The organism is Desulfitobacterium elongatum, from assembly GCF_055378975.1.
Window position 1 is genome coordinate 2,306,293 of the sequence record NZ_AP038772.1, and the last position, 57,671, is coordinate 2,363,963.

The 57,671-nt window shown below is 42.4% G+C and carries 52 protein-coding genes, 1 tRNA gene and 1 riboswitch (2 of these 54 only partly in view); of the genes, 13 read left to right on the forward strand and 40 right to left on the reverse strand.

Features of this window, described 5'->3' with window-relative positions:
* The 3 genes from ACZ42W_RS10870 to trxB all read right to left on the reverse strand — a co-directional run.
* A protein-coding gene (locus tag ACZ42W_RS10870) for an FAD-binding protein (RefSeq protein WP_464170713.1) crosses the window boundary here: on the reverse strand, positions 1-1,106 show its 5' portion. The gene continues 214 nt to the left of window position 1, outside the view; only the first 1,106 of its 1,320 coding nucleotides appear in the window; it begins with the start codon at positions 1,104-1,106; its stop codon lies off the left edge, out of view.
* Positions 1,106-1,939 (reverse strand): electron transfer flavoprotein subunit beta/FixA family protein, encoded by an 834-nt coding sequence (locus ACZ42W_RS10875; protein ID WP_464170715.1) that lies wholly within the window; start codon positions 1,937-1,939, stop codon positions 1,106-1,108. The genes ACZ42W_RS10870 and ACZ42W_RS10875 overlap by 1 nt, the downstream gene beginning before the upstream one ends.
* Before the next feature lie 408 nt (positions 1,940-2,347).
* On the reverse strand, positions 2,348-3,265 hold the full coding sequence (gene trxB, locus ACZ42W_RS10880; RefSeq protein WP_464170717.1) for a thioredoxin-disulfide reductase: 918 nt from the start codon (positions 3,263-3,265) through the stop codon (positions 2,348-2,350).
* Positions 3,266-3,434: 169 nt separating this feature from the next.
* Here trxB and ACZ42W_RS10885 point away from each other — a divergent pair, with 169 nt between their 5' ends.
* Positions 3,435-6,239 (forward strand): UPF0182 family membrane protein, encoded by a 2,805-nt coding sequence (locus tag ACZ42W_RS10885; RefSeq protein ID WP_464170719.1) that lies wholly within the window; start codon positions 3,435-3,437, stop codon positions 6,237-6,239.
* A 109-nt stretch (positions 6,240-6,348) separates the two neighbouring features.
* Here the strand turns inward: ACZ42W_RS10885 and ACZ42W_RS10890 are convergent, their stop codons facing one another.
* The 3 genes from ACZ42W_RS10890 to ACZ42W_RS10900 form a co-directional block, all read right to left on the reverse strand.
* Complete coding sequence (locus tag ACZ42W_RS10890; RefSeq protein ID WP_464170721.1) at positions 6,349-7,773, reverse strand: hypothetical protein; 1,425 nt, start codon at positions 7,771-7,773, stop codon at positions 6,349-6,351.
* Between the two features lie 31 nt (positions 7,774-7,804).
* On the reverse strand, positions 7,805-8,770 hold the full coding sequence (locus ACZ42W_RS10895; protein ID WP_464170723.1) for a phosphodiester glycosidase family protein: 966 nt from the start codon (positions 8,768-8,770) through the stop codon (positions 7,805-7,807).
* Between the two features lie 196 nt (positions 8,771-8,966).
* Positions 8,967-9,383 (reverse strand): OsmC family protein, encoded by a 417-nt coding sequence (locus ACZ42W_RS10900; RefSeq protein ID WP_464170725.1) that lies wholly within the window; start codon positions 9,381-9,383, stop codon positions 8,967-8,969.
* A gap of 262 nt (positions 9,384-9,645) precedes the next feature.
* Between ACZ42W_RS10900 and gap the strand changes: the two genes are divergently transcribed.
* The gene (gene gap / locus ACZ42W_RS10905) at positions 9,646-10,650 is read left to right on the forward strand and encodes a type I glyceraldehyde-3-phosphate dehydrogenase (RefSeq protein WP_464170727.1); all 1,005 of its coding nucleotides are present in this window, start codon (positions 9,646-9,648) and stop codon (positions 10,648-10,650) included.
* 48 nt (positions 10,651-10,698) lie between these two features.
* Here the strand turns inward: gap and ACZ42W_RS10910 are convergent, their stop codons facing one another.
* From ACZ42W_RS10910 to ACZ42W_RS10935, 6 genes are all read right to left on the reverse strand, one after another.
* On the reverse strand, positions 10,699-11,274 hold the full coding sequence (locus tag ACZ42W_RS10910) for an ANTAR domain-containing response regulator (protein WP_464170729.1): 576 nt from the start codon (positions 11,272-11,274) through the stop codon (positions 10,699-10,701).
* Between the two features lie 42 nt (positions 11,275-11,316).
* Positions 11,317-11,931, reverse strand: coding sequence for a hypothetical protein (locus ACZ42W_RS10915; RefSeq protein WP_464170731.1), 615 nt, complete (start codon positions 11,929-11,931; stop codon positions 11,317-11,319).
* A gap of 81 nt (positions 11,932-12,012) precedes the next feature.
* A complete protein-coding gene (locus ACZ42W_RS10920) occupies positions 12,013-12,714 on the reverse strand; it encodes a hypothetical protein (RefSeq protein ID WP_464170733.1) in 702 nt (233 codons plus the stop codon).
* Positions 12,715-12,903: 189 nt separating this feature from the next.
* Positions 12,904-13,473 (reverse strand): hypothetical protein, encoded by a 570-nt coding sequence (locus tag ACZ42W_RS10925; protein ID WP_464170735.1) that lies wholly within the window; start codon positions 13,471-13,473, stop codon positions 12,904-12,906.
* Positions 13,474-13,563: 90 nt separating this feature from the next.
* Positions 13,564-14,385 (reverse strand): ATP-binding protein, encoded by an 822-nt coding sequence (locus ACZ42W_RS10930; protein ID WP_464170737.1) that lies wholly within the window; start codon positions 14,383-14,385, stop codon positions 13,564-13,566.
* Positions 14,386-14,417: 32 nt separating this feature from the next.
* Complete coding sequence (locus ACZ42W_RS10935; protein ID WP_464170739.1) at positions 14,418-15,194, reverse strand: DnaD domain-containing protein; 777 nt, start codon at positions 15,192-15,194, stop codon at positions 14,418-14,420.
* 196 nt (positions 15,195-15,390) lie between these two features.
* Between ACZ42W_RS10935 and ACZ42W_RS10940 the strand changes: the two genes are divergently transcribed.
* Positions 15,391-15,981, forward strand: coding sequence for an HD domain-containing protein (locus ACZ42W_RS10940; protein ID WP_464170741.1), 591 nt, complete (start codon positions 15,391-15,393; stop codon positions 15,979-15,981).
* 21 nt (positions 15,982-16,002) lie between these two features.
* Here the strand turns inward: ACZ42W_RS10940 and ACZ42W_RS10945 are convergent, their stop codons facing one another.
* The 15 genes from ACZ42W_RS10945 to ACZ42W_RS11015 all read right to left on the reverse strand — a co-directional run bounded on the left by ACZ42W_RS10945 (position 16,003) and on the right by ACZ42W_RS11015 (position 34,349).
* Positions 16,003-17,697 carry an MBL fold metallo-hydrolase gene (locus ACZ42W_RS10945; RefSeq protein ID WP_464170743.1) on the reverse strand — a complete coding sequence of 565 codons (1,695 nt, stop codon included), beginning with the start codon at positions 17,695-17,697 and terminating at the stop codon, positions 16,003-16,005.
* Between the two features lie 59 nt (positions 17,698-17,756).
* Complete coding sequence (locus tag ACZ42W_RS10950) at positions 17,757-18,395, reverse strand: response regulator (RefSeq protein WP_464170745.1); 639 nt, start codon at positions 18,393-18,395, stop codon at positions 17,757-17,759.
* The gene (locus ACZ42W_RS10955) at positions 18,392-19,531 is read right to left on the reverse strand and encodes a sensor histidine kinase (RefSeq protein ID WP_464170747.1); all 1,140 of its coding nucleotides are present in this window, start codon (positions 19,529-19,531) and stop codon (positions 18,392-18,394) included. The genes ACZ42W_RS10950 and ACZ42W_RS10955 overlap by 4 nt, the downstream gene beginning before the upstream one ends.
* A gap of 111 nt (positions 19,532-19,642) precedes the next feature.
* The gene (locus ACZ42W_RS10960) at positions 19,643-21,010 is read right to left on the reverse strand and encodes a hypothetical protein (protein WP_464170749.1); all 1,368 of its coding nucleotides are present in this window, start codon (positions 21,008-21,010) and stop codon (positions 19,643-19,645) included.
* 170 nt (positions 21,011-21,180) lie between these two features.
* The gene (locus ACZ42W_RS10965; protein WP_464170750.1) at positions 21,181-21,975 is read right to left on the reverse strand and encodes a methyltetrahydrofolate cobalamin methyltransferase; all 795 of its coding nucleotides are present in this window, start codon (positions 21,973-21,975) and stop codon (positions 21,181-21,183) included.
* A 76-nt stretch (positions 21,976-22,051) separates the two neighbouring features.
* Positions 22,052-23,020 (reverse strand): acetyl-CoA decarbonylase/synthase complex subunit delta, encoded by a 969-nt coding sequence (locus ACZ42W_RS10970; protein WP_464170752.1) that lies wholly within the window; start codon positions 23,018-23,020, stop codon positions 22,052-22,054.
* Positions 23,021-23,054: 34 nt separating this feature from the next.
* On the reverse strand, positions 23,055-23,807 hold the full coding sequence (locus ACZ42W_RS10975; RefSeq protein ID WP_464170753.1) for an ATP-binding protein: 753 nt from the start codon (positions 23,805-23,807) through the stop codon (positions 23,055-23,057).
* A 63-nt stretch (positions 23,808-23,870) separates the two neighbouring features.
* Complete coding sequence (locus ACZ42W_RS10980; RefSeq protein WP_464170755.1) at positions 23,871-25,781, reverse strand: ASKHA domain-containing protein; 1,911 nt, start codon at positions 25,779-25,781, stop codon at positions 23,871-23,873.
* A gap of 88 nt (positions 25,782-25,869) precedes the next feature.
* A complete protein-coding gene (gene acsC, locus ACZ42W_RS10985; protein ID WP_464170757.1) occupies positions 25,870-27,192 on the reverse strand; it encodes an acetyl-CoA decarbonylase/synthase complex subunit gamma in 1,323 nt (440 codons plus the stop codon).
* A gap of 83 nt (positions 27,193-27,275) precedes the next feature.
* Positions 27,276-29,456, reverse strand: coding sequence for an acetyl-CoA decarbonylase/synthase complex subunit alpha/beta (gene acsB, locus ACZ42W_RS10990; protein ID WP_464170759.1), 2,181 nt, complete (start codon positions 29,454-29,456; stop codon positions 27,276-27,278).
* 18 nt (positions 29,457-29,474) lie between these two features.
* Positions 29,475-31,493, reverse strand: coding sequence for an anaerobic carbon-monoxide dehydrogenase catalytic subunit (gene cooS, locus ACZ42W_RS10995; protein ID WP_464170761.1), 2,019 nt, complete (start codon positions 31,491-31,493; stop codon positions 29,475-29,477).
* Between the two features lie 80 nt (positions 31,494-31,573).
* Positions 31,574-32,338: an ATP-binding protein gene (locus tag ACZ42W_RS11000; RefSeq protein WP_464170763.1), complete on the reverse strand. Its 765-nt coding sequence runs from the start codon at positions 32,336-32,338 to the stop codon at positions 31,574-31,576.
* Between the two features lie 401 nt (positions 32,339-32,739).
* Complete coding sequence (locus ACZ42W_RS11005) at positions 32,740-32,940, reverse strand: hypothetical protein (protein WP_464170765.1); 201 nt, start codon at positions 32,938-32,940, stop codon at positions 32,740-32,742.
* A gap of 101 nt (positions 32,941-33,041) precedes the next feature.
* Entirely contained in the window at positions 33,042-33,467 is a 426-nt protein-coding gene (locus tag ACZ42W_RS11010; RefSeq protein WP_464170766.1) for a (deoxy)nucleoside triphosphate pyrophosphohydrolase, read from the reverse strand.
* Between the two features lie 24 nt (positions 33,468-33,491).
* On the reverse strand, positions 33,492-34,349 hold the full coding sequence (locus ACZ42W_RS11015) for a DegV family protein (RefSeq protein ID WP_464170767.1): 858 nt from the start codon (positions 34,347-34,349) through the stop codon (positions 33,492-33,494).
* 220 nt (positions 34,350-34,569) lie between these two features.
* On the opposite strand from ACZ42W_RS11015, the gene ACZ42W_RS11020 reads away from it, so the two are divergent.
* From ACZ42W_RS11020 to ACZ42W_RS11050, 7 genes are all read left to right on the forward strand, one after another.
* Positions 34,570-34,646 (forward strand) — tRNA-Pro (locus ACZ42W_RS11020).
* A gap of 93 nt (positions 34,647-34,739) precedes the next feature.
* Positions 34,740-35,273 (forward strand): GNAT family N-acetyltransferase, encoded by a 534-nt coding sequence (locus tag ACZ42W_RS11025; protein ID WP_464170768.1) that lies wholly within the window; start codon positions 34,740-34,742, stop codon positions 35,271-35,273.
* A gap of 120 nt (positions 35,274-35,393) precedes the next feature.
* Positions 35,394-35,507, forward strand: a riboswitch (FMN riboswitch).
* 182 nt (positions 35,508-35,689) lie between these two features.
* Positions 35,690-36,790, forward strand: a complete 1,101-nt coding sequence (gene ribD, locus ACZ42W_RS11030) for a bifunctional diaminohydroxyphosphoribosylaminopyrimidine deaminase/5-amino-6-(5-phosphoribosylamino)uracil reductase RibD (RefSeq protein WP_464170965.1) — start codon at positions 35,690-35,692, stop codon at positions 36,788-36,790.
* Positions 36,791-37,438: a riboflavin synthase gene (locus ACZ42W_RS11035; RefSeq protein WP_464170770.1), complete on the forward strand. Its 648-nt coding sequence runs from the start codon at positions 36,791-36,793 to the stop codon at positions 37,436-37,438. It abuts the gene before it with no gap.
* A gap of 28 nt (positions 37,439-37,466) precedes the next feature.
* Entirely contained in the window at positions 37,467-38,669 is a 1,203-nt protein-coding gene (locus ACZ42W_RS11040) for a bifunctional 3,4-dihydroxy-2-butanone-4-phosphate synthase/GTP cyclohydrolase II (protein ID WP_464170772.1), read from the forward strand.
* A gap of 95 nt (positions 38,670-38,764) precedes the next feature.
* Positions 38,765-39,226 carry a 6,7-dimethyl-8-ribityllumazine synthase gene (gene ribH, locus ACZ42W_RS11045; RefSeq protein ID WP_464170967.1) on the forward strand — a complete coding sequence of 154 codons (462 nt, stop codon included), beginning with the start codon at positions 38,765-38,767 and terminating at the stop codon, positions 39,224-39,226.
* Positions 39,227-39,357: 131 nt separating this feature from the next.
* Positions 39,358-39,978 carry a sigma-70 family RNA polymerase sigma factor gene (locus ACZ42W_RS11050; RefSeq protein WP_464170773.1) on the forward strand — a complete coding sequence of 207 codons (621 nt, stop codon included), beginning with the start codon at positions 39,358-39,360 and terminating at the stop codon, positions 39,976-39,978.
* A 113-nt stretch (positions 39,979-40,091) separates the two neighbouring features.
* Here ACZ42W_RS11050 and ACZ42W_RS11055 read toward each other — a convergent pair whose 3' ends face one another.
* Positions 40,092-40,289 carry a spore coat protein gene (locus ACZ42W_RS11055; protein ID WP_464170774.1) on the reverse strand — a complete coding sequence of 66 codons (198 nt, stop codon included), beginning with the start codon at positions 40,287-40,289 and terminating at the stop codon, positions 40,092-40,094.
* A 13-nt stretch (positions 40,290-40,302) separates the two neighbouring features.
* Positions 40,303-40,512 carry a hypothetical protein gene (locus ACZ42W_RS11060; RefSeq protein ID WP_464170775.1) on the reverse strand — a complete coding sequence of 70 codons (210 nt, stop codon included), beginning with the start codon at positions 40,510-40,512 and terminating at the stop codon, positions 40,303-40,305.
* Positions 40,513-40,751: 239 nt separating this feature from the next.
* Here ACZ42W_RS11060 and ACZ42W_RS11065 point away from each other — a divergent pair, with 239 nt between their 5' ends.
* Positions 40,752-41,252 carry a DivIVA domain-containing protein gene (locus ACZ42W_RS11065; protein ID WP_464170776.1) on the forward strand — a complete coding sequence of 167 codons (501 nt, stop codon included), beginning with the start codon at positions 40,752-40,754 and terminating at the stop codon, positions 41,250-41,252.
* Positions 41,253-41,326: 74 nt separating this feature from the next.
* On the opposite strand, the gene ACZ42W_RS11070 is transcribed toward ACZ42W_RS11065, so the two are convergent.
* The 3 genes from ACZ42W_RS11070 to lpdD all read right to left on the reverse strand — a co-directional run bounded on the left by ACZ42W_RS11070 (position 41,327) and on the right by lpdD (position 43,893).
* Complete coding sequence (locus tag ACZ42W_RS11070; RefSeq protein WP_464170777.1) at positions 41,327-41,572, reverse strand: putative signal transducing protein; 246 nt, start codon at positions 41,570-41,572, stop codon at positions 41,327-41,329.
* An 87-nt stretch (positions 41,573-41,659) separates the two neighbouring features.
* Positions 41,660-43,435, reverse strand: coding sequence for a UbiD family decarboxylase (locus ACZ42W_RS11075; RefSeq protein WP_464170778.1), 1,776 nt, complete (start codon positions 43,433-43,435; stop codon positions 41,660-41,662).
* 35 nt (positions 43,436-43,470) lie between these two features.
* Complete coding sequence (gene lpdD, locus ACZ42W_RS11080; protein WP_464170779.1) at positions 43,471-43,893, reverse strand: prenylated flavin chaperone LpdD; 423 nt, start codon at positions 43,891-43,893, stop codon at positions 43,471-43,473.
* 456 nt (positions 43,894-44,349) lie between these two features.
* Between lpdD and ACZ42W_RS11085 the strand changes: the two genes are divergently transcribed.
* Positions 44,350-45,792, forward strand: coding sequence for an IS4 family transposase (locus ACZ42W_RS11085; protein WP_464167791.1), 1,443 nt, complete (start codon positions 44,350-44,352; stop codon positions 45,790-45,792).
* A gap of 180 nt (positions 45,793-45,972) precedes the next feature.
* On the opposite strand, the gene clpB is transcribed toward ACZ42W_RS11085, so the two are convergent.
* The 8 genes from clpB to ACZ42W_RS11125 all read right to left on the reverse strand — a co-directional run bounded on the left by clpB (position 45,973) and on the right by ACZ42W_RS11125 (position 56,999).
* The gene (gene clpB, locus ACZ42W_RS11090) at positions 45,973-48,567 is read right to left on the reverse strand and encodes an ATP-dependent chaperone ClpB (protein ID WP_464170780.1); all 2,595 of its coding nucleotides are present in this window, start codon (positions 48,565-48,567) and stop codon (positions 45,973-45,975) included.
* A 201-nt stretch (positions 48,568-48,768) separates the two neighbouring features.
* The gene (locus ACZ42W_RS11095) at positions 48,769-49,692 is read right to left on the reverse strand and encodes a diacylglycerol/lipid kinase family protein (protein ID WP_464170781.1); all 924 of its coding nucleotides are present in this window, start codon (positions 49,690-49,692) and stop codon (positions 48,769-48,771) included.
* Between the two features lie 102 nt (positions 49,693-49,794).
* Positions 49,795-51,021, reverse strand: a complete 1,227-nt coding sequence (ilvA, locus tag ACZ42W_RS11100) for a threonine ammonia-lyase (RefSeq protein ID WP_464170782.1) — start codon at positions 51,019-51,021, stop codon at positions 49,795-49,797.
* Positions 51,022-51,155: 134 nt separating this feature from the next.
* Positions 51,156-52,907, reverse strand: a complete 1,752-nt coding sequence (locus tag ACZ42W_RS11105; RefSeq protein ID WP_464170783.1) for a phospho-sugar mutase — start codon at positions 52,905-52,907, stop codon at positions 51,156-51,158.
* A 207-nt stretch (positions 52,908-53,114) separates the two neighbouring features.
* Positions 53,115-53,990 (reverse strand): DegV family protein, encoded by an 876-nt coding sequence (locus tag ACZ42W_RS11110; RefSeq protein WP_464170784.1) that lies wholly within the window; start codon positions 53,988-53,990, stop codon positions 53,115-53,117.
* Between the two features lie 147 nt (positions 53,991-54,137).
* A complete protein-coding gene (locus ACZ42W_RS11115; RefSeq protein WP_464170785.1) occupies positions 54,138-54,722 on the reverse strand; it encodes a flavodoxin family protein in 585 nt (194 codons plus the stop codon).
* A 496-nt stretch (positions 54,723-55,218) separates the two neighbouring features.
* Positions 55,219-56,160, reverse strand: a complete 942-nt coding sequence (locus ACZ42W_RS11120) for a nucleoside recognition domain-containing protein (protein WP_464170786.1) — start codon at positions 56,158-56,160, stop codon at positions 55,219-55,221.
* Between the two features lie 23 nt (positions 56,161-56,183).
* Positions 56,184-56,999 carry a GNAT family N-acetyltransferase gene (locus ACZ42W_RS11125; RefSeq protein ID WP_464170787.1) on the reverse strand — a complete coding sequence of 272 codons (816 nt, stop codon included), beginning with the start codon at positions 56,997-56,999 and terminating at the stop codon, positions 56,184-56,186.
* Positions 57,000-57,200: 201 nt separating this feature from the next.
* On the opposite strand from ACZ42W_RS11125, the gene ACZ42W_RS11130 reads away from it, so the two are divergent.
* Positions 57,201-57,671: the 5' end (the start) of a M18 family aminopeptidase gene (locus tag ACZ42W_RS11130; protein ID WP_464170788.1), read on the forward strand. Its footprint extends 849 nt past the window's final position; only the first 471 of its 1,320 coding nucleotides appear in the window; its start codon is at positions 57,201-57,203; its stop codon lies off the right edge, out of view.

Genomic DNA, 57,671 nt, shown 5'->3' on the forward strand with positions numbered 1-57,671 from the left:
ACGGTAACCCCGGTTTGACCGACTTGGCGGTCATGCGAGATCCAGCCAGCTTCAACAGCACCGCGAGTTCCGGCAATTGTTGCTCCTAGAACGTCAGCAAGTTCCTCAGCTAAAGCCATATTCTTTTTTGAACCAAGTCCTAAACCCACAGAAACGAGAATTTCAGCTTTATCGAGGAAAATACTTTTAGCATCCCCTTTAATAAAGTCAACAACTTTTGTACGAATTTCCTCTTCCGTGATAGTAAGGCTTTCTCGTAAGATTTCTCCTGTCCGACCTTCGACACGGGGTGGCATGGCCATTACACGTGGACGAACAGTGGACATTTGAGGACGACGTGTCTTACAAAGAATGGTTGCCATGATATTGCCGCCAAAGGCTGGGCGGGTTTGTAAAAGAAGTTTGGCATCTGGATCAATTCCGAGAACTGTACAGTCCGCAGTAAGGCCAGTCTTCATCTTGGTTGCAATTACTGGGAAGACATCACGTCCCATAGCGGTTGCACCCATCAGGATGATTTCCGGCTGATATTTACGAACGAGGTGAGTTACAGCTTCAGAATAGGGTTCAGTGCGGTAATCTTTTAAAATGGGATCATCAATGACATAAATCTTCTCTGCACCGTATGCAAATGCTTCTGGAATCACCTTTTCGACATCATGACCGACGAGGACTCCTGCAAGTTCACAGCCGAGATCATCGGCAAGCTTACGTCCTTCTCCTAAAAGTTCCCATGAAACTGGAGCAATTTCACCACGGCTGTATTCAATGACAACCCAAACTCCACTCCAAACATCTCCAGGATTACTAGGAGCTGCAGCCGCCTTTTTCTCAGTTTTCACATAGTCTTTAACTACATCGGGTAAGGGTGGATTGATTTCATTTTTTGAACCAGGATTCTCTTTTGGACTCTCACTTGGCTTAACTACCCCTTCTGGCAAAGACAAAGCGTTTGCAGGGCAAACTTTTACACAACTGCCCGTATCTTTACATTTTGCAGGGTCGACCACGGCAACACCGTCTATAAGATCCAATGCTTCAACTGGGCATTCAACGATACAAGCCCCGCACCCGATACAACGGGCGGAATCGACGATAACAGCCATTAACGATTGCCTCCCTTCGTTGCGGGATTTACCATGATAATATTTTGTTGGAACAGTCGTTGGACAACGACTTCTGCTGCGCCGTTAGGATCCTTGGTCGCGTCAATCTGATCTCCACCTGAACGTGCAGGGGGAGCGAAAATTCGATTAACACTTGTGGGTGAACCTTTTAGGCCCATCTGCGTTGCATCAAAATCTAAAGACTTTGCATCCCAAAATTCTGGATCGTACGCTGCAGCCTTCATCATATTAGGCAATGAAGCATAACTCAAATCATTTAAATCTTTCTCTACTGTGAGTAATGCTGGTAATTGGGCTTTCACAACTTCACGACCAGACTCGAGCTTTCTATGAACCGTGATGGAATCTTGGTTTATATCCGTAACTTTGATAACGTAAGTGAGTTGTGGGAAATTCAGACGGCAAGCGATACCAGGTCCAGTTTGTGCTGTATCTCCGTCAATCGCTTCCTTCCCTGTTAATACCAAATCCACAGGCTCGGTCTCATGGACTTTTTCAATTGCACGGGAAAGAATATACGCTGTTGCTAAGGAATCCGAACCTGCGAAAGCTCGATCACTTAATAAAATAGCCCGGTCAGCACCAAAAGAAATAGCCTTTTTTAGCGCTTCTTTGGCTTGTGGTGGTCCCATAGTGACGATTGTCACTTTGCCACCGACCTTTTCCTTGAGTCGGATGGCCTCTTCCAGGGCATGGGCATCGTACGGGTTAATAATCGATGGAACCCCTTCACGCATTAAAGTATTTGTCTTGGGGTCAATCCGTACTTCAGACGAATCTGGAACTTGTTTAAGACAGACTACGAAATGCAAATATACTCCCTCCTCTATCCCTAACCTAAAATTCAATTATTTTTTGACAGAAAAATGCACATGTACAGCATAGTACAAAGAAGCAAAAAATACAAGTAGTTTCAACAAAAAGTGCTAATTTAGAGAAAATTCCAAAAGAGCATTATATTAAAAAAGAGGCTGTTAGACTAATTTTCGGAGTCAATATGACCGAAAAATGAAGGGAATTGCATCTGTGCAATTCCGAAAAGGGAGATTATTCCCTCTTTCCGAACGACGCAGGGTGCCGTTCCCTATAATTAAGCTATTTAAAAGTACAAATATAACCAGTTTTAGGAAATGAAAGGTAATGCTACTGTTTTAGGGAAAGGATTGTAGGTTTGCAATCGTTCAGTGTTTTTAAGTGGTAATCTTTCTTGAATTTCTACATTAGTTTTCGTGCACGGAGATAAACTTCTCAACTTCAACAGCTGCTAACGCTCCATCTCCGACTGCTGTAGCAACCTGGCGTAATGTGGTATTTCGAATGTCTCCTGCTGCAAATACGCCAGGAATATTTGTCCCTAATTGGTTATCAGTAATAATATAGCCTCTTTCTCCAACGTTTAGTTCTCCTCTGAGAAACTTGTCATTGGGTTGAGTCCCTACGAAGACAAATACACCATCAACCATCATATTTTTCGTCTGACCAGTCTTAATATTTCGAACTCTCACACCTTCTACATGATCTTTACCTAGAACCTCTTCAACAACGGTGTCTAGTTCAAAACGGACTTTGGGATTATTTTTAGCTCGGTCTTTAGTAATCTGAGATGCACGAAATCCAGTCCGACGGTGAACAATGGTCACCTCATCCGCAAATTTTGTAAGGTATGCCCCTTCTTCTAATGCTGCTTCTCCCCCGCCGACAACAACGACTTTTTTTCCTTTAAAAAAGGCTCCATCACAAGTGGCACAGTAAGATACACCACGGCCATGAAAAACGTCTTCACCGGGTACACCGAGTGGGCGGGGTTGAGAACCTGCTGCAATAATAACCGCGCGAGCTTCATAGGTCTTAGAATCTGTAGTTATCTTCTTAACAGTGCCCATTAATTCTAATTGCAGGACCTGCTCAAAAATGAATTCAGCTCCGTACACTTGGGCTTGTTGATGAAATTTATTCATCAACTCATACCCTCCAATTCCTTCGGGAAAACCGGGATAGTTTTCTATTTTTTCTGTAGCAGCTGCCTGGCCGCCGGGCATTCCCATTTCTATAATTCCGGTTCTTAATCCACCTCGAGCGGCATAGATACCAGCTGTTAGTCCTGCTGGCCCGGCCCCAATGATAATGACATCATACATATTGAACACACCCCACTTGACATCTGTATACCCCTTATGGGTATTGTGTTTTCAGTATAGCATATTTATAAAGAAAAGAAAGAGGTTCTTGTATTAGCAAAAAGGCGTGAAGTAAAAAAGAAGGAAGGTATTTTGTGATAATGGGCAGAATATATAGGTCAAAGGGGGTATGGACTTGAGTCGCGTTACAAAGATTATCTTTATACTTGCACTTATAATAATAGTATTAACTGCTTCAAGTGGTTTATATGAAGATTGGCTATGGTTCTCTGATTTAGGATATGGCCAGTTATTTTGGACTCCGCTCATTAGCAAGTGGCTGATTCAGGCAGTTAATGGGACTATATTATTTCTATTTATCGCTGGGACTCTTTTCTCAATTCGTCATTCGATTCTGACCTTTGTAAATGAACGGTTGAGAATCCGTCTTAGACTCGTGCATGAAATGGATCGCCCCGTATATCATTTAAGTCAGAAAAAAGTGACAGTTTGGTTAGTAGTAATTTCAGCTCTGATAAGTTTAGGGGTAAGCTTTATAACGGGTTTTACGGGGTGGCTCGAAGTTTTATCTTTCGTAAAATATACCCCTTTTGGACAGGGAGATCCTGTATTTGGTAAAGATTTAGGATTTTATGTCTTCCAACTTCCTTTCTTTAACACGGTGTATAATGCATTTTTTGGTCCACTCTTTTTCTTAACTCTCTTTACAGCACTATTCTATCTTCTAACAGGGGTAATCCGTTTCCACTCCCTACGTGTTTGGAAGGCAAATTCTGTGGAAATCAGTTCATCAGCACGTCGTCACCTTTCACTTTTGATTGCTGTTCTTTTTGTCATTAAGGGATTTGGGTATTATCTCGATATGTATCAATTACTCTATTCCAAGCATGGACATGTATTTGGTGCAGGATTCGCGGATTTAACCGCCACTCTGCCTGCTCTGAAACTTCTAATTGGACTAAGTCTTGTCGGATTTGTGGGCGCTCTGATAAGTATGTTCATACGAGAAGAACGCCTCCTGATTCTTCCGATCCTTCTTGTCATTCTAGGAAGCACACTTCTATCTGGTCTTTGGCCAGCTTTGATTCAGTCCTTCGTCGTGGTTCCGAATGAGTTAGAAAAAGAAGCCCCGTATATTCAAAATGAAATAGCAATGACGCGCCTAGGTTATGGTCTTGATCAAATTAAAGAACAGGATTACCCTGTAAAAAGTCCATTGACTGTAGAAGGTTTGAAAATGGAACAACAGACATTGAACAATGTTCGTTTAAATGATCCCAGACCAATGATTCAAACGTACACTCAGAAGCAGGGAATCCGCCTTTATTATAAGTTTCATGACATTGATATTGATCGGTACATCATTAATGGTGAGTACCGTCAGGTTATGCTGTCACCACGTGAACTTTCCTCGAATGATTTGGACAACAAGGCTAAAACGTTTGTTAACCTACGTTTCAAATACACGCATGGGTTCGGGGTTGCTGCCTCCTTTGCAAATGCCGTTACTTTAGAAGGGCTTCCATCCTTCGCAATCAAGGATGTACCAGCTGTAACTGACTTCCAAGAGTTACGACTGGTACAACCTCGGATTTACTTTGGAGAACTAACAAATGATTGGGTTGTAGTCGATACTGATTTAAAAGAATTTGATTATCCAGAAGGAGATGTGAATGCCGAGACGCGGTATGAAGGGAAAACTGGAATTCCGCTTACCCCATTGAACCGGCTTATGTTATCTTTGAAACATGGGACACTTCGTTTCTACTTAGCTAATGAAGTAAATTCACAAAGCCGTATTCTACTTCATCGTAACATTATGGAACGCGTGGAAAAACTTGCACCTTTCCTTCAGTACGATGAGGACCCTTACTTAGTTATCGATAACGGGCGTTTAAGGTGGATTATCGATGGATACACGGTTTCTAATACCTTGCCCTACTCTACGACATTCACTGATCGAGACATAAATTATATTCGGAATTCCGTAAAAGTTGTTGTAGATGCTTATGACGGAACAGTGGATTTCTATGCAGTAGATGCAAAAGATCCTATTCTTCAAACGTATCGTAAGGTTTTCCCAGGGGTATTTAAGGATTTTACTGAGATGCCACTCGGTCTACGATCACATATCCGTTATCCCGAAACCTTGTTTACTATTCAAAGTAACATGTTGAAAAATTTTCATATGACTGATTCAACAGTATTTTATAATAAAGAAGATGCTTGGGATATTGCTAAGGAACTTTTTGGCTCCAAGCCTCAGAATGTCGATCCTTACTACACTGTGATGCAAGTTCCGGGGAGTCTTAAACCAGAATTCGTCTTGATGCTTCCCTTCACTCCGGCTTCAAGTACTACGAACACGAGGAATAACATGGTCGCTTGGATGGCAGCTCGAATGGATGGGGACCATTACGGCGAACTCAATCTGTACAAAATGCCTAAAAATTTAGAAGTTGACGGTCCACTCCAAATTGAGTCCCGTATAGATCAAGATCCAGAGATTTCGAAGCAATTAGCTTTATGGGATCAAAAGGGTTCGAGTGTTATCCGAGGAAATCTTTTGGCTTTGCCTGTTGCGGGAAACTTCTTATATGTTGAACCAATCTACCTTCAGTCTGAAAAGGGCGGAAGTATCCCCGAAATGAAACGTGTAATTTTGGCCTATCAGGATAAGTTAATCATGACGGAAACCTTGGAAGATGCGCTCGTTGCTCTCTTTGGTTCTGAGGTTCCTAAACCTACGACACCAGGTCAAGGCAAAGCCCCTCTAAACGGGCCTATGAAACAACCCAATCCCACGAGTCAATCACCGCTAAATTCGGACAATTCGAGGGCTTTGCTTGAACAGATAGATCAGCTGCGTTTGATGCTTGATCAACTTGAAGCTCAGTTAAAGAATATACAGGGAGAAGCATTAGAAACCTCGTCAGAGACGTTAAAAAGTGACGCTTCCTCAGGCACAAGATGATAGTTCCATAGGAGATTTAGGAGTAACCTACAAAAAGAAGCAGGTAGTGCATGTATTTTCTTAGCACTTACCTGCTTCTTATTAGATTTCGGGTCCCAATTGGGCTAGTTCACTGTAAGGGTTGTAGTTTTACTTTGGTTGACATTCCGATCCGTGTGAGTTGAACGAGCTCAACTCCATCAGAAGAGATATAGTTCTCTTCTCCACTTAGACTTATTGGCTTTTCCTTACCCTCTTCAACAATATAAGCGTTCTTTTCATCATAGATAATTACTTCGTTTTTTGCTCCAATAATAACTCCCTTTGGATTTTTATAGGGAATAGAGCCCTCCCAAATCGTTTTAATGTCCAAATTCTTTTCATCTTTAGTATCAGAAGCAATCCGAATATTGACTAAACGATTCTCTTGAACCTTACCGAGATAAAGTGTTCCCGCACGGTCTCCCAAGATTACATCATTGGCGTCATTAGAGATGATCTCCCGTTCGAAACCCTGTAAGGCAAGAATTTGTTCGGTTTTACCAGACTTACTCTTGACATATAAGGTTCCAAATTTATCCGAGGCCGCCATCTGAGAGATAACCTCACCCGATCGGTTGAGGGTCCGTACATTTTTCATGATGTCAATTTCCATGAGTTGAAGATTAGTTCCGTTTTTTATGGTGAGGTACATTAAATTAGTAAAGGTCGACACAACCATTTGAGTGATTTCTCCACCGGCAGGAAAGCTGTCGATGCTACGATTCAAGCGATCATCGGGTGAAGTTCCTTCTTCATCACTTGGCGGAAGTTCTAAGGTGAAAAGCTCTGTAATTTGTGGATTGTTATAGCGTTTTTCAATCCTGGTTTGTGGTTTCGTCGTCTCTGGTTTTTGAGCGTTTGGGGTCTGATTGGGATCTTCGACTTTTTCGGGTTCTTGGTTTTTTGTCGTAGGAGTCGAAGCAGGTACATTAGTCGAAGCAGTCAGAACTTTTAGGGTTGTTGTTTCAGACTGGGTCTTCACCCCAGCAGAGGCAGGAGTAGTTTGCTTCGAGTTCGTTGAATTTGTCGAAGAATTAGCTGATTTTTGGGTGTTAGTGTTAGAAGCACTTTGAGTCGGCGTTCCTTGAGTGTTTTTTTGAGTCTCAGCTGGGGTCACAGGAACCACAACCTCCGTCACAGGATTAGGATTTTTGCGTCCAAAAAAGTACACAAGCGTATCCCTGTCTGGAAGCCACTGATAATAGAGAACTCCCATGTTTTTATCACTACCTGCTTGAGGTTTTTTCTCAAAGACCACTTTTCCTTGTTTGAGGTTGAATACTTTGAGTACCCCATTCTCTTTGTAAGCCAAGTAATCTTTGGCATACGAGAGTTGAATGTCCTCGAGGCTTGTTCCAGGAATTTCTGCTTCGAGATTTTGGACAACGATCGGTTTATCCTCGGTGGGTGCCATAACTTTTTCTACTTGATTGTTAAGAAAATAATAAAAAGTGAATTGCAACATTAGGGAAACTAATAACCAACTAATTAACGTTCGGAGTTTTCTTTTCACGAGTATTACCCCTTCTACTTCCTTTTATAGATTAAGGCATAACTACAAATCCGGTCGGGATATACCGTTCGCCAAATACATTCCATAGTTTGTTCATAACTTTTCCATTATAAATCAACTCCGAGGAGGATCCTCCATCTAAGTTGACAGCTTCGACCGCATCATACTCTAAGAATATATTCATCATATCTCGAAGGGTCGCTCCTATGCTCCACGTCGGCTGGCGACCATCAATTACTACAAAGATGATCGTTCCATCAGCACGTTGTCCTATGCCTGTCCGGGGGGCTATCCCCCATCCCCCATCCCCTGACACTGCTGGATTACCGTTCTTTACTAATGGTGGGTAAAAGGTGACTCCTTCTTGAATATTATTTTTCTCTATATCTTTTGCATTCATCTGATCGATGATAAGTTTCCCATCCTTGTCTAGACCAATAAAATCGACAGCTTTATCTCCTACATTGTTATGAACAATTTTGCCCTTTTGAACGGTAATTCCATCAGGGAAAGCTCCATTTCCTTCTCCATCGGGATCATAAAAGCCTCCTGCATTGATTCCTGCAATCGCCTCAGAGTTTTTCACCATGTCACTTAGTCGTTCACCAGCAACCCCAATTTCTTTGGTCACAGCAACTTTGACCCGCTTTGGATCTTTAATGAGCATCACTTTTCCTTTGAAGTTCTTCCCTTTAATATCCTCAATTACAATTCCTGAGGAGGAATCCCTTACAATGGTCTGTTGATCAAGTTTCAATCCTACTAATGAGCCTTGATCATCATAGGTGTGCATAATTTCACTGATTTTTTCTCCCGAGAGGAAAAAACGGACGACTTGGGGATGTCTTGAAGTTTCCACAGCACCTACGGCCATAACTTTTAGAGCTTGGAAAGGCCCCCAAAACAAGATAAAAGGAGTTAGGATACCAGCGAAAATGATATTAAATGCTATGAAGGCAACAATCATCTTCCAACGAACCTTATGATTTTTTTTCATGAATTTAACCTCTATTCACTCCTGATTTGTGAAGATTTTCATACTTTGATTATAACATAATCAAAAAAACAAGCCGCATTTTTATATTCTGTGCGGCTTTTTCAGTAATTCTGACGAAAAAAGTGTTTGCGAGCAGATTTAGTATAACAAATGTAGTCGGTCGGTTCAACACTAAAAAAGAAGTGGAAAATATAAATTACTCTGGATTTATATCCAATTTATATGTGAGATTGGCAAATTTATCTAACATATTGGCGACACTACAATACTTTTCCATGGAAAGCTGTATCGCTCTTAGTAGTTTTTCTTCCGGTAATTCTTTTCCCCAGAATTTATAAACGACTTCAATATCAGTGAAAACTCTAGGATGTTCAGCGGCCCTATCCCCTTGCACCGAGATTTCTAATCGATCATACGAGATACGCATCTTTTCTAGAATCGAGACTATGTCCATTCCGCTGCAACCAGCAATTGCCATGAGAACAAGTTCCATAGGACTGGAACCGTATCCTGTTCCTCCTGCAGTGACGCTTGAGTCGATCTGTGTACGTATTTTTGAATGACCTTCTCCCTCAAAATGCATTCCTTTAATATGTTTGACAATAACTTGCATACTTTGCTCCTCCTTAATTTAGCTTTCATAATCGTATCTTATATCATTCCAAAATTCTACAGTATTTATAGAATTATCAAAAATGAATAAACATATGAACATTTCCATTACTATAGGAATCAAGTATGTCACAATAGACCTCCTAAATGAATTAATAATGCTATTTAACTACTAAAAAGTAATTGTGTCATACTGTAAAAGATGCTAAACTATTTTTTGTTAGATTAGAACTTGATGTTTAAATAGAAGGAGTGCGGTAAGGTTGGCAATTCGTATCGGGATTAACGGATTTGGCCGAATTGGTCGAAATGTTTTCCGGGCTGCTTACGGAAGACATGATTTAGAAATTATTGCGGTTAACAATCGATCCTCAGGTGAGATTTTACCCCATCTATTAAAGTATGACTCCGTTCATGGCGTCTTCCCCGCTAAGGTGCAACATACTGAGGGAGGCTTCTATGTTGATGGCAAGTTTATTAAAGTATTCTCCTTTAGCGATCCTGGGGAAATTCCGTGGGGCGAAATGGGAGTCGATGTAGTTATCGAAGCTAGTGGTAAGTTTAATAATGGGACGGCATGTTCAAAGCACTTGCAGAATGGTGCTAAGAAAGTCATTATCACAGCTCCTGCTAAAGAAGAAGATATTACTATTGTCATGGGTGTTAATGAGAAAAAGTATAACTCAGAAAAGCATCATATTATATCGAATGCATCGTGTACAACGAACTGTTTAGCTCCAGTGGCCAAAGTGTTGCATGAAAATTTCAAGATAAAACGAGGATTGATGACTACAGTTCACTCCTATACAAATGACCAGCAAGTCCTAGACCAGTCTCATAAGGATTTAAGGAGAGCACGGGCTGCTGGACTTTCGATTATACCCACAACTACTGGAGCTGCGAAAGCCGTTGCTTTAGTTCTTCCTGAACTGAAAGGAAAACTCAATGGCTTTTCGATGAGGGTTCCAACCCCCAATGTTTCCGTTGTAGATTTAGTCGTAGAAGTAGAGAGAAATACTTCACGTGAAGAAGTTAATGCTGTTCTCCGAGAGGCAAGTCAAGGGGTTCTAGAAGGGATATTAGATTACACTGAGCTCCCTTTGGTTTCTAGCGATTTTAACGGGAGTTCTTCATCGTCCATCATTGATGGATTGTCTACGATGGTCATGGATGAGAGTTTAGTTAAGGTCATCGCATGGTACGATAATGAGTGGGGCTATTCCTGCCGTGTATTGGATCTGGCTGAGTATGTCGGTCGACAACTTTAAACTTATCTCGAAAACAGAAAAGAGCCTTTTAGGCTCTTTTTTGTTGGTCTATTCAGGAAAATCATTCTCATTAATGATGTCAAATGCGATGGCTTGCAGAGATTTTCTTCGAGCCATTGCTTGCTGCCGAATTTTCAAATAGGCTGTTTCTTCATCCCATCCGCACTTTTGAATTAGAATCAGAAGTGCTTGATAGATAGTTTTACGTACCTTGAGATCGTGTCGAAGCTGTTCAAGCTTCTTCTTTTGTTCTTGTTGAATTGCGAATCGTCTTTCGGTGCAGAATATTGCAGTTATTAAATCAAAGGCTCGAAAGGGATGAACAAGAATATCATCCGGAGTATATTGTATAATATCTGGAAGCAAACTCATATCCTCTTGATTGATTCCTACGATCACAGGCGTAAGATTTTGTGATACTAGTGTCTGTAGAAGGTCACAGGCCATCATACCTTGGATATCCCAAGACATGAGAACCAAATCGGGTTCAAAACGATGGACAAGCCGCAAGGCATCTAATCCGTTTTCCGTGGAACCTATAGATTGATAACCAGCAAGTGGCAAAGCTGACTTAAGATCAAGAAGAAATTGTCGGTGATTTCCGATCAGGAGCGCTCGTTTCATCTCTCCTCTTCTCCTTCTGACCCATAAATAGAAAAGCACCCTCTACTTGGCGACTGCGCTGTATTGTTCTTCGCTAGTATTCTCTTGCTCAAGGTGAGAATACGGAGATTTGCTTAGTTTAACTTCACTTTTGAAGTGAAGTGGGAAAATCAATATCGTTAGAGCAATTCCCCCAAGTGATAAGACTGCATATTGCATTGATAAAAAGAAGAAAAGAAAGGGGATTTGTTTTGAAGGTGTTCCGATAGAATAGGAGTAGGGCTTGACAGTTTCCCAGTCTGTATTTTCCCGTTCCCATGTCGGAAGCCCATAATAATCTACAGAATTCATCAATTCACGACCAACCTGAGCAAATGAATCCGCTGAGGATAAGTATATAAAGCCTTTATTGGTATAAATCTTATCTAATTCTAATGGAGCCCCAGTTAAGGGAGCTTTAGTGTAGGTTCTTTCGATTCGGAGGATATCATCAGGATAAATATTTACGTTCCCTTTTTCAGTGACAATGGTATATAGCCCGCGATCAACGAGTTCCATATTGACGACTTTTACATCGAGTAAGTTTACAGCGAATAAGGTGAATATTACAAGGATAAGGCTCAGAATAATGGTTATACCTGAAAGCCGTTCTCGCCCGAGTGATTTAATCTGCTGCATGAACCTTTACACGTCCTTTATAATCTTTACTCTAGTTTAACATCAAGGTCCATTCTACTATAAATCCTCTATACAAACAAATTATTGAGAGCTAAAATACTTCCCAAATCGATTGAGAATCCCGAACAACTCATCCGGGTGAAGGCTAAAGGACGAATTTGGCTGTTCTGAGGGTTTTGGGAAGGGTTTTGAACCTGTGGTCTCTGGAGGAACGACGCAACGAACGAAAATCGTAGCTAGCAATGTAAGGATAAGAATGGGTAATGAGCCTGTAAGCCCAGGAAAACTTAAAATAGGGACAAAGTACCATACTGTCGGTGTAAAAAGTTGGTTGCTAAAATCTGCTGCAATATATACTGCAATATAAAGAGGAGCCTCTGGTGGTAGAACCGTCGGAAATCCTATGGATGACCCTGTAGGGAAAGCGGTAGAAGAAGTGAGAGGTGAGAAGGTTGAACCCCCTTGTAAGGTTGCTTCGTTTCTTTGTCGTGATCCTAAATATTGAAGCAGACTTTGGAGCTCCCCAATTGGCATTTGGATGAATTGGTTCTTAGGAACATCGATTACAGGGATATTATCAATTTTAAAAATGTGCTTGGCAAGGAGTAATATGAATTGGGCACCAATCAATACACCCGAAGCTGAAAAAAGTCTACCACTTATTAAAGGCTGCAGGATACCGATTGATGGGCTACCATGAAGTGTACTAACTCTTGAAGTTATGCTGAGTCCTATGTTTATCGATTCTTCAGATTCTTGCATAATAGATTCAAAGGTGTTCAATTCTATCACCCTCCCTTTCGCTACAATATATGGTAATTGCAATTATTGTGTTCACTCTATTAATATCCGTCTTACCCAATAGAAAAAATGAAGCGCCACAAAGTACGCTTCATTTTTTCTATTGGTCTTACTTGATCAATTTGACTTTTATCGAATGATGTTATTTATGAAGAATTTAAGTGTCTGATTTTACTTGGCAGCCGCTGGTGCCTTTACAGTCGAATCTACATTGAAGAAGAAAGTTGCTTCAGTGGCTTGAGTAATTCCGCCTGCAGCATTGGGTTTAACGCGTAGAGTAATCTTATGTTGACCCGCTGTAGCACTTTTACCAGTCGCATCTCCAAGGGCTTTCACTTGGCGGAAGGCAACTCTTGCAGTAGCACCAGGATCTAGTGATGGAAGATTACCAATCTTGTTAACTTTTTTAGTATCATCACCAACTAATGTAACTTCTAGTTCTACTGGGATATTCATCATTTTTTCTCCTGTTGTGTTCTGTACTGTAGCGATGAGGTCAAAACTCTTTGAATTGATAACCTGACTGGATTTTAAGGTTACCGTGCCATAGGTTAAGTCTTTTGTGAATGAACCGGGTTCGACTGCAAGTCCTAGCATTTTCACTTCGGGGACGACGTTGGCTTTTGTACTGGCATGAGTTGTCTTCCAGAGTGTTACCCCTGCAATCCCTATGAGACAGACTAACAGAACACTTAGCGTTAATGTGAAATATTTGCGATTGATCGCAATAATCTTGGCCATTTCAGCCACCTCCATTATGGATTGTTCTCTTAGAAAAAAGTATGCATGTCTCTTAAAGGACATGCATACTTTTTTGGAAAATAAGAAAATTTATTTTTTCTTTTCCCTGTCTTGATATTGTCGAAGACGGATATCTTGTTCAACGTTCATCCTGAATATTCGGCAGGACTGAATCAATCGCGAAGTCGTTCTTGCCCCTAAGTATTCTTCCATCTCATCTAAGGTGAGATTTGATGTGATAACAGTAGGTAATTGCTCATTGAGTCGGTAGTTGATGATCGAATAGAGACGGTTTCGAGTCCAATCGGTGTAATTATGGGCTCCAAGATCATCTAGGATGAGAATCGGGATTTCTCGAGCTGTATCTAAGAGGTCAAGTTCATTTTCATCCGTTTTATAAGTAGCACGCAACTGATCAAGTAAATCTGGAACAACAACAAAAAGTACTTGTTTTTCATTTTCCATGAGTGCATTGGCGATTGAAGCTGCCAGAAACGTCTTCCCCGCACCGACAGGGCCTGTGAGTAAAAGACCTAGTCCATGGCAATCTTCAAGGCAACGATTCACAAAATCACGAGAAGCATTGAGCGCTTTAAGTGCACCTTCAAGGAAAGTACGGTCTTGAGAATTAGAATAGCTCTGATAGTATTCAGACTGAAACGTATCAAAACGACAATTAAGAAGCCCACGGGCCATACGGGCATGACGGAATTGGTTTTCCATTCGTTTTTGCTGCATGCATATGCAGGGACGAGCAGATTCACCTTCGAGAATAATTCCGCGATCCTGACAAATAGAACAATGCACTGACGATGAAGTAGGGATAACATCCTCACTCTTCGTAGATTGCTCCCGCTTTTTTTTAAGTTCCATCAAATAATCCTCATGCATGATATCCTTAAGAGATTTCATAGAATTCCCTTCTTCCTATTCATATCACTTTTCTAAAGATAAAAGTTTTCATATTTATCAGTCGGAGCTTTGTGGGTCGATTGATTTTGTCCCGGTTTCTTCGTTCGTGACGATTTTTCATGTCGAGCCTGAAAGTAGGCATCATCTGCTTCAACTTCAGCAAGTGTTCGTAGCCCTTTCTTTTCCCATTCTCGTAAAATGGAGTCGAGGTATCGAAAGTTTCGAATTCCTGCCATTACACCTCGTTTAAAAGCACCAAGAATGATTTCTTCAGAGAACTCCGAAGAAATCCATCCACTAATGATTTCACATTCAATCGAGGTTAAAGGACGACCTAATTCTTGCTCAAAGGTTCGAATTACTCGTTCCATAGTTGGGTTATTCGAGAGTTTTGCCTCGGCTTGTTCTGCAATTTGTTTTTGTTGGATCTGTTCCTCTTCAAAGTGTTTTACCTGCTCTATTGCCCATCGCTCAGAAAGTTCATCGATAAGGCCCACGAGACTATAACTTGAAGATGCATTACGTTCATCTGGGTTCCAACGCTTTTCGATGGATAAATAATTTTGCATCATAAGGTGGGCAATCATCTCTTCGACCTGAGATTCCTCTAGATTCATCCGTTGTGCTAGCATCTGAGTTGATGGGTAAGGATTAGTCTCGAGTTCACTCATGATTTGAATAATTAGCAAAGCTTCGATGTGACTGATTTCCAGTTCGGAGTAATGATTAAGAAAATACTTTGGTACACCAACGGTTGCAGAAAAGAAAAGAGCTTGTACAAAGCTCCCATAAAGGTTGAGTTTAGACATTTATGTTCACTCCTCAAAAGGGTAATTTGCACTGAAATCTTCGAAAAAAAGCGAGGAATCAAGATTTTATCTGAAGTATCGGTTTTCATAAATAAAGAGGAAGAGAGAATAAAATAAGTATACCATATAATGGAAGGAGATGTTCCTCTTTATGGCGTATTACTATAGTAAAAGTTCAGATAGGGGGTAAAATTTTATGAGCCAAAGGGAAGAAATATTCCAAATCATTGATAATGCTCATGCACATACTGCTTGGGGTGTCAAACACTGTACGCGGGTTTATCACTTAGCAAAAGAGTTATCGCAACATTTAAGCTTAGATGACGACGTTCTTTATTATTCAGCCATGCTTCATGATACGGGGAGATATCCAGTATACGCTCTATCCAATGTTGATCATGCACTCCGATCCAAAGGAGTTGCGATGAATATCTTGCAGCGAATGGCATTTCCTCCGAATAAAATCCCCAAGGTACTCGAGGCGATAGAATCGCATATGTACTATTCAGAGCCTGGAAGAAGCGATGAAGCTATATACTTACGTGATTCAGATATACTCGATAATTTAGGGAACATCGGTCTCATGCGTCTTTTTAGTCTCATAGGACAAGATGAACTCATTCAGTCCCCTGAGGATGCCATGGAACGGGCCCGCACGTTTGCTGAAGCGTTGCCCAATAAGGTTCACACTAAAACAGGAAGAAGACTTGCGGTCAAACGGCGGGAAGAGATTTTAAGATTCTTATCTGGGATAAAGAAACAAACCTCAGAGTATGCATGGCTCTAATCTGCAAGTTAGGAATGTAAATTACTTTTTCCAAGGGCTTTTTTGTTCATCCAACCAACGGGTAATACTTTCAAGAACTGTGACGACATGTTCTTGATCTTGCGCTTTCTTACCCTGGTCGATAAATACTTTTAAACGATGCTGTAGCCGAGCAAATGACCGATTTACTTGAGCTTGGGAAATGATATTTTTCCCTGACTTGTTCTTTTGCGGGAGGGAAGGAAGTTCATGGATCGTTGAGTCGAGCTGGCTTAGATTGGAACTCTCTAACGCTGGCTCTTTTAGCCATGGTTTGTCGGGAGGATAAGAGATGATTTCATGGGCCATAAAGTCCAGGACTTCACCAAGTTGCGGGTTCAAGGGAGATTTACCGAACTTATCTTGTATAATTTGTGCAAATACTTTTTGGGCCTCTGGTTCACCGTGAATTAAAACGATGTTCTCAGCTCGCTTCCCTAAGCAGGAAAGCCAATGGAGAAGCTGGGCTTGATCTGCATGGGCAGACAATCCTTCTAACCGACGTATATGTGCTCTGACAGCGACCTTTTCACTGTGAATTGAGACCTCCTTAGCGCCTTCTATAATCCTGCGTCCTAGGGTACCTTGTGCTTGATAACCTACAAATAATACGGTTGAATTCTCACGCCATAGATTGTGCTTCAGATGATGCTTAATCCGACCTGCGTCAGCCATACCGCTCGCCGCAATGATAATAGCGCCACCTTCAATCTGGTTTAAAGCCATAGATTCCTCAGTGGTCGAACTGTAGTGGACATTGGGCATGGTTAAGGGATGTTCTCCGCGTTGAATCATGTCCAAAGTTTCGTCATCAAAGTTGTCCGAGTTTTCCTGAAATATTTTTGTAGCAGCAATTGCTAACGGGCTATCAACATAAATCGGTAGGACTGGAATTTGCTTAGAAGTTTGTAGTTTGCGTATATAATACAAAAGATCTTGGGTTCGTTCAATGGCAAATGCAGGAATTACGAGGTTTCCACCCGCTTGATGCGCAGAGCGAATGATTTCAGCTAACTGTTCAAGACGGTTGGCTTTATTTTCGTGAAGACGATCGCCATATGTTGTCTCAACCAGAACGACATCAGCATCACAAAGGATACTCGGATCTTCAATATAAGGCTGATTGGTGTTTCCGATGTCTCCAGAAAATACAAATTTCTTATGATTATCGGGTTCTCGGACTTCAAGTAGAATATGGGCCGAACCTAAAATATGTCCAGCATCATAGAGCGTAAAACTGAGATTTGGGGATAAGGCTACTTCTTGCTCATACTTCAGAGGGATAAAATACTCAAGGCTTTGTCGAGCTTCATCTGCCGTATAAATTGGGGTGAGTAGATCAAGTCGTGCTCGATTGCGTTTACGATTTTTCTGTTGTACTTCCATTTCTTGAATGTGACCGCTATCTGGTAACATAACGGAACATAATTTAACGGTTTGGGTTGTCGCATAGATTTTTCCATGAAAACCACGTTTAATGAGCTTAGGGATTAACCCTGAGTGATCGGTGTGCGCATGAGTGAGTATCAGGGCATCGATCTCAGCTGGGTTGAACGGAAATTCACCGTAATTTAACTCTTTAAGTGCTTTTGAGCCTTGAAACAAACCACAGTCAATAAGCAGTCGGTGTCCTTCAGATTCGACAAGATAGGAAGATCCAGTGACAACTTGTGCTGCACCAAAGAAGCTTATTTTCATATAGCTCTCCTCATCGTTTAATCTATAGTTATGTATTATAGGCTCTACTGTAGAATAACTCAATCAAGCTGAACAATCTTCAACTTAACTGCTTTTAAAGCAGCTTGAGTACGATCCTCGACTTCTAGTTTACGAAATATACTTGAAAGATGATTTTTGACAGTTTTCTCACTGATGTAAAGAGCTTGACCAATTTCGCGGTTTGAAGACCCTTTGACAACATAGGTGAGGATTTCTAACTCTCGCTCGCTCAAACCACAGGTGTTTTTGATCTGAACGGGATGGGATAGCTGCCCAAGGAGCTTACCTGTAACTGCTGGGGAAAGAATGGGTTGCCCTTCATGAACCTTTCGTATTGAATCCACTAGGGTTTTAGGGTCAACATCTTTCAGAAGGTATCCGGCAACTCCTGATTGAAGGACTTGGAATACTTTTTCATCTGAGTCATCCACAGTCAGAACGAGAATTCCAATCAGAGAATTTTCCCGTCGGATGACCTTACATGCTTCCAAGCCATTAACTCCTGGCATGTTCAAATCCATAAGTAAAACATCAAAATCCATGGTCCGGGAGACATTTATTGCTCCTTGCCCGTCCCCCACTTCGCAGACAACTTGAATGCCTTCTTCAAACTCGAGTATTCGTCTTAACCCTTCGCGGAGGAGTGGATGATCATCTGCTATAACTACTCTAATCATTCCAGCCCCTCCTCATGTTTTGTTGGTATTGTAAATTCAAGCGTCGTACCTTTTGCACTTTGAGATTGGATTGAGAACTGACCACTAAACATTTCAACTCTTTCTTTCATTCCGATGAGTCCAAAGTGATCACCAGGGTTTTCAAAAGCTTGCTTCACATTAAACCCGTTTCCGTAATCAGTAATTCGAACCGTAGTCAATTCGTCTTTGAATAAAAGTAGAATTTTTGCCCAGTCTGTGCTGGCGTGCTTGGCGATATTTGTCATTCCTTCTTGAATTAAACGAAATACCGCTACCTCCATTGCAGGAAGTAGTCGCTTTTCTCTTCCTTCAACAAGAAATTCGCAAGTAACGCTGTAAGCTTCTTGGAAATTATCCAGATATTTTTCAAGCGCTGGAATAATTCCTAAATCATCTAAGGCCATAGGACGTAAATCAAAAATGATTCGCCGAATATCTTGTAAATTAGCACGGACAAGATTCTTAAGATCCTTTATTTCAGCCCGCACTCGACTTGGGTCCAGTTCTAATAGCTTTTCCGCAATTTCTAATCGTAAAACAATATTAGCTAAAGTTTGAGCGGGTCCATCGTGAATCTCACGGGCCACTCGGCGTCTTTCCTCTTCTTGAGCACGAATCACTCTTAACCCAATTTCTTGCCTCTGTTCAAGGTTTTGAGTTTGGGATAATTCATTGATCCCCCCATGCAAAAGATTCACAGCTAATGTCACTTGACTTAACAAGTTTTCTGCACGTTCGATGGTCGTTTCCATTTGCCTTAAGGAACGCTCAATCTCATTCCGCCGTGAGCGGAGTTGGAGTTCCTTTGCTTGAAGCAATTGGAGTTGAACTTGAACGTCTTTTGTTTGAGAATAGGTTTCCATCATTTCTTTTTCAGAATATGTCTTATAATCTCGGCTTACCTCCATAAGATGTTGCCGTAAGCGACGCTCAAGTTTTTGTTGCTTTTCCACATTCTTAATCGTGTCGATGATTTCTACCCGGAGCTGGGCAAGTTCTTGAGTGAGGCGCTGAGTTTCTGTACGTGTAATTTCTGCGATATAAAAGATCTCTTCTTTTCCTGATTCAATTGCCTTAAGTGTATTGTGCATGATTGTGCCCAAGCGGTCAGCCAATGTAGTCCCTCATTTCAGCTTTGACTTTCTCTTTTCAGTATTCGACATAAGAAATTCATTTTCCTACTAAGAATATCGGAAAAAGCGAGCTGAAAGACCAGGATTTCTATATTAACGCATAACCTGACGTAAACCGCGCTCTAAACGCCGTGGAAAAAGCAAATCACCTTTTAAACAAATATAGATACTCCATCCTTCTTTTTTCATGTTAGTTTTTAAGTGACGAATATCCTCGGCTTCTTGTTCGCTAGAGGTTTCCTGAATGTAGACGAGCACTTTATCGACCTGAGCATAGAAGGTATTTTTTCCAATGACAGCATTCCAACGTATAGCTGAGTTCGGGAAATATCGCTTAAGGACCTGTGCAAGGCGATCTCCATCCTGAGGAATCTGAGAGGTTCGAACATCTCGCAATTTCCTCGAAGGAGAGGTTTTCTGATCTTGAGATACTTCATTCGATGTGATTTCTGACTTGTAGGACATAGACTTAGTTGAGTTTTTGCTTTGTGGAGGGATCACAGGAACTGGATTCGAGACCGTCCCAGAATTTACTTTCCTAGGGTTAAAACGGAATGGGTCCCTACGTGGCAGAGGAAAATCAATCGTTGGCTCAGTAGTAATGGAAGCGGATTTAGTAGTGAACTCTACTTCTGGATTAACAAGAATATCCATTTGATCTGGGGTAGGCATACTTTTGGAAATCGAGGTAACATCCATCACTGAAATGGGATCATCTTTAATATCTAATCTGAGTTCAGATAAGTTTTCAGAAATATGTTCACAAATCAAATCAGTGTCTGAAATGGATAATGGCTCAGAGTTTTGCTCTGAAGGCTTCGTATACGACATAACTTTATTCAAGGTTTCATGACCACTTAGGGTGTCAACGTGTAAATCATGGTCTTGTAAATCTTGCTCATGTAATTCTGTAAATGGTGAGCTTTGATCTGGTAATTCTAATTCATCAGAGCTTGAATTTATAGGATTCAATAGATGCTGTCGCAAGGAGACGGGAAGAATGGTGGCATCTTGAGTGCATGGTATAGGAATCCATCCTCCATTTAAGACAACCTTAGAGCTTAGGGTAGGAGAGGCAACTTCTGCTTGTGATAAAGTACTTGTTTGGTTAAGTGAAGGATTTGTCCTTAACGTAGTTTTCATGGCCGGAACAGCTAAGGGGCTTGGAAATCCCGATAAAATCATTTCATTCATGAGCTGATAAAAGTTCGGAAAGTTCTCAATGACACGCGGATCAGGAAGACGTTGTTCAACAAGCTGGCGAATTCCGTCCACTAAGGCTTCTTCGGGAAGCTCTACCATTTCCTGAAAGAATAGAACAATTTTCTCCACAGCTTGTCGTCCCTGATAAAATTCAGAATCGGCATCATTTCCAGAAAGTAGGCTGACCGTGAATAGTTTTTCAATAAATAAATCAATCCATTCTTGAACTTCTTGGTCGTTACGGAAAAAGGCTTCCATGTTTGTCCACCTCCATGTACCTCTTTTCCACATAGCTATGCAATCTGTCTTCGTAGTATGTTTAAATCTTTACCTAAAGGGTGACGAGTTCCACATAAGATAGTTTCAATTAAAAGCAGACTCCTTTGAAGGGAGTCTGCTTTTAATTGAAACTATTCAGGTTTTGAAGATTAACGTTGGCGGAATACTTTTAGATAAGAGTCGGCATATATGCTCTTATTGAGGAGAATCTGACCAGTGGCAGCCACATCTACTAAGTCATCATCATTTGCATCCATTATAGCCGCATCAAGTCCGCAGGCCATTGCCATTGCGAGGTAGGTCCGATTGATGAGATGGCGGTCAGGAGATTTTTGAGATACATTTGAAAGCCCGAGTACAGTTCGAGGTGCTGGATTCGAAAGGGTCTTAACCATACGAATGGACTCGAGAACCTCAGGCGCATGTTCTTGAGCGACATTGCATGGGAGAATCAACGGATCGATGAAGAGATCTTCCATGGGTAAGCCAAACTCATCGGCAGCGGCTACTAATTCCATGGCAAAGGCGATCCTATTTTCGGCATCCTTGGGGATCCCTTTTTTATCCATGGTTAGACCGATGAGCGCGGCATTATGTGCAACAGCCATTGGGAAGACGCGTTCAATTTTGTTACGTTCAGCGGGGACGGAATTTATCATGGCTGGACGTTTAACAAGTTTTAAGCCAGCTTCAATCGCATCATAGTTCGTGGAATCTAAGCAAAGAGGTAGGTCTGATACTTCTTGGATTACTTTGACCATCCACTCATAAGCATCTGGGCGCTCATCTGTTGGGACAGCTGGTCCAGAATTTACATCGAGATAATGTGCTCCACCTTCTTGTTGTTTGAGAGCCCAATATTGTAGAGGTTTTGGATCTTTACTTCGGAGGGCGTCTCCGATATCCTTAAACATTCCATTAATACGTTCACCAATAATAATCAAATGCCCCACGTCCTTTTCTTTTATTTGGCAAGATTGCCTTTAAAACTTGATGGATAAAGGGTAAGGGTTGAAGCTTCTATACATTTGCTTCCATGAGGTCAGAGATATTCTGTTGAATAAGTTTGACTGCGGAAGGATTCCTCATACAGAGTATGCTTGCACCGACTTGAAGGCAGGCAGTTGCTGTTAAGGTCTCCCAAAGAATAGCGCGTTCCTGAAGATCTCCCCAACCGGGGAACTCATCAGAAGAAGCATTCGCTTCTTTGGCACGGTTTGCCTCATATCCAACAGTACAAATCATTGGCATCGAAAGCATCTTATCATTGGCTAAGGCGCCTAAGCGTGCACGTTCCATGATAGAGTAAGCATATTCAATTCCATAACCTAAGCCACCAATCATGGGGTCAATGACAATACGGTTGAGAGGCAATCCCATTTCACTGATAAGGATGTTCAATTGTTTACAGATGTTTATATCCAAGGGAGAACGGGCAATCAGGTTGTGCTTATGAACCATGGCAGCTGCGGCAATTGACTTGTAATTGTCTTGCTCTGCAAGGCCGATCAATAGATTTTCACCGGCGGAAGCTTCAGCGACTGCAGCCAGCACTTCATTATCTTTCTCTGGATCCTCGCAGCCAACGACAATTACGGGAACTCCTACGGCTGACAGAACCTCTTTAACCACTTTTGCACAATCCTCTGGACTACGATTCTCGCCTTCTGGATTAGCTCCAATCAATTTAAGGTAAATCAAGTCAGCATCGTATTCTTCGACACATTTCTTTGCCCAAGCAGCAGGGTCACCCAGCACATCCCCGAACTGGCTATTGACAATATCATTCCATGGTGGAACAACATCTGTAACTTCCATAGCGATCATCGCACGGTTTTCAACTTTTCCCTCAAAATGAAGGAAGGGTAAAGTTCCATCCCCTCCGACTTTAATAACGGAGGTACGGGTACCTCCTTGTTCAGGAGAAGCCCCGATTACAACCTCTCCAACTCTACTTTGATATCTTTCTTTTACGAGAGCTACGGCCATTTGAACCTCTCTCCTCTCTGGATTTGATTTTAATTTATTTAATTCGTTCCAGGATTTTTTGGACGGCTTGAACAGCAATGGAGTCTTCAGGGAGATCATAAAGCGCTTGTCCTGCTAAGTCTTGCTTCGTGACAGCGGGATCCAAGGGGATATCCCCTATCAGTTTTAAACCCGTTTTTTCGATTTCCTCACGAAGCGTGTCTAAGCTATCTTCTGTAGTTTTCGTAACCACGAGATAGACCTCCCCAACTACGGAACGCAAACCCTTAATCAGGTCGTTTACTCTACCCGCTGAACGAATACCTCGAGCAGATGAATCACTGATGACAAACATAGTATCAATACGAGGTATCGTTCGTCGGCTGATATGTTCGAGACCAGCTTCCGTATCCACAGCCACAAAATCGTAGTTATCTCCAAGTGTTTCAAGATACTTGCGTAGTAGATCATTGGGATAGCAGTAACAACCTGGACCTTGTGGTCCGCCCATGACAAGTAAATCGATATCTTGAGACTCAATCAAGGATTGTTGGAGTTTATATTCCACGAACACATCTTTGGGCATACCCGTTGGGATTGCTTTTGGATTCTTAGTCTCTTCTAAAAGTTCGGAAATTGTGGCTGTGACTTCAAGTCCGAGTGCTTCATTCAGGTTGGCATTCGGATCAGCATCCACTGCAAGGATGGAAATCCCCTTCTGGCTTTTCACCATTTGTCGGAGCATTAGAGCGGTGAATGTAGTTTTCCCAACTCCTCCTTTACCCGCAACTGCTATATACTTTGCCATGATACGTCCCTCCAATGCTTCACTTTGTCCGGGGGCTAACCGCCACTAAGACAAAAGTATTCTTTATCCTTCTACAGATGGAAATAGAGATAGATCAGTATGTGGTAGGAACAAAGCAGAGACAAACTCGTCCATAAAAGTAGTTCCAATCGACAATTCTACATAGGTCATTTTTCTTGCAAGTTCCGTGGCTTCACTCCAAGCTCTTTGCGAAAGCAAAGCAAGTCGTGCACCCTTAACAGAAGAGTTTCCGATAAATTCAAATTTCTCTGGAGGAAGATCAGGAAGTAAGCCGATTTGAACTGAGTCATGAACATTAAGGTAGTTACCGAACCCACCGGCTATGACTATCTTGTCGATCTGGTCAACCTCCATAGCCACCATCTGAAGTAAGGAACGAATACCTGCGTAAATAGCACCTTTTGCGCGAATTAGATTTTTGACATCGTTCTCTGTAATCACGATGTCCTTTTCCCCACCAGACTGGTAAGCCCATGCTAAGACAAACTCTTTGTCATCTGGTGTCATCCGTATCCTCTGGGAACCTGAGGGATGCTCCAATTGGAAGTTCCCCGCTCGGTCGATGATTCCTGCGTTGCGAAGTTTAGCAAGGCAGTCGACAAGTCCCGAACCACAGATTCCAATGGGAAGAATTCGTCCGATAACTTTTAGAGAAACATCCAACGATTCTGAATCGATGTCCACACGTTCGATTGCTCCAGGCATTGCCCTCATTCCGAACTGAATTCCGCCTCCCTCAAAGCAGGGGCCAGCTGAACATGCACAAGAAACGAGCCAATCTTGGTTCCCAAGGACAATCTCCCCATTAGTTCCGATGTCAATGAAAAGGACGACTTCCTCGGAATGTGCCATATCTGTTGCTAGTGCACCCGAGACAATATCCCCTCCGACGTAACTGGCCACAGAGGAATAGGTGTGAACCAGGGCTTCCGGAAGTAGCGCAAGTCCAATCTCTCGGGCAGGAATAGACGGAGTTGAATTGACAGTTGGGATATAGGGTTCGAGTCGAATATAGCGAGGATCAATTCCCAGAAAAAGCTGAGACATAGTCGTATTCCCGGCAACCATCGCCGCACCACAATCTTCTTTTGCAAGATTTTGGCGCTTCAATATGGCTAGTGTCAATTCATTGATCGTACCTATCACAGCTTGATGAATTTCTTCAAGATTTTCTGAACTTTCTACGGCATATACAATGCGTGAAATGACGTCGTCCCCATATTGAGCTTGTTTGTTGTAGGTGCCCTGCTTGTCTAGTACTTCCCCAGTTTCAAGATTGACTAAATAGACTACGATAGTTGTCGTACCGATATCGACGGCTAAACCATAAGCTGGACGATCATTACCAGGCTCTACACGAATTACTGTGTAACCCGTATCAAGGTCTGTTAGAGTTATGGATACATCCCAATGAGCAAGCCGTAAAGTCTCAGGTAAAGTGCGTAATACCGATAAGGGAATATGCAAGGGTTTATCCATGGGTAAAACCCTCCTCAGTTCAAGAGACAAACGCGCCCAGTCACTAGCATTATCTATAAGAGTTGGCTCGGCACATTGCAGCCTAACTTTTCGTGACAAGGGATGGCGCCCATAGAGAGTTAACAAATCCTTCTCGGATTCCTGTACTAAACCTTGGTTGGCGTTTCCCAAGAGGACCTGATGTTCTTGAAGTCGGGACTCAGGTGGAACTTCAACGGTAAGATTTCCTTGAACGAAAGTATGACAACTCAACCGTACTCCTCGCGCAAGCTGTTCTGGGGATAAATTCCCAGTTCCTACAACCTCAGCATCCCCTGAGAGTATTGTGACTTTACAAGCACCACAGGTTCCTTTTCCTCCACAGCTTGATTTTATGAAGATGCCCGCCAGTAAAGCCGCTTTGAGCAGGGAGGTTCCTTGCTCGACTTCGATTACTCGGTTCTCTGGTATAAATCTGACTTGGTTTTGAGCCATGCGGTTCTTCCCTCCCCCTCTTTGTGTATCCAACTCCCATTGAGAAGAATTTTTCCTTCATTTTTTATGTGAATAAAGATTATTCGGCTTACAACGTACGGGTGAAAGGAACGATGCCACTGGATTCGCGTGGTCCAACCACGACTTTCCAACCCGATTTCTCCTGAAGTTTACCTGATATAACGGCAACATAACCTGGGATAATCAAATTACGATGGCTGACTTTATCTGCGACCCCACAAGCAGCCAAAGCATCTGCGATTTTCTCTGGTTCAAATTTACCGGCTGCATAAGCGGTAAGAACGGAAGTGCCGTCCGTATCAATAGGGAGAATATAGCTAGGAACTTTGCTTGCTTCGACTTCCCCTTCTACACTGTAATAGGTCAAGGAGAAGTTGGTTGTAATGTAGACGGGTGAACTCTCATTAACGTCTCCTACCGTATGTAGAATTGGCTCGACTTGAATTGGCTTTTGTGGGTCAGTATAGAGGTTTTGGCGCAAAGTCATAAGCGGGAGCAATTGAGCTTTAGACGATGCTTTGAGAACAACTGCACTGGCGTATTTAGAGACATAAACTGAAGCCTCAGCAATTTCAGCAAGTGGCTCACTTTTACCAGTGAAGGCAATCACCGGATAACCGAATGGACGGAATTTCTTTTTAATCGATAAGCGACGTAGATGAGTTAAATTGGCGAGAGTTTGACTTGTACTCCGTGAACCAGGGTCAAGGACAAACTCTTTATATCCAAGTTTTTGCGCCTTCTCCACTAAATCATTAAGTGCATCTAATCCCTCAGCTTTGAGGATGACGGGAACGCTTTGCTCCTTGGCGAGGTTCACGACATCTTCAAAATTTGCTGCAGTTGCTGAACCAATCAAGGGTTTACGGGAAGCAACCGCAGGAACAGCTGCTTTAAGTGCTTCCGTGTTCTCGCTCAATAAGAGTAACGAGCGGTCTGTCAAGTTAGCCACTTGATTTACAACTTTCGCGAAACAATTAGGGTCACCAGATTCCTCTATAATAGCGACTCCGTCAATCGAGTAGTGAAGACCAACACGATCAAACTCTAGATCGTTAATCTCTTGGAGTTTAGCTTGAATTCCCTCCTCACTTAGTGTATCCGCTACCTGAATGATTAGAGTTGTGGGATGATAGAAGGTTTTATCATGACGAAATAAGACGGTTTCATCGCCAAGAATCGACTCACTGCCAAACTTGATTGCTTTAATCGGAGGAGCAGATGCAGAATCTAAAGCTTCCCGGGCTGCATCGGTGACATACGGGCAGGCATCTAAAGCACCTTTACCTGAAGCGAGAGCCATAGCGAATGCCAGACAGGTTGGGGTACCGCACTCACCACAGTTTTTCTTGGGGAGTTGTTTATAAATTTCTAATCCTGTTAAACCCATGACTGTGACCCCTTTCATACGTAATCTGTTCCTGAAGGCAGAGCGTAATACTGCCCTACCTTCAGAGTTTTTAAAAATAAAATTTACATAAGTGATTCTAAACTAAAGCACGGATGTCCATTTTCCTCAAGGAACGGTATAATTTCTTCTACTGCGGTGCCGACTGTTTCATCTGCAATCTTATCGATAAAGTCTTCTCCAAGACCTTCTTCAACTGCGCGACGTACTAAATCTTCACGTAAGAAATCTTTAAGTTCCTTCGGCATCCAGACGATCCTGGAGATTCCGCCATCTGCAGGGATGAATTTCTTACTGACAAGATAGGTACGGCCAATTCCCATGAAGCCCGGAGTCTGTAATCCTCCACCGACTGTTCCAGCAAGGGTAGAGAACGTCATACCACATGGCGTCATCCCACTATGCTCACGTGTGGTAATCATCAGGCCATTTGCCTCAGGTACAATTGCCATAATCGCTTCGAAACAACCACAGGAAGTCATGGGTCTATCCATTAAGGTATAGAGGTTAACTTCATCTAATGTGTTATTTGATGCAGGTCTGAGATAATCGTTACAGCTTTGCCACATTCCTTTAAATTCATCGATTGCTGGGCCTTTCGGAATAGGTTGATTAGGACCAGTCGGGGTAATTTCGAAGGCGGCTTTAGCATCAAGCCAGCTCACTGCACCGCATAATCCAACACGTTCTGGGGTAACGATGCAAACATGGTTCGGAGCGAAGGATTGACAGAGTAGGCAAGAATAAAACTCATCAACCGATTCGTCAGTTAAGCTCTTCAGTCGAGCATCACGTGCACGGTAACGTTCACGTGCTTTAATAATGTTTTCCTCAACTGCAGCTTGATCTGTGTAAATCGTGACTTGAACTCGGTCTACAATAGCCGGGAATTCTTGCTTGAACTTTGCAAGAAGGAGTTCCCCGATATGTTTCAGCAAGAAGCCCTTCGCCCGAGCATCTTTGGAAATGCGAACCCAGCAGAGGTCACGTTGGGCGACATGCCAGATGCCTTCACCATAGTTCGTGAAGTAGTGAATCCGACGCTCAAGAACTCCCTCAAAGTCTTCCTGCATTTTTCGACCGTAGATATCAATCATCATTCCAAGAGGAAGTCTGCTTCCTTCTGGAATACTATCAATTTCTGGTCCGATGACAGTGACTTTTCCGTCTTCAACTTCATCCGGTCCGACCATACGAACAAGCTCAAAGCCTGTTGTCCGTCCGCCGCCAAATTCTACGAAGGTATCTCCTTTTCGGATCGTCTCTCCTTCAAAGGCTGGTCCGAAGTTTACGGGAATTGGGATCTCGATATTCGTTAATTTAATGCCTCGTACTTCTAAAGCAAGAGGGACAATCTTTTCATAATCAGGTTCGGAGATATACCAATCGGGAATCTGCATATCTTCCCCAAGTTCCTGGTCAGTAAGGATGGGGAAACCCATGAAAATAGCTCCCATTTCAGCAGCAACTTTTACATCGTCTAGTTCGCCTAAATGTAGAACGAAAGCCCGGACACGACGTCGTTGGTAGTCACGGTGTTGTTCTCTTTCCCCTGCCGGTATTCCACCAAAAGCAAGTCCAGCACGGAAAGCGTAGTTGACAGCGTGAATGACTTGGGTGAAGTTTCCTAGCGGGAAGGCAATATAATCTTCACCGATTTTTACGTTTTCTTCGAGAAGTTGTTCAATGATCTCATCACATAAGAAGAGCATAAAGCCTTTCCCCATGAGGTTATCAACAATTTTCTTAGCAGCTTTGGAATCTTGAGCACGGCCTAAAATGACGGCTACACCAGGAATAGTCCAGTCTACCATCTTGATCCCGTGTTTTCGAACGATAGGATCACCTAGGAAGCCGGTCCACGGTGCAACCTTCGGCTCATCTCCTTGCAGATAGTGTATTGTCTCGATAATCTCTGCGGCATACAGGACAGACTCACCCCAAAGACGTGCGTTTTCAAAGGTTAAATCTGTCTTTACTTGATTCCGCATCCGATTTAGAATGGGGACCAACTGCCCTAGGGTGGTTACCTTTTCTCCTGAGAGACAGGTAATGACCGGAAGGTGGTAAGCCGTATCTGGATAGCCTACACTTTGCTGATTACCATAATCCTTAATCGCGCGATTGAGCAAGATTTCTGCATAGGACATGGCGGTAATTGTTCCATCGTAAGCCTTGCGCAGTAGCTTTTTAGGCTCTTTTGCAGGGTCTTTAATGGCATCTTGATAAATTTGTTCCATGGACATAAAACTTTCCTCCTTTCCTTACCACCCTTGAGCGATGGGGGTATCAAATTTCTCAGCGGCCTGTTTATGAACACGTAATTTCCAACTCCGATATTCAAGAGCATCCAAAATCTTTTTAGCGGCTACTTGTTCATCCACTTCGAAGATGAAATTCCCTCCAAAAACGTCGTGTGCAATCTGAGTTGCTATTCCATAGATGAGATCACTACCCTCAAGGTAGGGCATTGTACCAACATGGGTAGGAATTCCCATCGTGACACAATAAGCACCAATAGCAACGGCTTTTTCGTGCATCGCCTCTGGGGCAGAAGCAGCAAACGGAACTTTAGGGACATCGACACCAAGTTCCTTTGCCATGGCCATTACCAGATCCATGCCACGGCTATTATCGACACATGCACCGATATGGAAGACGAGCGGTAATTTGGTCGTAAGTTGCGGGTTAGCCTCCTCAAGAGTCTTCAAAAAGCTCTTAAGTCCTTCCCCTGCATACGTTTCGACTGCTTCTGGATTCATGAAGCCCATTTTAGCAAAGGCTCCTGCCGAGCACCCCGTTGCAACAACTAATACATCATTCTTTACGAGTTCCTTCAAAATTGCGACATGGGACTCGTCCTGTTGACGTTTTAAGTTGTTACACCCTGCCATTTGAACGACTCCTTTGAGCTGGCCGTTCAGTATCGCATCGGTAAGAACAGATATCGGACGATCAGGATTCACTTTAGAGAAAATTTCAGTCATTGTTTCTACGCTGAACCCAGCAACAAGATTGTTACGTTCGCCCGAGATTGAGATTTTTCTAGGATCCCGATTCTTATAGGCTTCGATTGCAATCCTAACTAGTTTTTTCGCATCTTCCTTCGCACTTTCGGAGTTAAAGGCCAAGTGCTGTGCCCCAGGAATCTTCATAATAGCTTCAGTAGTGACAACTTTGGTATGATAACAATCAGCAATTTGCTGTACAGAAGGGAAGATACATTGGATATCAACAACCATCGCATCGAGAGCGCCTGTGAGTATTGCCATTTCCTGCGATGCGGAGGATGTTGCTAAGTAAACCCCTTCACGCATGAGAAGCTCGTTACCCGTACAACAGATTCCGACGATATTGACTCCCTCTGCCCCAGCTTTATTTGCTTCACTTTTCATTTCACGAGCAGCGGCTACGACCATTTCGGAGAGAACAGGGTTATGCCCATGGACCGCGATATTAACCATCTTTTCATTGATAACCCCAAGATTGGCTTCGGAAACAATAGGTTCAGGAATCCCAAATAGAACATCACTAAGCGTGGTTCCGATATACTCGCCACACAAATCTGCCAAAGCGCCCTTTAAGCCACCAAAAATTATATTTACAGGATCGGCATCAACGCCTTGGGCGGTTTGAGCTATGAGCTCAGTGACTGTACCATCGATAGAACGCGGCATAACATTAGTATGCTTAAATTTATTGCGGCGTTGCTCCGTTAAGAAGGAGTTGAGGAAAGCCGCCGGCTCGTCTTTGTATCTCCCAAAATCCTCATAAGCAAGTTTGGTGACGTCTAGGAGAATGTCTTTATCTTCTCGATTTAACGTTTCAATTCCAAGTTTGGCAGCTAGTTTATGAAGCTTAGCTGGAGATTTTATTTCGTAGTCTGAAGCATGACCCTCCGCAAGCTCATAAGCTGTATGAAGTACATGCCTAGCATGTTCAGAGTGTGAAGCTGTCCCTCCAGCGATCATACGGACAAGATTCCTCGAGACAATGGTATATGCTGTAGCTCCACAAATTCCTTTGCTCGCAGGCCCCTCCTCCGCTTTTACTCGGCAAGGTCCAGCCAGGCAAATACGACAGCAAATTCCTTTATAACCAAAGCCACATTGTGGCTGTTGGGCAACAAAACGGTCGAAAACTGTTTCAATCTTCATGTCTTGCGCTACCTTATACATCTCTAAGGCACCTGGATCAGTTGTGCGCAAGGGGTTTTTAGGTTCGAGCACACGCGGCGCATTTGAGGGTCGGGCGGTGTGTGTCAAATCCCGATATCTTGGCATAGTTTAACCTCCTCTTTTTAAATGTTCCTTCTTAAAAGGGTACTTTTCAAAACCTAGTGGACCTTTTTAGATCGTTTTATTTATCTCTCCTTCCTTAATAAGCTTCTATAGATAGTTTCTAGCTGAGAACCTGGTGCACCATTTGGAAAGGTTGGGTCTTCTGTATTAACCGACATCTCAAGAAGTTCTTCACTAAAGTGTATCCAACCTAGTAATTCATTTTCTGTAAATTGCCCTTTGAGAAATTCAACTTCCTTTTGGGAACGTATTTTGTTACCCACTACAGCAATTTGCGGAATACCCAACTCTCGGGCAAGCTTTTGAATCACACGAACAGTTTGGGCGCTTACTGTACTGGCTTCCGTAATAATCACTAAGACATCTACTCCCTGAGCAGTTCCTCGTGTGAGTTGTTCAATTCCTGCTCCCATATCCAAGATGACCGTATCTTCTTCCCCGAGGATCAAGGAATTAACTAATGCATGCAAAAAACTATTTTCTTTGCAATAGCATGATGTACCGCCACCTTTAATATTTCCCATGCGAAAAAATCGAATAGGTCCCACCATGAGGGAATAGTCATCAAGGATATCATCTACTTGAGGGTTCAAAGGATAAAATGCTCCCCCGCCCCCCATGCGTTGCTCGATGAGTTCTTTCATATCTACTATCGGCTTTAATTCAGCCAATACTGTTTCGGGAATTCCCAAAACAGTACCTAAGCTGGCATCTGGATCTGCATCCACAGCCAATACGTGCAGACCTTGATCGGAAAGCCAGTAGGCTAAATTAGCTGCAAAAGTAGTTTTTCCAACGCCTCCCTTTCCAGAAATAGCAATTTTCATCGGTTTCAACTCCTATCATGAATTTGTTGTAATGATGAGCAGAATTTCACAACTAACATATAATCCTTGATCGCTACTTTATATATGAAAATGTACTTTTTATGTCTATTCTCTATCAATTTCGTAAATCCTGCAAAGATTCTGAAAATTATATAATTTCCCTCAATGGTATTTTTTTGAAGGGGAACGGTAGTTTATTGATGTTTTGTATTCGCTACTTTTTTCACATATTCCTTCTCGGTTAAAACATATTAATAAATTTAAATATTTTTAATAATAAAATAATATGAATATAATGAATTTATATTTAATTCTGCATAAAAAACTACTCGGTTCATTGCGCTTTTTGAACCGAGTAGTCATGCTTTTCATAGTAAAATAAATTTAAAAATAAATAGATTTTAGGGGGTCTCAGATGGACCGCGTTGTTGATCTGGCTCTAAGGCATTGGTGACCCATTCTACATCAACAAGTGAGGAAACTGAGATCTCTTCATCTGACCGATTGGAGTCGTCTATTTCGGATCTTATTGGGATATCGGTTGTGTTTCTGGAATAGGTTGCGCCTACTCCCAATAGGATACTACGCGGGATTTTTAGCATATTAAAACACCTCCGTGGAAATAATCCCATTGCTATCATCCCACGGTTCAATTTTGATATTCAGTTTATGAGAGGTAATTTTATCCGACGGCAAACGGCCACTAAGAGCACTTATTTTTCTTTTGAAATTTTATGACTTCTTTGACTTCTTTGACTATGGGAAGATCAGCCGGGGCGAAATCGAGTTCTTGTAAATTCTGTATAGGAACCCACTGAATCTGATGATGGACTTTGCTTTGAGGCTCTCCACTTTTGAGTTGAGCTAAATATGTATGTAAACGAATTGGCACTGGGGATTGATTGTATTCAGTTGTCATGAAATGAGCTGTAACCTCAATATCTAGACCAAGTTCCTCTTGTATCTCCCTTCTTAATGCAGCCTCAGGAGATTCATTGGCTTCAATCTTCCCTCCTGGGAATTCCCACTTAAAAGCTAGTCGATCGTTTTCAGAGCGCTGAGCAACAAGAACCTTTTCATCTTGAATTAAAACGAGTGCGACGACATCAAGAAACGAAACGGTATGCATAGAATCTCACCTCAAAAAGAATTCTTAGACTAGCGGCCAAGGGTGATAAGAGAGCCCAAGAGCCCCTGGTCCAACGTGAGTCGCTATAACAGGCCCTGCTTCAAATACGCGAATATCATGTCCAGGAAAATCCTTGCTGAGTTTTTCGGCAATAGCAGATGCTTCTTCTGGTATTCCGACATGGAAAACAGCAATACGATGAGGATTTCCCGATAACAGTGCCCGCTCCAGTTCTGAAAAGACTCTTTGCCAAGCGCGACCCTTGGATCGTACTTTTTCAAAAACGTCAATTACCCCTTTAGAATTAAAATATAGGATAGGTTTAATTTGAAGTAAGGTACCAAAAAGGGCAGCTGCTCCACCGATTCGCCCTCCACGCTGCAAGTACTCCAGGGTATCAACGATAAAGTAAAGCTCTATTTTTTCCTTAAGGAGTGGAAGCTGGCTCATGATTTCCGATGCACGTAGTCCTTGTTTAGCCCAATCCCCTGCTGCCCAAGCCATAAGGCCTAACCCTAAGGCAGAAGAACCGGAATCAAAAAGGTGAATTTTCGATTCCAGAATTAAATCTTTAGCCATTTGGGCTGACGATAGTGTACCACTAATATTCTGTGATAAATGGATACTTATAATTTCTTCATATCCAGAGGAAATTAAGTCTTGATAAACTTCTAAAAAACTACCTACCGATGGTTGAGAGGTTGTGGAGCTACCTGAAATCTTGGAGAGTTTATAGAACAGATCTTTATTTGATAATTCAACTTCTGGAAAGGTTTCTTCTCCGATATTCACATTCAATGTTACAATTCGGATATCACTCGCTTCGAGGATATCAGGAGTTAAGTAACCCGTAGAATCCATGACTACAGCGGTCTTTCTCAATTGTTCTCCCCCGCTCTTCCTTTAGATCACAAAGGGTTTATTGCCCCTTTTTTGACCTCTTTGTTTTTATCTTTAGGTATATATTATCTTTAGGTATATATTAAGTATAGATTCTTCAGCTTAGTATATCTGAAAAGGTATATCCTAGCAAGAAACACCCAAGATAAAGTGTGCTTGACAGTTTAGGTGCATTTTGCTATAGTAATAGTCGTTCGGCAAACGGGGCGTAGCGCAGTTTGGTAGCGTGCTTGGTTCGGGACCAAGAGGCCGCAGGTTCGAATCCTGTCGCCCCGACCATTGACCTAATGTAATTTGAACGTGTCATCCTTCATTTAGTGAATGGAAGGCACGTTTTTTGAATATGCATTATAATTTTGAAGGGGTGAGACAATGTTAGAAGGTACTAAAACCTTCCTTCGTCCGCTTGAAGCAGAGGATATTCCAATGTTTCAGCGATGGTATAACAATCAGGAGGTGAATTATTGGGCGAACGCAGGCTGGCCTCTTAGCACTATGTTGAGTGAAGAAGAAATTGAAGAGCGCTTCTTTGTTCCGCAACGTGACAGCAGACGATTTACTATATTAAATGAAAATAAGGAACCTATTGGAACGACAGGGTTTAGAGACATGAATATTCCAGCGCGCTCAGCAGTTCTCTTCATTATAGTAGGGGAAAAAGAATATTGGAATCATGGTTATGGCACGGATGCACTCAAAGTCCTCGTTGATTATCTCTTTTTGCAATGGAATTTACATCGTCTAAGTCTAGACACTTGGGATGGAAATCAACGAGCTTTAAAAGCTTATTCAAAACTGGGCTTCAAAACCGAAGGGCGTTTGCGACAAGCTCGCTTTGTTATGGGGGAATATCGGGACGCAATTATCATGGCACTTCTTCGTGACGAATACCTTGCGAAATCCTAGATAAGACAACTTGCTGCAGGTGGGGTATTAACTCGAGGGGTTGAATTCAATCGACAATTGGAGTATTATATAGAAAATTGCATTGCTAAGCATAATCTGTTTTCCTCACGTAAAATTGAATAAAGCCTCTGGGGATAGGTGAAATTCCTTACCGGCGGTAAAGCCCGCGAGCCTTAAGGCAGATCCGGAGTATTTCCGGAGCCGACAGTAAAGTCTGGATGAGAAGAGGAAAAAATATTTGCGCTTTTTGCGCTTTTATTTGATGTGAATTTATGGTTACCCCAGAGAAGTTTTATTCTCTGGGGTTTTTTATATTTGATTGTGGGAAACTAAAAATCAAGCTTGAAAAGCGGCAGGTGAATATAGTGTTTCAAACCGATAAGACTTTTCCATTCAACGAATTAGATAATCAGTATATGCGACATGCTTTGGATTTGGCAGCTCAAGCTGCAGGACGGACAAGTCCAAATCCAATGGTAGGGTGCGTACTTGTTCGGAATGAAGAGATCATAGGAGAAGGATTTCATCAAAAGGCAGGTACACCGCACGCAGAGGTACATGCATTAAGAGCAGCTGAAGGCAAGACTCAAGGAGCTACTGCTTATGTCACATTAGAACCTTGTTCGCACTTTGGGAGGACCCCACCCTGCGCCGATGCTCTGATTAAAGCAGGCATTCAACGTGTTGTCGTTGCGATGGTCGATCCGAATCCCCTTGTTCGTGGGCAAGGAATCGCTCGGTTGCTTGAGTCAGGAATTCAGGTTGATATTGGGCTTATGGAGGCGGAAGCCAAAGAGCTCAATCGTGGATTTCTTAAAGCAATACAAACAGGTCTTCCCTATGTGTTCTACAAATCAGCTTTAACTCTCGATGGGAAGATTGCTTCAGAAACTGGGGACTCAAAATGGGTTACCAATGAGGCCTCACGAGCGTATGTACATAGATTGCGGAATCAAGTCGATGTGATTATGGTGGGAAGTAAAACAGTAATCCAGGATAATCCAGCGCTGACCAGTCGCATTCCAGGTGGTCGTGATCCTGTACGTGTGATCATCGATGGAGAATTACGGATCCCTCTTGAATCTGCAATTTTCTCTCCTTCATCATCAGCTCCCTGTATAATTGCGACTTCCCTCTCTGCTCCAGACGAAAAATTAAATTTGCTCAAGGCTTTTCCAAATGTAGAAATTTGGAGATATAAAACGCCTCGCAAGATTCCTTTAGAGAACGTTTTACAAGACTTGGTCCTTCGGGGTTGGAATAGTGTCTTACTAGAAGGCGGGGGTGGTTTAGCTGGAGCACTGCTTCAAGCACAGCTGATTGATGAACTTGAATTTTTTTATGCTCCGAAGCTGATTGGAGGCAAAGGCCCCTCTCCCCTATCCGGTCTCCAAATTGGTCTGATGTCTGAAGCCATCCCATTGGAAATCTTAGAAGTAGATTTAACAACTGGAGATCTTAGGGTACGCGCCAAAGTGAGGTATTCGAATGGCTCCGACGATAAGAGAGGTGATTAAATGTTTACTGGAATCGTTGAAGAATTAGGAAAAGTGGCTGACCTAAAGATCCTTCCTGATTCTGCTCAGCTTACTCTCGAGGGTCCAAAAGTTCTCGAAGGAACTCAGATTGGAGATAGTATCTCTGTCAATGGAGTATGTTTAACAGTCGTTAAACTTCATGGAAACTTATTTACGGTAGATGTGATGGCGGAGACCCTCAACAAGACGAATCTTAAACAATGCAGCCGTGGAAGTCGGGTTAATTTGGAGCGAGCCCTTCAACTCTCCACTCGTCTCGGAGGTCACCTCGTAAGTGGACATGTGGATGGAGTTGGGACAATTCAACGCATTACTCCGGTAGGAATAGCCAGGGTCTTCGAGTTAAAAACTTCCTCTTCCCTCCTAAAGTATGTATTGCCTAAAGGCTCTATTGCCATTGACGGAATCTCGCTCACTGTCGTTGATATTATGGCACAAGGCTTTTCCGTATCCTTGATTCCCCATACTCGGCAAGAAACGACCTTGGGCTTCAAAGGGGTAGGCGACACGGTAAACCTGGAAACGGATCTGATTGGGAAATACGTGGCCCAATTTTTGGAGAAGACTGAAGAACCAAAGAAAGATTTATCCATGAGTTTTTTATCAGAACATGGATTTTTAGGTTAGACTATTTTGATGATTGGAGTGAAAATGGATGAAATTCAACACTATTGATGAAGCAATCGAAGATATCCGACTAGGTAAAATGATCGTCGTCGTTGACGATGAGGATCGTGAAAATGAAGGTGACTTGCTTATGGCGGCTGAAAAAGTAACGCCTGAAGCCATCAATTTCATGGCGACGTATGGCCGTGGATTGATTTGCGTACCCATGACAGCTAAAAGAATTCAAGCCCTGAATTTAGAGCCTATGGTAACAAACAATACAGATCCTCATGGTACAGCGTTCACTGTAAGTGTGGATGGTGTCATGAGCACCACTGGAATTTCTGCTCATGAACGAGCAGCTACTGTTAAAATTTTGATGAACCCTGAGAGTCGGCCTGAGGATTTGCATCGCCCAGGGCATATCTTCCCACTAAAAGCCCGTGAAGGCGGAGTTCTAGTTCGGGCAGGCCACACGGAAGGCGCTGTTGATTTGGCCCGATTGGCAGGTTTGGAACCCGCTGGAGTAATCTGTGAGATAATGAATGAAGATGGAACAATGGCAAGGGTTCCGAACTTGATGGAGTTTGTCGAAAAGCATAAGTTAAAATTTATTACCATTAAGGACTTAATTCATTATAGAAGACAAAGAGAAAAGTTAGTTGAAAAAGTTGAAAGTATCCACCTCCCTACCGACTTTGGTGATTTCCGAGCAGTAGGCTATCGAAGCTTACTCGATGGTGAGGAACATCTTGCCTTAGTAAAAGGTGAGGTTGATGATGGGGAGCCGGTCCTTGTTCGTGTCCACTCAGAATGCTTGACAGGTGATGTTTTTCATTCTCGTCGTTGTGATTGCGGGGACCAACTTTCAGCAGCACTAGAAAAAATTGAACAAGAAGGCCGTGGCGTACTCCTTTATATGCGTCAAGAGGGTCGGGGGATTGGACTCTTAAATAAACTCAGGGCCTATAAGCTGCAGGAAGAAGGTAAAGATACGGTTGAAGCGAATCTAGCTTTAGGATTTCCGGCTGATCTTAGGGACTATGGTGTGGGGGCTCAAATCCTCGTCGATTTAGGAATTACGAAAGTCAATCTCATGACCAATAATCCACGTAAGATCGTTGGTCTCGAAGGGTATGGGCTAGAGGTTCACGAACGAGTACCGATGGAAATGTCTGCCAAACCGGAAAATGAACGTTATCTATCAACGAAGAAACTGAAACTGGGTCATTATTTATCCGGTGTTCGGTAACTTTCACTTTGTAGTAAGGTTTGCTGTTACCGTCGGATAGATTGTGTTCTAGCAATAAATTAAATAGTATTTGCATTTGAAAGGAAAGATGAATGATGATGACGTATGAAGGTAAATTAGTTGCAGAAGGATTAAAGTTTGGAATTGTAGTTGCGCGTTTTAATGAATTCATTACAAATAAACTCGTAGGAGGAGCTCTTGATGCTCTTCGTCGTCACGGTGCTTCAGAAGAAGATGTTGAGATTGCCTGGGTACCGGGTGCTTTTGAGATTCCCTTGGTAGCACAAAAAATGGCTGAAACGAATAAATACGACGCAGTAATCTGCCTTGGAGCCGTCATCCGTGGTGCGACACCGCATTTCGATTTCGTAAGTGCTGAGGTAAGTAAAGGTGTTGCTCATGTTGGGCTAGTAACTAAGCTCCCTGTAGTTTTTGGAGTTCTTACGACAGATACAATCGAACAAGCAATCGAACGCGCTGGATCTAAATCGGGTAATAAAGGCTTTGATGCTGCTATTACAGCTATTGAGACGGTCAATCTACTTAAACAATTTTAAGCCTTCAAGAACTAAAAAATGTTTGAGTGGAACATGATGGGATATAATCCATTAAATGTTCCTTGTCAAAAGACTACCTTTTCCTTAGACTTTTAAGGTGGATTGAAATCTTTTGATAAGGAGATGAGCGCTTGACTTCAAAAAATGTTTCCAATACAAATACTTCAACTCAGCTTGAAGCAGCGCGCTCAGGTAATCAGGACTCACTGAATTGGCTTATTGAGTTCTATGAGCCCGAAATTCGAAAAATTGCCTGTAAATACTTTTTACCCAGAGCAGAATATGAAGACTTGCTGCAAGAGGGTCGTATAGCAATATTTAAAGCAATTATGTCATACAACCCTAAATCACAAATCCCCTTTCTCCATTTCTTACGTATGGTCATTAAGCGGAAACTCATAGATAGCCTGAGAGCGCATAACCGACAGAAACACCTGAATCTTAATGATGCGTTCTCCTTAAACACCCCCTTGTCTGATGACCAGGATGAAAGCTTCATTAACACTATTTCGAATGTTGATAATCCCGAGACGACAATTATTGCTTTGGATGAAACTCGTTCCTTTTTAAAGGAACTCACCCGCGGCTTTTCAGACTTGGAACTTACTGTCTTTCGTTACCATTTTCTTATAGGGATGAAACAGCGAGAAGTAACTCAATATTTGGGCTTAAGCCCAAAATCTTTGGATAACGCGATACAAAGAATCCGTCGCAAAACCTTGGCTTTCCGCTCACGTCAAGTGGCCGGGTAAAGTCTATTAACTTAAGTAAGTATTTACTAAGGATTCAAAAAAAAGGAAGAGAATTGCTAGTGATAGCATTTCCCTTCCTTTTTTATGCCTATTAGACTTTCAATGAAACTCAGTTAGGCAATTCCGCCAGCTTTGCTAATGAGTTTACTAACTTTAGAATGTGCGTCAGTCGCTTCGTTTGCGAGTTTTAAGAAACGATCCCGTAGACCCGCATGATGAGCCCGTGTAGCCAGTGTCATATAGCCCATGGCAGCACTCGCTACATCTTTTTCATAATCATATAACATATCAAGATCTGAAAATGTATTCATTGCATTTTCCTCCTTATTTCAGATTGGTAAAACCGCTCCTAATATAACCCATGACATCTTCAAGTGCTTTTGCTTGATCTTTGAAAAAGGCCTTAATGGTTGGATCACTAGCTACTTCACTGTAGTGGTGGCACTTTTTCATTGCGACTTCATTTTCGATCAGGCTACGGGTGAGCATACCTTCATCTAATATTTTTTTGGTTTCGGCCTCATTTAGATTCATGTTTAATCTTCCCCCCTAAAATTTTTTTGCAACAAAATTTACATTTTAATAATGTGCAGAAAGTGCCTAATTTATACATTTACTTATTCGAAAAATTGATTTAAGAAGAGTTTAAGTCACATCGTTATAAAATGAAAACTTTTCTGAAGATATTTGGGGATAATTATTTACACTATGCGAAAAATCGCGAACGTGCTAAACTGAGAATATAGAATCTTCAAGAGGAAGGTGAAGGGATTTTGGAACTACCAAATTTTAAGCGCGTCATGAGAGGATACGATCCTGAGGAAGTGGATAAGGCTTGGGATGAATGCCATCGTAATTTAGCCGAGGCAAATGCATCAAATCGTGAACTTCGCCTCCAAATTAATAGCTTGCGTGAGCAGAATAACGAATGGGGTAACCGTTTGAAAGCCTATGAGAAGATGGAACTTGATTTACGGGATGCCCTTCTCAGTGCACAGCGCGTTGCAAATCAAGTGAGAGATGAGGCAGAACGTTCTGCTCAACAGGTCTTAGAAAACGCGAAAAGCGATGCAGAGGCTCTCATAACAGATACTCAGCTTCAACTTGAGAAGAAAGTCTTAGAGTTAGAAGAAACACTTTCGTTGAAAACAGAGTTGCTTAGTGAATTGGAAGGAAGAATCTCAGATCTAGCAACCCAGAAGGACGTTCTCGAAGCAGTTATGGAAAAAGCAGAACTACAATTCGAATTACTTCGAAATGTGTTAGAAGGTTAATTTGCCCGAAATGCAAAAAATCCCCTGAAACTCAAGTCTGGTTTCAGGGGATTTTTATTACTCTTGATGATGATCTAGTCTTTGTTATCATCACGTTCAAAGGTGAGACTTTCTTCAGTGGATGAGCTCAATAGTTCTTTGGCTTGAAGGATTAGTTGATTGGGGACATAGACATCTACCCCACTCATTAACCCATAAGATGCTTTAAGGTTGCCAATTCCAGGGTAGATCTTTCTAGCAGGGATGTTTTCTTGCTCAAGTAGACCGATAAGGATATCTGCCTCAATCTCTGTAGTCACACTGATCAGTAAATCCCACATCACTCTTCTCCCCTTTCCTCTTTACCTTTCCTTTTACCCAAAGACGTTAAATAGTAGCGTTTAATAAGACCGAAACCTAGGATAGACTTAGAACTTGATTCCGTACTCCTTCCAGCGCTGATTCACAAGTTTAACGGTTTCATCAAGTGGAATGACTTCTCCAGGATAATCAGGTTTCATACGAGCATCAATCAAGATCGGCCCATGGTAGATTATGCGATGATGGCGAAGTTCCGATTGAGCGTAGATGTCGTGGGCTGGATCAAAGCGAGTAAACACCTGCCAGAGAAAGCCTGCGGCGGTTGTAGCAAGATCCAGATCATCAACGAGAATAATCAGTGGCCACTCATTGAAAGATTCAAAATTCAAATCCTGAATTATGGATTCTGCCCATTCTGGTCTTTCTTCAAAGCGAGGGCCAGTGAGCATTAGACACCCCGGACAAAATACCTTAGCAGCATGAGTTCCTGAAGGAAGCTGGTTTTGCCCTTGGGTGTACTCGCTTGGTAAGTTTCGTTTTCGTTCTCCTAATCCAAGCATAACTGCTTTACTACCGTGGTTGAGGCGCCGCCCGGTGTAATCGAGTGTATCCATCGAAGTTTCATGAAAAATAACGAGGTCGCTTTCTGGTTCAAAACGGGCGAGCACGTTTTCGAGCAGCGTACGAAAATCCTTAAGATCCAAGGGAACATCAGTAAGTAACAGAAACTTTGTTAAGCTAAGCTGTCCTTGCCCAAGGATTGCGAAGGCAGTCGATAAAGCTTCCCGATGGTAGCTTTCACGAACTATAGCTGAAGCAAGGGCATGGAAACCGGTTTCTCCATAGGTCCAGAGGGATCTCACTCCTGGCATTACGAGGGGAAACAGTGGAGAAAGTAAGGATTGCATATACTCCCCGACGAAGTAGTCCTCCTGCCGCGGTTTCCCTACTACTGTGGCCGGATAAATCGCATCTTTCCGATGATACACTGTATGAATATTAAAGACCGGAAAGTCGTGCTTCCAGGAGTAATAACCGTAATGATCTCCAAACGGTCCTTCAGGTTTCCGGATATGAGCAGGGACAATCCCGCAGAAAGCAAATTCAGCCTCTGAAACTAAGGGGTGGGGATGATCGGAGACAGAAGTTCTAGGGAGTTTTTCTCCCATGAGAAAGGAGGTAAATAAAAGCTCAGGTAGCATTTCTGGCAAGGGTGCAATTGCAGATAGAGTTAGCGCTGGCGGGCCGCCCAAGAATAATGTGGTTGGTAAATCCTGCCCTCTTTGCTCCGCTTCAAAGTAATGAAAGCCTCCTCCCTTTTGAATTTGCCAGTGAATTCCGGTTTGTTTCGGTCCGTGAATCTGGATTCGATACATGCCCAGGTTGTGCTGATGGGTATCAGGATGCTCAGTATAGACGAGTGGTAAAGTTACAAAGGGGCCACCATCCTCTGGCCATGTCGTCAGTGCTGGTAGTTTTCGAAGATCAAAATCGTTTGCTTTAACTTCAAGGACAGGTGCCCGTCCTGATTTTGCAGAGTTTAATCCTACTTTCGTCAGGGATAATAGCCAATCTCTTTCTTGCCAAAGAACAGAAGGCTTAGGTGGGAGAAGGCGATCTAGAGCAGCAATTGCACGTCTGACAGTTTCTTCTGGTTTCGGTCCGATCGCTAGATCAACTCGATCACGAGTACCAAAAAGATTCGTAACGACCGGAAAGGGACTATCTTTTACCCGCTTGAAGAGTAGGGCTGGTCCTTCTTCCTCAATAACACGACGATGGATTTCCGCTAATTCAAGATAGGGATCAACCTCAGTGTCGATTTCTATTAGGAGTTTTTCTTTGCGTAATGTCTCTAGAAATGCACGTAAATTCTTATGCATGTATTAGGTTCAACCTCACTGTCTTTGCTTTTATTCTATGTTAATCGAGAAAGTTTGAGTAACACACGCTCTGTGAGCTGCTTATAGTTTTCCCGAATTTCACTAAGTTCATCAGTAGTTAAGGCATCAGTGTGTACGCCTGCCGTTATGACAACCGGTTGACAGACGACTCGAGCCAGCAGCTCTGCTAGAGGGCTAGCAAGCTCAATATCTTTATGCTTAGGGACAGGGATAAGGTAACAATCACTACTCCATCCTTCACCGGTCAAGCTTGGTCTAGGAACAGCTAAGGCTACTCCACCAACATGGGGCTCCTCCCCCCCTATTAGTAAACCATGCAAGCCAGCACCAGTATCCCAAAGGGATAGTGAAAGATAACAACGACCTTCTCCGCTGTGAAAAGACCACGATGGATTTTTTTGAACATTATTATGAGTTGCTTGTGAAGTGTTATTCATTAGATACCTCATTACAATTTATGCTTATCTCATTTCCACAGTTGCCGTATCGGATATTATCATTTTTCTTTTTTATTTGATATAGCCCTATAGATAAATATACCCACTAACAAAATCCCAGTAATGGTTAGAGTTATTTTGGGATCCAAACGGTTGGAAAAGAAGACAAAGACCGCGACAATACCGAATATTATCAACTCTGATCTCTTGTTTTTCACTTACACACATCCTTCTATAGAGTGAGAGAAATTATACACTCAAAGTTGGTATCTAATTGGTAATCTTTATGTATAGTTTATAACGAGACAACTTTACGTGCAAGTTTTGACGTTTTGTATTTTAATACTAAAGTTTCGCACCCCTAAAAATAGGGGTAAAGACATAAAAATTCCGCATGAACACTGGGTTTTGGTATAATTTTGTTGACGACAAAAAACTACCAAACGAGGTGTTATCATGCGGAAACCTGTCAAAGAAATTGAAAACGTTCTTAATACACATGGCTATTCAATTAACAACATCATATTCGATGTGATGAAAACTTTCAAGTTCAAAACACTTTGTTGCCAAGTAGGCTTCAATAAAAAGGATGGCTATAGTGCTTCGGAAGTCATCACGCTCATCATGGTGTTACCCCTGATGTTGCTGAAAAGTGTGAACGCCTTGTATAAGAGCGAATTCCAAAAGGTTACCGCAATGAAAAAGGATACCATTTACCGCCTTAAAAATGATGAAAGAATGCCTTGGAGATCGTTGCTTCTTGCTGTAGCCAAACAGTTCCAGCAATTGGTGAATCCTAACAAGGAAGTGGCGAGTAATTCAGCCTTTATCCTAGACGACACAACTGAGGCTAAAACCGGAAAGAAAATCGAACAAATCTCCATTGTTCACGACCATGTTACGAGTAGGAAAAGCAATACATTAGGATTCAAAAACTTGACTCTTGGCTTTTTCGATGGAAAGAGCACCATCCCCCTTGACTTTAGCCTCCACTCTGAAAAACGCTTAAAAAAGGCAAGACACCGGAAAGAGCAGTTTAAAAAGCAGCGAAATCCCAAATCTTGTGGCGCCAAACGGATTCGCGAGTGCAAAATCGACAAAATTACAAACGGTTTGAATATGCTTAAACGTGCTCTTAAAAAGGGATTTAGAGCAAAGTATGTGTTAGTGGATAGCTGGTTTAGCAGTAAAGAATTTATTGAAACCGTTCGAAAACTGGACAACCAATCCATGCATGTCATCTGTGGAGTCCGGAAAGACTGGCGGAAATACACCTATAATGAAAAATCGTTGAATGCGCAGGAGTTGCTCAAAACATTGAAAAAAGAGAGGAAGGAAAAACGCTGTCGTAAACGGAATACCCGCTATTTTGAGGTTATGGTGACTTATGAAGGGATAGGCGAAGTTAAACTATACTTTTGCCGTTTCCCCTATCAAAAAGAATGGAGATTATTCCTTTCCACAGACACATCGCTGTCCTTTTTAAGTATGATGGAGATCTATTCCATCCGCTGGACCATTGAGGTATTTTTCAAAGAAGCGAAGCAACATCTGAAATTGGGGTCTTGTCAATCCAGAGATTTTGATGCCCAGATAGGCCATGTGTCAACCTGTTATCTTCTCTACGTCCTTCTGGCTTATTTTCGCCGAGTAAACGCGTATGAGTCATTAGGCGGGGTATTTCATGTGATTAAAGACGAGTTACTCGAAAAAAACTTGGCCCAAAGACTCTGGGATTTATTTGAAGAGTTACTGCAAGTGATCATCGCTGAGATGGCTGAGCATGGTTTTGTGGACATTTTGGAATTTAAAAATTCCAGTGAGTATCAGTACATAAAAGAACTTTTTGAGGATTCTTTTCTAACAAATCAGTTAAAAAGGATTGAAAAGGCATGCTGAGTTGGAATAATCCGCAAAAACAAAGTGTCGAATTTTAAATATTCGTCCCACGTAAGTCGAGCTTTCGGGGTGCGAAACTTAAGTTAATATTATTTAAGAGGAACGAAAAAAACTGGTGGATTGCTTATTGGTTTTTCGAAAAGGCCTGCATCTTTTATCTGATGCAGGCCTCATAAGGAATTAATCGGATAGACTAAATTGAAATTCTCCCTTAGGATTTGTATCCACGAGCAGATGATGACCTTCGTGAAACTCTCCTTGGAGAAGTTTCATCGCTAAGGGATTCTGAAGCTGTTGTTGGATAACCCGTTTCAAGGGGCGAGCTCCATAGACTGGATCATATCCTTCTAAAGCCAATCTACTGCGTGCAGATTTTGTTAAGTCAAGGGTGATCTTACGTTCAGCAAGGCGTTTGCGGAGCTGGTTAAGCTGAAGATCAACGATTTGGTGAATGTGTTCTTCTCCTAGCGGATGGAACACTATAATTTCGTCGAGTCGATTTAAAAATTCTGGCCTAAAGTACCCTCTTAGTTCCGCTGTTACTTTTGAACGAAGTTCTTCTTGGGGAGCCCTCGTTCTGGTCATTTCTTGAATGAGAGGACTGGCAATATTGCTCGTGAGAATGACGACAGTATTTTTGAAGTTAACCATTCGGCCCTGTCCATCTGTTAAACGACCATCATCAAGAAGTTGCAGTAGGACATTAAAAACATCCCCATGAGCTTTTTCTACTTCGTCAAAGAGTACGACACTATAGGGCTTGCGTCTAACGGCTTCCGTGAGTTGTCCTCCCTCTTCATAACCTACATAGCCTGGAGGAGCTCCGATTAAACGGGAAACTGTGTGCTTTTCCATGTATTCCGACATATCGATACGGACAATGGCTTGCTCATCATCAAAGAGGAATTCAGCAAGTGCTTTGGCAAGTTCTGTTTTACCAACTCCAGTCGGTCCAAGGAAAAGAAATGAGCCTAGTGGACGGTTCGGATCCTGGAGGCCGGCTCGGGCGCGACGAACTGCATCAGCAACGGCATGAACAGCTTCTTCTTGTCCTATCACTCGTTCGTGGATCCGATCTTCCATGTGAACGAGCTTTTCCATTTCACTTTCTATGAGTTTCGTGACGGGTACGTTTGTCCATTTGGCGACCACTTCTGCTACATCCTGCTCATCAACTTCCTGTTTGAGTATGGTATTTTTCCGGGTGCGAAGCTGGTCTTCCAAGGAGCTTAAATCTTTTTCTAGCTTTGGCAATACCCCATACTGGAGTTCAGCTGCTTTATTATAGTCGAAGATTTGTTGAGCTTGTTCCATCTTTGTCCGAGTCTTATCGATCTCCTCTTTTAACTCGTGAATCCGATTGAGTATTTCTCGTTCTCCTTGAAGTTGAGCTTCGAGCGCGGTTCTTTCTTCTTTCATGTTAGCAAGTTCTTCCTCAATCTTGCCGAGTCGTTCCTTACTTCCCTCATCTTTTTCTTTCTTCAAAGCTTCTCGCTCAATCTCAAGTTGCATCATTCGGCGCTTGATTTGATCGAGTTCAAACGGATCGCTAGTAATCTCCATTCGCATACGAGCTGCAGCTTCGTCGATAAGATCAATCGCCTTATCAGGAAGGAAACGATCACTAATATATCGGTCCGAAAGAACTGCTGCTGCAATAATGGCTCCGTCGGTGATCCTAACACCATGATGGGTTTCATAGCGTTCTTTTAATCCACGTAAGATTGAGATTGTATCCTCAACAGTAGGAGCTCCGACCATGACAGGCTGGAAACGGCGTTCCAAGGCAGCATCCTTTTCAATGTATTTTCGATACTCTTTTAAAGTCGTTGCACCCACCATGTGGAGTTCTCCACGAGCGAGCATAGGTTTTAGCATATTACCTGCATCCATCGCGCCTTCGGCTGCACCCGCTCCTACGACTGTATGAAGTTCATCGATGAAGAGAATTACATCATCACGGTCCTGGATCTCCTTAAGGACAGCTTTCAGACGTTCTTCGAACTCTCCCCGGTATTTTGCTCCAGCGATAAGAGCTGACATATCTAAAGTAATGACTACTTTGCCCTTAACCGACTCAGGAACATCCCCACGAACAATTCGTTGAGCTAAGCCTTCGACAATCGCAGTTTTCCCTACTCCCGGTTCACCAATGAGTACGGGGTTGTTTTTCGTCCGTCTTGAAAGAATTTGGATAACCCGACGGATTTCTTCGTCCCGGCCAATCACTGGATCAAGTTTTCCACGACGGGCCTGTTCAACGAGATTCCGACCATATTGCTCGAGAGCGCGATAGGTTCCTTCTGGGGTCTGGCTCGTAACTCGTTGTGTGCCTCGAACTTCACGAAGGGCTTGAAGCAGCTTTTCACGATTCAGACCTTCTTGTTTGAGAATTTTCTCAGCAGCTCCCCCAGCTCGATCGAGTATCGCGAGTAAAAGGTGCTCAGTGCTTACAAACTCATCACCAAAGGTTTCCATCTCATCATGTGCAGAAACCAATAGTGTTCTTAGTCGAGGAGAAATCATAAGTTGGACATTGGACCCACTCATGCGTGGAAAACGATTAACTTCCAAACGCACTTTTTGTGCCAAAGCTCCTACGGCAAGGTTCAATTTTGTGAGCACTTGGGGAACGACGCCCTCCCCTTGCTCAAGGAGAGAGAGCAGCAGATGCTCAGGCTCCACTTGACTATTGCCGTTTCTCTCGGCCATATTTTGGGCACTAATAATCGCTTCTTGCGATTTTTGGGTAAAACGGTTGGTGTCAAAAGACATCTGAGATCACTCCTTTGGGCTTGTGTTAGATGGTTTCTTGATATTATTATAATCTTCAATAAGTCTAAGGTCAATAAAGGTCAGACCGAAATTTGACCTTTATTGACTAAAATAATATCTGACTAAAGCTAATCTGACTGCTTGCCTGAAAAGAGGAATCCCCAAAAGTGGTAGTCACTTTTGGGGATATTAGATAAAAATTTAGGTCCAGATTTGGATCGACCCGGGTATAAGGGAAAAGTGAACAGGAGTGCAGCCTGGCTGCTCTCCGTCAAGATCGAGAAGTCCAGGTGGATCTGATTGAATTATAACGTTTTTTCCTCTATACACAGCCACACCGGGAACGTGAAGATGTTTCCCTCGATAAATTTTAGGCAAATGATGTAAAAGTTCAGGGGGTGTAAAATCCCCAAGGATGACGACATCAAAATAGCCATCAGAAAAATCGGCATCTGGTGCGATCATCATTCCACCACCGATATACCGACCGTTGGAGACCATAATACTATTAATGCGCTCATTGACAATGACCTTTCCATCAAGGATGCATTTCATGTGTTTATTACGGTAAGCAAAAATACTCACTAAACTTCCAAATAGAAAGGATAGTTTACCCCCAAAAAATTTACTATGGTGATTAACCCTTGTTACAGTCTCTCCGCCTAACCCAACATCGGCGACATTTAGAAAATATCGATGTTCTATCGTACCGAGGGAGTTCATATATTGAACCTGCCCACAATCGATGGGGACAATCCGTTCTCGGCGTAGTACTTCAAGAAAGGAATTAATGCCCCGACTAAGGTTCAAGGAGCGGAGAAAGTCTCCTCCCGTTCCATGAGAAAGAATTCCAAGGCTTGCTTCTGGGTTGATCAGGGATTGGTTTTCATAGAAGCCGTTCACTACTTCATTGAGCGTTCCATCTCCCCCTACAGATAGAATCTGGTTAAAATCACGTAAAGCTCGCCGAGTCAATTCAGTGGCTTCTCCTGGGCAGGTAGTTAACGCATAATTGAGGTCCACTCCGTTTTTATTCAGAAGTTTTAGGATTCCAGGCCACTCTTTCCCCGTTCGTCCGTTTGCGGAGGCGGGGTTTACAATCGCAAACCAGGGCTTTTCATTCATAGTCTCTATCTCCAGCTTTATTATGTAAAATAGGATTTTTCTTGCTAAAATGACACTATTCTGCATCCTGGAGAGAAAACCCTTTTTAAGAAGGACAATTTCTTAGGGGTTAGTTGTAATCATCTGCACCGGGTAGCCCGCTTTTCCTAATCGCTTGATTATTCGTTGTTGGTGCTCAAAATTCTGAGTTTCCAAGGTCATACTTACACGGGCATACCGTAATGGAATGCGTAAGTCGTAGCGAGAGTGCTCAACGGTAACGACATTGCCACGTTCATGGGCGATCAGCTCGAGTACTTTTTCAAGATTTCCTGGCTTATCAGGTAGTATTGTCTGAAAGATCATGGAGCGCCCTGAGCGTCTAAGCCCTCGTTCAATAATCTGTGCGAGGAAATTAACATCGATATTTCCACCACTTAGGATAAGTACGGCATTCTTTCCAGTTAAATCCACTTTGCGCTGGAGAGCTGCTGCGATAGTTACGGCCCCTGCTCCTTCAGCAATGCTCTTCGTACGTTCCATCAAGGTAAGGATTGCTTCACTGATCTCTTCTTCTCCGACTGTAACGATGTCATCAACATAGTCGCTAACGGTTGGGAAGGTGAGGTCTCCTGCGCACTTGACAGCAATTCCGTCAGCTAATGTACTTGCCTGTTCCAGAGGTGCAGGTTTTCCGAGGTGCAAAGCATGCAGCATGCAGGGGGCACCTTCTGCTTCAACCCCAATGACTCGAACCTTGTGATTTAGAGATTTCACGGCGACAGCGATTCCGGCGATTAACCCTCCTCCTCCGATGGGAACAAGGATGGTGTCAACCTCTGGAAGATCCTCGATAATTTCTAAACCAATTGTTCCTTGACCAGCCATTACATCCAAATCATTAAAGGCATGTATAAATGTTGCTCCTGTTTCGGACTGAACCTCCACAGCCTTTTGATACGCATCATCATAGACGGAACCCGAGAGGATCACCTTTGCGCCATACCCTTCAGTAGCTGAGACCTTCGTGAGTGGTGCACCTTCTGGCATAACTATTGTGGCCGAGATACCAACTCTTGACGCAGCCATGGCAACGCCTTGGGCATGGTTCCCAGCTGAAGCAGCAAGAACTCCTTTTTTCTTATCCTCTAGAGAGAGGTTGGCAATTTTATTCGCTGCTCCACGAACTTTAAAAGAACCCGTCTTCTGTAGGTTCTCCATCTTGAGGTAGATTTCTCCTCCGGTCAGGGAACTAAATGTCGTAGAATGATCAAGTACCGTCCGATGAACGAAGGGTTGAATTGTATTTCGCGCTTCTAAGATCTGCTTTATGGTGAGTAATTCTGGCATGTTAACGCTCCTAACCCATAGTATAAGCAAACAGTCAAGGAGTAGTATGTATCGAAAAGAGCTCACCTATCCCCGATACACATTCGGGAGGGTGAGCTCTTTTTACCATTAATAGAATTTTGAGTGGAAGCTACTCAAATCTCTTTGCCTAGAATCATCTGGACCCGTTTGAGGAGATCATTTTTTACCTGTGTAAGAGTGTCCTGAAGTGTATTTGGGTTTGAGCTCTTCACATTAAAATAGAACTTGATCTTAGGTTCTGTGCCCGAAGGACGAGCCATAACAAAGCCACCCCCATGGAAGGAATAACGCAGGACGTTGGATTGGGGTAAGCTGAGAGGATAGTTTTCCTGATCTTCTTTCGTAAGTCGTTTCCCCATTCGAAGCTCATAGTCATCAATTCTTTCGATAGGTATTTCGCCTAAGCAGGAAATTTCTGCAGTTCGGAGTCCCGCCATTATTCTATCCATTTCCTCCTTTCCTTCTTTCCCTTTTAAGGTGATTGAAACCTGGTCATCGGCGAAGTATCCATACTTCTGTGAGATTTCATTGAGGACATCTATTAAAGTACGACCTTCGACTTCTTTATAGTAAAGCGTTGCTTCAGCAAGAAGAACAGCAGCTATGACAGCATCTTTATCCCGAACGAAGTGCCCAGCCAAATATCCGTAGCTCTCCTCGAAACCAAATTGGAAGTTCCCTGAACCGTTTTCTTCCATCTCATGTTCTTTTTCGGCGATAAACTTGAAACCAGTGAGTACATTCTCCACACGAGCACCTAAGTCCTTAGCAAGAATGTCGGCACAGTCCGTTGAGGCGATGGTCTTGATAATGACGGCATCCTGTGGAAGAATTCCTAATTCCTTTTTTTGAGTCAAAAGATAGTAGGTTAAAAGAGTGCCAACTTGATTTCCAGTAAGCTGGCGGTAATCTCCCTCGGGCGCATGGATAACTATTCCTAGCCGATCGGCATCTGGGTCAGTAGCAATCAAAAGATCTGCCTTAAGCTCTTTGCCGTGCTTGCGAGCCAAATCAAAAGTCGATGGGATCTCAGGGTTCGGATAGGGTACGGTTGAGAATTCAGGGTCCGGTTGTTCCTGCTCTGGAACAACAAAGACGGAGGAAAAGCCAAGTTCCTGTAGTGCTCGACGAACCGGGATATTTCCAGAGCCGTGGAGAGGAGTATACACTAGTGAAAGAGTGCTGCCTTTGGCCAGAATAAGTTCCGGGTGAAGAGCAAGTTTTTTGACTTGGCCTAAGTAGGCGTAATCGAGCTCTTCACCGATCATGACTAATAGACCCTTTTTTTGGGCTTCATCCTCTGAGAGAGGATGAAGATCATTCCAAGTCTCACGAGCGTTAATCCGTAAAAGAATTTGATCTGCTCGATCAGGTGGTACTTGTCCCCCATCCTCCCAGTATACCTTATATCCGTTATACTCCTTCGGATTATGGCTAGCAGTGACTACAATTCCTGCTTGGGCCTTCAGGTGACGGACAGCGAAAGAGAGTTCCGGTGTCGGCCGAAGGGAATCAAAGAGATAGGCTTTAACACCGTTTTGCGCCAGAATAAGAGCAGCTTCTAAGGCGAATCGATCAGAATAGCGGCGGGAATCATAGGCGATAACAACCCCACGCTTCATTCCCTCTTCCCCACAATCTCGGATATATTCTGCCAGGCCTTGGGTTGCTTTTCGAATGACATAAATATTCATTCGGTTGGTTCCTGCTCCAAGTATCCCACGTAGTCCTCCCGTACCAAACTTAAGGTCGGTATAAAAACGGTCTTCAATCTCTTTCGAATCACTTATTCCTACTAATTCCTGCCGAGTCTCCTCATCAAAGTAGGGGTCTGTTGACCAAAGCTGATAACGTTCTTGAAACATTCGATTGATACTCCTTTCTTTGTTAAAAGAAGCTCACAGGTTATTTTTCCTGTAAGCTTCTTGAATTTATCGAAATACCTTTTAAGTACATAAGGATAAGTTATGCTAAGAAAAGTGAATAAATGTATGTTAAGCTCATTTACGAAAGCTCAAATGGCGTAAGACTACTGCACTTGTTAAGTGGGCGTAATCCTTGAGCATGAGCTTCTAAGGCTGAGTCACAGGATAAACAAGAACCCCGACGAGCCCTGGTCCAGTATGAACTCCTAAGGCGGGGCTAATCTGGCCAAAGAAGACTTCTTTAATATTTGGATGTTCACGCGCGATATTTTCTAAGACACGGGCTTCTGGTTCAGACCCTCCATGCACGATTGCGACATTAGACAGAGTCTCTTTAACGTGGTCTTTGAGAACGTCAGCAAGTTTTTTAAGGGATTGTTCTCTACCCCTTACTTTTGAGTAGGTGAAATACTTTCCTTCTTCATTAATAGAAATAATTGGTTTAATGTTGAGTAATTCGCCTATCGTTCCGGCCACATAACCGATTCGGCCACCTTTTTTCAAATATTCTAGAGTTGATAGGACGTAAAATGCTTTTACTTGCACGATAACTCTTTTCGCAGTTGAAACAACTTGCTCAAATTCAACCGTTCGACGGCTCTCACGTGCAGCTTCTAAAACTGAAAAACCTAAACCCATTGATAGAGTTTTTGAGTCGATGACCTCAATAACCATATCTTTAAATTCCTGAGCAATCGAAGAAACCGCTTGATAGGTTCCACTTAAACCACTCGAGAGATGTACTGCTAAGATATGCGTGACTTTTTGTTCTCGAAGTCGGTTGAATACATCCATAATTTCGGCAGGCGAAGGTAAGGAGGTTTTGGGAACCTCCTGCTCAAGTGAGTCGTACACTTCTTGTGGATCAATATCTACCCGATCGCGAAATTCGCGGTCATGATAGAGGATATGTAAAGGTAACACCTCAATTCCATATTCCTGGATAATCTCGGGTTCCAAGTCACAGGCGCTATCTGTAATGATAGCTATCTTCGTTTCTTGGGGTACAGAAGTCTTAGACATTCGTACGCTCCTTTCTATTTTAAAGTTTTAAATTAGTAACCTAAAGGCATTCTTAAGCAGCTTTTAAAAATTTAAAATCTAAAGGTAGTATATCATAAAATTTGAAATTTCTTTAGAAATTTATCACAATCAAAATAATCCAACTATTTATTGGAGAGCAAACTCTAAAACTTTGTCATGGACTTCTTGAAAAGCGGTAGGATGCTCTTCAATTTCTCCCGCTTTATCAATGCCACGATACAGACAAGAGCCAAAGTATTGAATATCGAGGACGTGGAAAAGATTCTTAACTGAACGTTCCGCACAATCAAAGACATCAGGGAAACGAGTACCCGCTGTAGAGAGGAAGAGGCCTCGCCGAGTTAGCCGATTCGAATCTTTAATAACTTGCTCTTTAAAAACGTATTTTAAAGCCCAGTAAGGCTGCATTCGATCGATTATAGCTTTCATCTGGGCGTTAATTCCCATGAAAAATATTGGGGCAGCGATAACGATACGATCGGCCGCAATAAGGCGTTCCTGTAGATATTGAAGATCATCGGTTTGAATACACTTTCTAGTTTTAGTACATGCATTACAACCCATACATGGAGAATACTTCAAATCACGTATAGATAGGGTTTCTGTTGTATATCCTGCCTGTGATAAGGTGTTCATAGCGTGGTGTAATAAGCGGTCAGTATTTCCATTACGACGAGGGCTTCCAGCGATACCTAAAACATGAAGAGTCAAAATTGATCACTCCTTTTTTGAAGTATAAAAAAGGATTTACATTTTTAAGCAATTATACACTAGATGCTATTAATAGTAAAAGCGAGTTCGCTATTATCATAGGAACTCGCTTTCAGAATGGTTCACAGAAAATATACTGGTTAGGCATCGCATTTTGGGTAACCGACAAAATACCAGATCCTTTCTATGTGCTTTTTCGGCTTTCTCAGCTCTTAGGTTCTTGCATTTCACTTGTTTTTGGATCGTGAATTCTAAGTGGCTCGAGGCCGATAGAAGCTAAAATAGCTTCAATTACAAGCTTATCATTTTCGCTCATTGAACTCCCCCCTTCATTAGTGTTACACCCTATCATAACTGTACATCATGATTAAATCAATAGAAAGAATATGTTAAGACAGGGTGGATTACCCAAAATTCCAAAATTCATAATAAATATATTCACCATTATGAACTATTATTACTATATTGATGGTAAATAAAATGCTTCTGCAAAGAATTAACAAGAAATATTTTCTTTATCATATGCATGTTGATCTCTTTTGTTCCAAAAAAGGCCGACTAAGGCAGTGAGTAAAGTCGCTATGGATAAACGAACGAGTAAGAGTGGCCATACTGGAATTCCTAGGGGTATAAAGATTAAGGTGTCTTCAACTACTGCATGGGATGAGACCAAGAATACGGTTGCTAAGTACATATCTTTTTGAGAAACTCCATCTTCCCGATAGGATTCGAGCATTACTCCCGCTCCATAAGCAAGCCCAAAAGCAAGTCCAGCGGCTAACGTCAATGAAGTGTTTTCTTTCATACCCAAAAAACGGGTAGCCGGAGAAAGCCAATGGGAGATGATCTGGAGCCAGGATAAGTCCTTGAGAATTTGGATGAAAATCATGATAGGGATGACAATCATTGCAATTTGTAATATTCCTAGACTTGCACTTTGAAGTCCATTCCAGAGAATTTGATCCCAACCGTTTAAGACTTGACTTGATGAGGAAACGAGTCCGTATTGGGCGGGTTCATTTCCTCCCTGCCAGAATAAGTTGATGACTAATGCAGACATGATCGCTAGACCGATACGAATACCGATAATGACCCTGAGTTTGAGCCCTAACTTCGCAGCAACAGACGATTCGATGAGTAAATTATGAGAGAAAGAAAGCATCATCGCTAGGATGAAAACGTGTTTTACAGAAAGATCTAATGAAAGGATTGCTCCAATCGCTGCATAGATATTAAGAAAGTTTCCTAAGACAAGGGGAATGGCTGCTTCACCTGGTAAGCCTATCCATTTCATCATTGGTGTAAGAATTTGGATAATCCATGGTAAGACGGGTGTATGCTGTAAGACTTTAACGAGTACAGTAATGGGAAAAATGACTTTACTTAATTCCCATGTGGTACGAAGTCCAGAGAGAAGTCCACGCTTTAATGTGTTCATAATAATCCTCCATTTTGTCTACACTAGTTGCGTTTATAAATCATTTCATATTGAATACTAGAAGGTAATATACCTAAGCGGGTCAAATAGGCAGATATCCAATCCTTAGGTTGGTTCGTTAGGTTAAAATCCCCTTCAGTTATCTCTAGAATTGAGGAAATAAGCTTCTCTACTTGCTCCCATGAACTTGTCCAAGTATCTAATAATGTAGTGTAGTTCTCACCCGTGAAGAGCATACCTGAGTTCCCTTGCAAATTAAGCCAGGCTTTTAAAGAGGAATAACGTTTCAGATGATTTTCTCGGCGTTGCCAGGAGGGAGAAAATTCCGCACGGGCTCGAGCCTCAAAGTATTCAGATAAAGGGACTTCTCGAAAATATCGACACACTTTCTGGGATAAGCCGGACTTAAAGGTCCCTGCGAGTAGCCTATAGACATGGAGCTCTCTCATGAGTCTAAAGCCAACCGCTTCATAGACTTTAGCCGCATGATTTTGAGTTAAGACCTCGAGCTGAAGCCGCTCAAGACCAAGGTCTTGAGCATACTGTATCTGAGTTGACATTAAAGGTGCAAAGAGATGTTTGCCACGAAAGAGTGGGTCAATACTTGTACCTGCAATCCAACCGTCTTCATTCTCTACACTAAGTAAAGCAAAACCAACAATTTCTCCAGACTCTCTGAGTGCGACCGAGTGGAATAGATCTACCTGGCATTGGTATAGCCAAGCCTTCATCTGTACTTCAGAATAATTGGTTTCAAATTGATAGCCTTGCCAACATCGGTTCCAAGCTTGTGTGATTTCATATATACTTGAATTGTCTAAGGTGGAATATTCGAGCATCGAAATTCTCCTTTAGGTGTGTGCTATTTTTGAATAAGTGCTAAATCTTCATTCAATTCGCACTAATCATAAAACATCTTAAAAATTGTATAACTTATTTTATTCGTTTTAAAGTGTAATTTTTCCTTCTTGTTTGACTCATTATTAAAGTCATACTATGATAAAGTGACTATAGCTAAATTCAGTGAGGGGTGTTTTTGTATGAATCCACATTCGATTACCCAAGAAGAATTAAACCATGTTTATTCTTTACTGGATTTTATCCAGGCGAGTCCTTCGGCTTACCATGCAGTACAAAGTGTCGAGGAAGTTCTAAAAGCACAGGGTTTTAAAGAACTCAAATTCGAAGATAAATGGTCTATTCTTCCACAAGAACGGTATTATGTGACAAAGAATGGAACGGCATTAATAGCCTTCATTTCGGGCGAGGATCACCCCGAGAATACAGGTTTCCATATCGTAGGCGCCCATACGGACAGCCCGAGCTTTAGGCTTAAGCCCTCTCCGGAAATTTCGGCAGAAGGACGTTACCTTAAGTTAAATGTTGAGACCTATGGTGGACCCATTCTAAATACATGGCTCGATCGTCCCCTATCCGTCGCAGGTCGTGTTGTCCTTAAAGGGGAATCGATTCTAAAACCGCGTAGCATGCTCATTCATAGTCCTAGCCCA

Coding starts and splice junctions, on each gene's coding strand:
- ribD (WP_464170965.1), top strand. CDS start 35,690: ATGCGACATGCTTTGGATTTGGCAGCTCAAGCTGCAGGACGGACAAGT.
- ACZ42W_RS10950 (WP_464170745.1), bottom strand. CDS start 18,395: ATGATTAGAGTAGTTATAGCAGATGATCATCCACTCCTCCGCGAAGGG.
- ACZ42W_RS11005 (WP_464170765.1), bottom strand. CDS start 32,940: ATGCTAAAAATCCCGCGTAGTATCCTATTGGGAGTAGGCGCAACCTAT.
- ACZ42W_RS10980 (WP_464170755.1), bottom strand. CDS start 25,781: ATGGCTCAAAACCAAGTCAGATTTATACCAGAGAACCGAGTAATCGAA.
- trxB (WP_464170717.1), bottom strand. CDS start 3,265: ATGTATGATGTCATTATCATTGGGGCCGGGCCAGCAGGACTAACAGCT.
- ACZ42W_RS10900 (WP_464170725.1), bottom strand. CDS start 9,383: ATGCAAGTTATTGTCAAACATATTAAAGGAATGCATTTTGAGGGAGAA.
- clpB (WP_464170780.1), bottom strand. CDS start 48,567: ATGTCTTTTGACACCAACCGTTTTACCCAAAAATCGCAAGAAGCGATT.
- ACZ42W_RS11025 (WP_464170768.1), top strand. CDS start 34,740: ATGTTAGAAGGTACTAAAACCTTCCTTCGTCCGCTTGAAGCAGAGGAT.
- ACZ42W_RS10915 (WP_464170731.1), bottom strand. CDS start 11,931: ATGCAGCAGATTAAATCACTCGGGCGAGAACGGCTTTCAGGTATAACC.
- ACZ42W_RS10945 (WP_464170743.1), bottom strand. CDS start 17,697: ATGAAAATAAGCTTCTTTGGTGCAGCACAAGTTGTCACTGGATCTTCC.
- ACZ42W_RS11000 (WP_464170763.1), bottom strand. CDS start 32,338: ATGAAAATTGCTATTTCTGGAAAGGGAGGCGTTGGAAAAACTACTTTT.
- ACZ42W_RS11120 (WP_464170786.1), bottom strand. CDS start 56,160: ATGAACACATTAAAGCGTGGACTTCTCTCTGGACTTCGTACCACATGG.
- ACZ42W_RS11010 (WP_464170766.1), bottom strand. CDS start 33,467: ATGCATACCGTTTCGTTTCTTGATGTCGTCGCACTCGTTTTAATTCAA.
- ACZ42W_RS10960 (WP_464170749.1), bottom strand. CDS start 21,010: ATGGAAGCCTTTTTCCGTAACGACCAAGAAGTTCAAGAATGGATTGAT.
- ilvA (WP_464170782.1), bottom strand. CDS start 51,021: ATGCCAGAATTACTCACCATAAAGCAGATCTTAGAAGCGCGAAATACA.
- ACZ42W_RS10940 (WP_464170741.1), top strand. CDS start 15,391: ATGAGCCAAAGGGAAGAAATATTCCAAATCATTGATAATGCTCATGCA.
- acsB (WP_464170759.1), bottom strand. CDS start 29,456: ATGTCCATGGAACAAATTTATCAAGATGCCATTAAAGACCCTGCAAAA.
- cooS (WP_464170761.1), bottom strand. CDS start 31,493: ATGCCAAGATATCGGGATTTGACACACACCGCCCGACCCTCAAATGCG.
- ACZ42W_RS11075 (WP_464170778.1), bottom strand. CDS start 43,435: ATGCATAAGAATTTACGTGCATTTCTAGAGACATTACGCAAAGAAAAA.
- ACZ42W_RS10910 (WP_464170729.1), bottom strand. CDS start 11,274: ATGAAACGAGCGCTCCTGATCGGAAATCACCGACAATTTCTTCTTGAT.
- ACZ42W_RS11105 (WP_464170783.1), bottom strand. CDS start 52,907: ATGTTTCAAGAACGTTATCAGCTTTGGTCAACAGACCCCTACTTTGAT.
- ACZ42W_RS11060 (WP_464170775.1), bottom strand. CDS start 40,512: ATGAATCTAAATGAGGCCGAAACCAAAAAAATATTAGATGAAGGTATG.
- ACZ42W_RS11070 (WP_464170777.1), bottom strand. CDS start 41,572: ATGTGGGATTTACTGATCAGTGTGACTACAGAGATTGAGGCAGATATC.
- ACZ42W_RS10935 (WP_464170739.1), bottom strand. CDS start 15,194: ATGTCTAAACTCAACCTTTATGGGAGCTTTGTACAAGCTCTTTTCTTT.
- ACZ42W_RS10895 (WP_464170723.1), bottom strand. CDS start 8,770: ATGAAAAAAAATCATAAGGTTCGTTGGAAGATGATTGTTGCCTTCATA.
- ACZ42W_RS11085 (WP_464167791.1), top strand. CDS start 44,350: ATGCGGAAACCTGTCAAAGAAATTGAAAACGTTCTTAATACACATGGC.
- ACZ42W_RS10930 (WP_464170737.1), bottom strand. CDS start 14,385: ATGAAATCTCTTAAGGATATCATGCATGAGGATTATTTGATGGAACTT.
- ACZ42W_RS10975 (WP_464170753.1), bottom strand. CDS start 23,807: ATGGCAAAGTATATAGCAGTTGCGGGTAAAGGAGGAGTTGGGAAAACT.
- ACZ42W_RS11055 (WP_464170774.1), bottom strand. CDS start 40,289: ATGAATACATTTTCAGATCTTGATATGTTATATGATTATGAAAAAGAT.
- ACZ42W_RS10925 (WP_464170735.1), bottom strand. CDS start 13,473: ATGGCCAAGATTATTGCGATCAATCGCAAATATTTCACATTAACGCTA.
- lpdD (WP_464170779.1), bottom strand. CDS start 43,893: ATGAATAACACTTCACAAGCAACTCATAATAATGTTCAAAAAAATCCA.
- ACZ42W_RS10885 (WP_464170719.1), top strand. CDS start 3,435: ATGGACTTGAGTCGCGTTACAAAGATTATCTTTATACTTGCACTTATA.
- ACZ42W_RS11110 (WP_464170784.1), bottom strand. CDS start 53,990: ATGTCTAAGACTTCTGTACCCCAAGAAACGAAGATAGCTATCATTACA.
- ACZ42W_RS10970 (WP_464170752.1), bottom strand. CDS start 23,020: ATGGCCGTAGCTCTCGTAAAAGAAAGATATCAAAGTAGAGTTGGAGAG.
- ribH (WP_464170967.1), top strand. CDS start 38,765: ATGATGACGTATGAAGGTAAATTAGTTGCAGAAGGATTAAAGTTTGGA.
- ACZ42W_RS11035 (WP_464170770.1), top strand. CDS start 36,791: ATGTTTACTGGAATCGTTGAAGAATTAGGAAAAGTGGCTGACCTAAAG.
- ACZ42W_RS11095 (WP_464170781.1), bottom strand. CDS start 49,692: ATGAATGAAAAGCCCTGGTTTGCGATTGTAAACCCCGCCTCCGCAAAC.
- ACZ42W_RS11125 (WP_464170787.1), bottom strand. CDS start 56,999: ATGCTCGAATATTCCACCTTAGACAATTCAAGTATATATGAAATCACA.
- acsC (WP_464170757.1), bottom strand. CDS start 27,192: ATGGGTTTAACAGGATTAGAAATTTATAAACAACTCCCCAAGAAAAAC.
- ACZ42W_RS11040 (WP_464170772.1), top strand. CDS start 37,467: ATGAAATTCAACACTATTGATGAAGCAATCGAAGATATCCGACTAGGT.